Annotated in this window: 60 protein-coding genes (1 of these 60 only partly in view); 23 read left to right on the forward strand and 37 right to left on the reverse strand. The window is 70.2% G+C overall.

Annotation, left to right across the window (positions count from 1 at the left end; translation table 11 throughout):
* Positions 1-97: the beginning of a hypothetical protein gene (locus tag ACVDFE_RS04150; protein ID WP_458429620.1), read on the reverse strand. It extends 575 nt beyond the left edge of the window; the window shows 97 of its 672 coding nt (coding positions 1-97); it begins with the start codon at positions 95-97; its stop codon lies beyond the left edge, outside the window.
* A 150-nt stretch (positions 98-247) separates the two neighbouring features.
* Here ACVDFE_RS04150 and ACVDFE_RS04155 point away from each other — a divergent pair, with 150 nt between their 5' ends.
* The 3 genes from ACVDFE_RS04155 (at position 248) to ACVDFE_RS04165 (ending at position 2383) form a co-directional block, all read left to right on the forward strand.
* A complete protein-coding gene (locus ACVDFE_RS04155) occupies positions 248-760 on the forward strand; it encodes a beta-class carbonic anhydrase (protein ID WP_458429621.1) in 513 nt (170 codons plus the stop codon).
* Positions 761-1004: 244 nt separating this feature from the next.
* Entirely contained in the window at positions 1005-1874 is an 870-nt protein-coding gene (locus ACVDFE_RS04160) for an A/G-specific adenine glycosylase (protein WP_458429622.1), read from the forward strand.
* Positions 1874-2383 (forward strand): 2'-5' RNA ligase family protein, encoded by a 510-nt coding sequence (locus ACVDFE_RS04165; RefSeq protein ID WP_458429623.1) that lies wholly within the window; start codon positions 1874-1876, stop codon positions 2381-2383. The genes ACVDFE_RS04160 and ACVDFE_RS04165 overlap by 1 nt, the downstream gene beginning before the upstream one ends.
* Here the strand turns inward: ACVDFE_RS04165 and ACVDFE_RS04170 are convergent.
* Complete coding sequence (locus ACVDFE_RS04170; RefSeq protein ID WP_360385260.1) at positions 2332-3078, reverse strand: alpha/beta fold hydrolase; 747 nt, start codon at positions 3076-3078, stop codon at positions 2332-2334. The genes ACVDFE_RS04165 and ACVDFE_RS04170 overlap by 52 nt on opposite strands.
* 15 nt (positions 3079-3093) lie before the next feature.
* On the opposite strand from ACVDFE_RS04170, the gene ACVDFE_RS04175 reads away from it, so the two are divergent.
* From ACVDFE_RS04175 to ACVDFE_RS04185, 3 genes are read left to right on the forward strand one after another with little or no spacing between them, the layout of a single operon-like run.
* A complete protein-coding gene (locus ACVDFE_RS04175; RefSeq protein ID WP_458429624.1) occupies positions 3094-4551 on the forward strand; it encodes a M1 family metallopeptidase in 1458 nt (485 codons plus the stop codon).
* A gap of 10 nt (positions 4552-4561) precedes the next feature.
* On the forward strand, positions 4562-4873 hold the full coding sequence (locus tag ACVDFE_RS04180) for an antibiotic biosynthesis monooxygenase family protein (protein ID WP_360385256.1): 312 nt from the start codon (positions 4562-4564) through the stop codon (positions 4871-4873).
* Positions 4874-4878: 5 nt separating this feature from the next.
* Complete coding sequence (locus ACVDFE_RS04185; protein WP_458429625.1) at positions 4879-5688, forward strand: SIR2 family NAD-dependent protein deacylase; 810 nt, start codon at positions 4879-4881, stop codon at positions 5686-5688.
* On the opposite strand, the gene ACVDFE_RS04190 is transcribed toward ACVDFE_RS04185, so the two are convergent.
* The 7 genes from ACVDFE_RS04190 to ACVDFE_RS04220 form a co-directional block, all read right to left on the reverse strand.
* Positions 5648-6739, reverse strand: coding sequence for a hypothetical protein (locus ACVDFE_RS04190; protein WP_458429626.1), 1092 nt, complete (start codon positions 6737-6739; stop codon positions 5648-5650). The genes ACVDFE_RS04185 and ACVDFE_RS04190 overlap by 41 nt on opposite strands.
* Before the next feature lie 23 nt (positions 6740-6762).
* Positions 6763-7740 (reverse strand): endonuclease/exonuclease/phosphatase family protein, encoded by a 978-nt coding sequence (locus ACVDFE_RS04195; RefSeq protein ID WP_458429627.1) that lies wholly within the window; start codon positions 7738-7740, stop codon positions 6763-6765.
* A gap of 147 nt (positions 7741-7887) precedes the next feature.
* The gene (locus tag ACVDFE_RS04200; protein ID WP_458429628.1) at positions 7888-8679 is read right to left on the reverse strand and encodes a hypothetical protein; all 792 of its coding nucleotides are present in this window, start codon (positions 8677-8679) and stop codon (positions 7888-7890) included.
* 22 nt (positions 8680-8701) lie between these two features.
* Positions 8702-9838 carry a hypothetical protein gene (locus ACVDFE_RS04205; protein WP_458429629.1) on the reverse strand — a complete coding sequence of 379 codons (1137 nt, stop codon included), beginning with the start codon at positions 9836-9838 and terminating at the stop codon, positions 8702-8704.
* A gap of 7 nt (positions 9839-9845) precedes the next feature.
* A complete protein-coding gene (locus tag ACVDFE_RS04210) occupies positions 9846-10166 on the reverse strand; it encodes a WXG100 family type VII secretion target (protein WP_360385244.1) in 321 nt (106 codons plus the stop codon).
* Positions 10163-10798, reverse strand: coding sequence for a YbaB/EbfC family nucleoid-associated protein (locus ACVDFE_RS04215; RefSeq protein WP_458429630.1), 636 nt, complete (start codon positions 10796-10798; stop codon positions 10163-10165). Before ACVDFE_RS04215 ends, ACVDFE_RS04210 begins: the two co-directional genes overlap by 4 nt.
* 247 nt (positions 10799-11045) lie before the next feature.
* Positions 11046-13610, reverse strand: coding sequence for an ATP-dependent Clp protease ATP-binding subunit (locus ACVDFE_RS04220; protein ID WP_360385242.1), 2565 nt, complete (start codon positions 13608-13610; stop codon positions 11046-11048).
* Positions 13611-13928: 318 nt separating this feature from the next.
* Here ACVDFE_RS04220 and ACVDFE_RS04225 point away from each other — a divergent pair, with 318 nt between their 5' ends.
* On the forward strand, positions 13929-14723 hold the full coding sequence (locus ACVDFE_RS04225; RefSeq protein ID WP_360385240.1) for a (2Fe-2S)-binding protein: 795 nt from the start codon (positions 13929-13931) through the stop codon (positions 14721-14723).
* A 58-nt stretch (positions 14724-14781) separates the two neighbouring features.
* Here ACVDFE_RS04225 and ACVDFE_RS04230 read toward each other — a convergent pair whose 3' ends face one another.
* The 5 genes from ACVDFE_RS04230 to lysS all read right to left on the reverse strand — a co-directional run bounded on the left by ACVDFE_RS04230 (position 14782) and on the right by lysS (position 19871).
* Positions 14782-15579 (reverse strand): ABC transporter ATP-binding protein, encoded by a 798-nt coding sequence (locus ACVDFE_RS04230; protein ID WP_360385238.1) that lies wholly within the window; start codon positions 15577-15579, stop codon positions 14782-14784.
* The gene (locus tag ACVDFE_RS04235; protein WP_458429631.1) at positions 15576-16628 is read right to left on the reverse strand and encodes a FecCD family ABC transporter permease; all 1053 of its coding nucleotides are present in this window, start codon (positions 16626-16628) and stop codon (positions 15576-15578) included. The genes ACVDFE_RS04230 and ACVDFE_RS04235 overlap by 4 nt, the downstream gene beginning before the upstream one ends.
* A complete protein-coding gene (locus ACVDFE_RS04240; protein WP_360385234.1) occupies positions 16625-17617 on the reverse strand; it encodes a FecCD family ABC transporter permease in 993 nt (330 codons plus the stop codon). The genes ACVDFE_RS04235 and ACVDFE_RS04240 overlap by 4 nt, the downstream gene beginning before the upstream one ends.
* 333 nt (positions 17618-17950) lie before the next feature.
* Complete coding sequence (locus ACVDFE_RS04245) at positions 17951-18304, reverse strand: histone-like nucleoid-structuring protein Lsr2 (RefSeq protein WP_360385232.1); 354 nt, start codon at positions 18302-18304, stop codon at positions 17951-17953.
* 112 nt (positions 18305-18416) lie between these two features.
* Complete coding sequence (gene lysS, locus ACVDFE_RS04250) at positions 18417-19871, reverse strand: lysine--tRNA ligase (RefSeq protein WP_360386605.1); 1455 nt, start codon at positions 19869-19871, stop codon at positions 18417-18419.
* A 432-nt stretch (positions 19872-20303) separates the two neighbouring features.
* Between lysS and ACVDFE_RS04255 the strand changes: the two genes are divergently transcribed.
* Positions 20304-21056 (forward strand): class I SAM-dependent methyltransferase, encoded by a 753-nt coding sequence (locus ACVDFE_RS04255; protein WP_458429632.1) that lies wholly within the window; start codon positions 20304-20306, stop codon positions 21054-21056.
* Here the strand turns inward: ACVDFE_RS04255 and ACVDFE_RS04260 are convergent.
* The 5 genes from ACVDFE_RS04260 to ACVDFE_RS04280 all read right to left on the reverse strand — a co-directional run bounded on the left by ACVDFE_RS04260 (position 21046) and on the right by ACVDFE_RS04280 (position 25369).
* Positions 21046-21837, reverse strand: coding sequence for a type III pantothenate kinase (locus tag ACVDFE_RS04260; RefSeq protein WP_360385228.1), 792 nt, complete (start codon positions 21835-21837; stop codon positions 21046-21048). The genes ACVDFE_RS04255 and ACVDFE_RS04260 overlap by 11 nt on opposite strands.
* Positions 21837-22325 (reverse strand): aspartate 1-decarboxylase, encoded by a 489-nt coding sequence (gene panD, locus ACVDFE_RS04265; protein WP_360386602.1) that lies wholly within the window; start codon positions 22323-22325, stop codon positions 21837-21839. Before panD ends, ACVDFE_RS04260 begins: the two co-directional genes overlap by 1 nt.
* A 10-nt stretch (positions 22326-22335) precedes the next feature.
* Entirely contained in the window at positions 22336-23226 is an 891-nt protein-coding gene (gene panC, locus ACVDFE_RS04270) for a pantoate--beta-alanine ligase (protein WP_458429633.1), read from the reverse strand.
* Between the two features lies 1 nt (position 23227).
* Entirely contained in the window at positions 23228-24118 is an 891-nt protein-coding gene (locus ACVDFE_RS04275) for a Rossmann-like and DUF2520 domain-containing protein (protein WP_360385224.1), read from the reverse strand.
* 102 nt (positions 24119-24220) lie between these two features.
* Positions 24221-25369 (reverse strand): PrsW family intramembrane metalloprotease, encoded by a 1149-nt coding sequence (locus tag ACVDFE_RS04280; protein ID WP_360385222.1) that lies wholly within the window; start codon positions 25367-25369, stop codon positions 24221-24223.
* A gap of 30 nt (positions 25370-25399) precedes the next feature.
* Between ACVDFE_RS04280 and ACVDFE_RS04285 the strand changes: the two genes are divergently transcribed.
* Genes ACVDFE_RS04285 through ACVDFE_RS04295 form a run of 3 tightly spaced genes read left to right on the forward strand, consistent with a single transcriptional unit; the run spans position 25400 to position 27844 of the window.
* Entirely contained in the window at positions 25400-26311 is a 912-nt protein-coding gene (locus ACVDFE_RS04285) for an SAM-dependent methyltransferase (protein ID WP_458429634.1), read from the forward strand.
* Between the two features lie 17 nt (positions 26312-26328).
* Positions 26329-26751, forward strand: coding sequence for a DUF1203 domain-containing protein (locus tag ACVDFE_RS04290; protein ID WP_458429635.1), 423 nt, complete (start codon positions 26329-26331; stop codon positions 26749-26751).
* A 13-nt stretch (positions 26752-26764) separates the two neighbouring features.
* Positions 26765-27844 carry an NADH-quinone oxidoreductase subunit D gene (locus tag ACVDFE_RS04295; RefSeq protein ID WP_458429636.1) on the forward strand — a complete coding sequence of 360 codons (1080 nt, stop codon included), beginning with the start codon at positions 26765-26767 and terminating at the stop codon, positions 27842-27844.
* A gap of 32 nt (positions 27845-27876) precedes the next feature.
* Here ACVDFE_RS04295 and ACVDFE_RS04300 read toward each other — a convergent pair whose 3' ends face one another.
* The 8 genes from ACVDFE_RS04300 to ftsH are packed head-to-tail and all read right to left on the reverse strand — an operon-like array spanning position 27877 to position 34443.
* Complete coding sequence (locus tag ACVDFE_RS04300) at positions 27877-28857, reverse strand: hypothetical protein (protein WP_458429637.1); 981 nt, start codon at positions 28855-28857, stop codon at positions 27877-27879.
* Entirely contained in the window at positions 28769-29413 is a 645-nt protein-coding gene (locus ACVDFE_RS04305) for a DUF6779 domain-containing protein (RefSeq protein ID WP_458429638.1), read from the reverse strand. Before ACVDFE_RS04305 ends, ACVDFE_RS04300 begins: the two co-directional genes overlap by 89 nt.
* Positions 29414-29463: 50 nt before the next feature.
* Complete coding sequence (locus tag ACVDFE_RS04310) at positions 29464-29916, reverse strand: DUF3180 domain-containing protein (RefSeq protein WP_458429639.1); 453 nt, start codon at positions 29914-29916, stop codon at positions 29464-29466.
* Positions 29913-30410, reverse strand: a complete 498-nt coding sequence (gene folK / locus ACVDFE_RS04315) for a 2-amino-4-hydroxy-6-hydroxymethyldihydropteridine diphosphokinase (protein WP_360385210.1) — start codon at positions 30408-30410, stop codon at positions 29913-29915. Before folK ends, ACVDFE_RS04310 begins: the two co-directional genes overlap by 4 nt.
* The gene (gene folB, locus ACVDFE_RS04320) at positions 30407-30799 is read right to left on the reverse strand and encodes a dihydroneopterin aldolase (protein ID WP_360385208.1); all 393 of its coding nucleotides are present in this window, start codon (positions 30797-30799) and stop codon (positions 30407-30409) included. Before folB ends, folK begins: the two co-directional genes overlap by 4 nt.
* Positions 30792-31577: a dihydropteroate synthase gene (folP, locus tag ACVDFE_RS04325; RefSeq protein WP_458429640.1), complete on the reverse strand. Its 786-nt coding sequence runs from the start codon at positions 31575-31577 to the stop codon at positions 30792-30794. The genes folB and folP overlap by 8 nt, the downstream gene beginning before the upstream one ends.
* 32 nt (positions 31578-31609) lie before the next feature.
* A complete protein-coding gene (folE, locus tag ACVDFE_RS04330; RefSeq protein WP_360385204.1) occupies positions 31610-32257 on the reverse strand; it encodes a GTP cyclohydrolase I FolE in 648 nt (215 codons plus the stop codon).
* Positions 32254-34443, reverse strand: a complete 2190-nt coding sequence (gene ftsH, locus ACVDFE_RS04335; RefSeq protein WP_458429641.1) for an ATP-dependent zinc metalloprotease FtsH — start codon at positions 34441-34443, stop codon at positions 32254-32256. Before ftsH ends, folE begins: the two co-directional genes overlap by 4 nt.
* Before the next feature lie 378 nt (positions 34444-34821).
* Between ftsH and ACVDFE_RS04340 the strand changes: the two genes are divergently transcribed.
* Positions 34822-36468: a substrate-binding domain-containing protein gene (locus tag ACVDFE_RS04340; RefSeq protein ID WP_360385200.1), complete on the forward strand. Its 1647-nt coding sequence runs from the start codon at positions 34822-34824 to the stop codon at positions 36466-36468.
* Between the two features lie 74 nt (positions 36469-36542).
* Here ACVDFE_RS04340 and hpt read toward each other — a convergent pair whose 3' ends face one another.
* Genes hpt through dacB form a run of 4 tightly spaced genes read right to left on the reverse strand, consistent with a single transcriptional unit; the run spans position 36543 to position 42129 of the window.
* Entirely contained in the window at positions 36543-37091 is a 549-nt protein-coding gene (gene hpt, locus ACVDFE_RS04345) for a hypoxanthine phosphoribosyltransferase (RefSeq protein WP_030472607.1), read from the reverse strand.
* A 17-nt stretch (positions 37092-37108) separates the two neighbouring features.
* Complete coding sequence (gene tilS, locus ACVDFE_RS04350) at positions 37109-38020, reverse strand: tRNA lysidine(34) synthetase TilS (protein ID WP_458429642.1); 912 nt, start codon at positions 38018-38020, stop codon at positions 37109-37111.
* Between the two features lie 10 nt (positions 38021-38030).
* The gene (locus tag ACVDFE_RS04355) at positions 38031-39074 is read right to left on the reverse strand and encodes a zinc-dependent metalloprotease (protein WP_458429643.1); all 1044 of its coding nucleotides are present in this window, start codon (positions 39072-39074) and stop codon (positions 38031-38033) included.
* 28 nt (positions 39075-39102) lie between these two features.
* Positions 39103-42129: a D-alanyl-D-alanine carboxypeptidase/D-alanyl-D-alanine endopeptidase gene (dacB, locus tag ACVDFE_RS04360; protein ID WP_458429644.1), complete on the reverse strand. Its 3027-nt coding sequence runs from the start codon at positions 42127-42129 to the stop codon at positions 39103-39105.
* A 123-nt stretch (positions 42130-42252) separates the two neighbouring features.
* On the opposite strand from dacB, the gene ACVDFE_RS04365 reads away from it, so the two are divergent.
* Complete coding sequence (locus tag ACVDFE_RS04365; protein WP_360385192.1) at positions 42253-42756, forward strand: inorganic diphosphatase; 504 nt, start codon at positions 42253-42255, stop codon at positions 42754-42756.
* A gap of 61 nt (positions 42757-42817) precedes the next feature.
* Here the strand turns inward: ACVDFE_RS04365 and ACVDFE_RS04370 are convergent, their stop codons facing one another.
* Positions 42818-44458 carry an MDR family MFS transporter gene (locus tag ACVDFE_RS04370; RefSeq protein ID WP_458429645.1) on the reverse strand — a complete coding sequence of 547 codons (1641 nt, stop codon included), beginning with the start codon at positions 44456-44458 and terminating at the stop codon, positions 42818-42820.
* Entirely contained in the window at positions 44458-44994 is a 537-nt protein-coding gene (locus ACVDFE_RS04375) for a MarR family winged helix-turn-helix transcriptional regulator (protein WP_360385188.1), read from the reverse strand. Before ACVDFE_RS04375 ends, ACVDFE_RS04370 begins: the two co-directional genes overlap by 1 nt.
* Positions 44995-45157: 163 nt before the next feature.
* Between ACVDFE_RS04375 and ACVDFE_RS04380 the strand changes: the two genes are divergently transcribed.
* From ACVDFE_RS04380 to ACVDFE_RS04390, 3 genes are all read left to right on the forward strand, one after another.
* On the forward strand, positions 45158-45616 hold the full coding sequence (locus ACVDFE_RS04380; protein ID WP_360385186.1) for a DUF4442 domain-containing protein: 459 nt from the start codon (positions 45158-45160) through the stop codon (positions 45614-45616).
* A 126-nt stretch (positions 45617-45742) separates the two neighbouring features.
* Positions 45743-46420 (forward strand): excalibur calcium-binding domain-containing protein, encoded by a 678-nt coding sequence (locus ACVDFE_RS04385; RefSeq protein ID WP_458429646.1) that lies wholly within the window; start codon positions 45743-45745, stop codon positions 46418-46420.
* 36 nt (positions 46421-46456) lie between these two features.
* The gene (locus tag ACVDFE_RS04390; protein ID WP_360385182.1) at positions 46457-47425 is read left to right on the forward strand and encodes a TIGR03617 family F420-dependent LLM class oxidoreductase; all 969 of its coding nucleotides are present in this window, start codon (positions 46457-46459) and stop codon (positions 47423-47425) included.
* Here the strand turns inward: ACVDFE_RS04390 and ACVDFE_RS04395 are convergent.
* Positions 47403-47576 (reverse strand): hypothetical protein, encoded by a 174-nt coding sequence (locus ACVDFE_RS04395; RefSeq protein ID WP_458429647.1) that lies wholly within the window; start codon positions 47574-47576, stop codon positions 47403-47405. The genes ACVDFE_RS04390 and ACVDFE_RS04395 overlap by 23 nt on opposite strands.
* Positions 47577-47720: 144 nt before the next feature.
* Between ACVDFE_RS04395 and ACVDFE_RS04400 the strand changes: the two genes are divergently transcribed.
* The 3 genes from ACVDFE_RS04400 to ACVDFE_RS04410 are packed head-to-tail and all read left to right on the forward strand — an operon-like array spanning position 47721 to position 49055.
* The gene (locus tag ACVDFE_RS04400; RefSeq protein WP_458429648.1) at positions 47721-48317 is read left to right on the forward strand and encodes an ArsR/SmtB family transcription factor; all 597 of its coding nucleotides are present in this window, start codon (positions 47721-47723) and stop codon (positions 48315-48317) included.
* Positions 48314-48592, forward strand: coding sequence for a hypothetical protein (locus tag ACVDFE_RS04405; protein WP_458429649.1), 279 nt, complete (start codon positions 48314-48316; stop codon positions 48590-48592). The genes ACVDFE_RS04400 and ACVDFE_RS04405 overlap by 4 nt, the downstream gene beginning before the upstream one ends.
* On the forward strand, positions 48567-49055 hold the full coding sequence (locus ACVDFE_RS04410) for a hypothetical protein (protein WP_458429650.1): 489 nt from the start codon (positions 48567-48569) through the stop codon (positions 49053-49055). Before ACVDFE_RS04405 ends, ACVDFE_RS04410 begins: the two co-directional genes overlap by 26 nt.
* On the opposite strand, the gene ACVDFE_RS04415 is transcribed toward ACVDFE_RS04410, so the two are convergent.
* Positions 49028-49846 (reverse strand): endo alpha-1,4 polygalactosaminidase, encoded by an 819-nt coding sequence (locus ACVDFE_RS04415; protein ID WP_458429651.1) that lies wholly within the window; start codon positions 49844-49846, stop codon positions 49028-49030. The two genes, ACVDFE_RS04410 and ACVDFE_RS04415, sit on opposite strands and share 28 nt — an antisense overlap.
* A 128-nt stretch (positions 49847-49974) precedes the next feature.
* On the opposite strand from ACVDFE_RS04415, the gene ACVDFE_RS04420 reads away from it, so the two are divergent.
* Entirely contained in the window at positions 49975-50616 is a 642-nt protein-coding gene (locus ACVDFE_RS04420; protein WP_458429652.1) for an HNH endonuclease family protein, read from the forward strand.
* 321 nt (positions 50617-50937) lie between these two features.
* Here ACVDFE_RS04420 and ACVDFE_RS04425 read toward each other — a convergent pair whose 3' ends face one another.
* Positions 50938-51396, reverse strand: coding sequence for a TauD/TfdA family dioxygenase (locus ACVDFE_RS04425; RefSeq protein WP_458429653.1), 459 nt, complete (start codon positions 51394-51396; stop codon positions 50938-50940).
* Complete coding sequence (locus ACVDFE_RS04430) at positions 51396-51680, reverse strand: hypothetical protein (protein ID WP_458429654.1); 285 nt, start codon at positions 51678-51680, stop codon at positions 51396-51398. Before ACVDFE_RS04430 ends, ACVDFE_RS04425 begins: the two co-directional genes overlap by 1 nt.
* A 160-nt stretch (positions 51681-51840) precedes the next feature.
* Between ACVDFE_RS04430 and ACVDFE_RS04435 the strand changes: the two genes are divergently transcribed.
* From ACVDFE_RS04435 to ACVDFE_RS04445, 3 genes are all read left to right on the forward strand, one after another.
* On the forward strand, positions 51841-52254 hold the full coding sequence (locus ACVDFE_RS04435) for an NUDIX hydrolase (protein WP_458429655.1): 414 nt from the start codon (positions 51841-51843) through the stop codon (positions 52252-52254).
* Between the two features lie 204 nt (positions 52255-52458).
* Positions 52459-53520 (forward strand): helix-turn-helix domain-containing protein, encoded by a 1062-nt coding sequence (locus ACVDFE_RS04440; protein ID WP_458429656.1) that lies wholly within the window; start codon positions 52459-52461, stop codon positions 53518-53520.
* Between the two features lie 271 nt (positions 53521-53791).
* Complete coding sequence (locus ACVDFE_RS04445; protein WP_458429657.1) at positions 53792-54514, forward strand: hypothetical protein; 723 nt, start codon at positions 53792-53794, stop codon at positions 54512-54514.
* The last annotated feature ends 247 nt before the right edge of the window (positions 54515-54761 follow it).

Genomic DNA, 54761 nt, shown 5'->3' on the forward strand with positions numbered 1-54761 from the left:
AGATCACGAGCAGCAGCGTGACCAGTGCCGCGCCGATCGCGGCGATGCGGCGGCGCCAGTACACCGAGGACGAGAGTGGTGCTGTGGGCTCGATCACGGCCCGAACGTAGCGGGGTGACGTGGAATCCAGGCGTAGGCGAGCGTCGCTCGATCCGGTGAACGTGATATTGCCGGAAAGCCCTTGTGAACGCGCGCTCGCTGAAGTTCCATCGAGCGGGGGTCCGCCGGTAGGCCATGGAGGGTAGTCATGACCGCGATCGACGAACTGCTCAAGCGGAACTACGAGCTCGGGAACGTGGTTCCCGGAGACCGTTCCTCCGCGCGGCCGTCCCTGCAGGTGGCGATCCTGACCTGCATGGACTCGCGCATCCGGGTGTTCGAGATCTTCGGGTTGAAGCAGGGCGAGGCGCACGTGCTGCGCAACGCGGGCGGCGTCGTCACCGACGACATGATCCGCTCGCTGGCGCTGAGCCAGCGCAAGCTCGGCACGCGTGAGGTGCTGCTGGTGCACCACACGAACTGCGGCCTCGAGATGGTCACCGAGGACGACTTCAAGGACGAGCTGGAGTCCGACACCGGTCTGCGGCCGACCTGGGCCGTGGAGGCGTTCAAGGTCGTCGAGCAGAGCGTGCGCGGGTCGATGGCCCGCCTGCGGCGCAGCCCGTTCATCCCGCACACCGACAAGGTCCGCGGGTTCGTCTACGACGTGCACACCGGCGAGCTGCGCGAGGTCGACGCCGCGGAGACCGCCGCCGCCTGACCCCGCCGCCACCTGACCTCGTGCCACGCGGGGCCCCCGCGTGACATCCAGGGGAATGCGGGACTCCCGCGTGACATCCAGGGGAACGCGGGCCCCCCGCGTGACATCCAGGGGAATGCGGGACTCCCGCGTGACATCCAGGGGAACGCGGGCCCCCCGCGTGACATCCAGTGGCACGCGGGGAGCCTTCGTGCACCACGAGAGTACGAAAGCTCCCCGCGTGCGTTTGCGACAATGGCGGGCGATGAATCACGAGTTGCTGCTGGGCTGGTGGGACACCGCCGCCCGCGACCTGCCGTGGCGCCGACCCGACTGCACCGCCTGGGGTGTGCTGATCAGCGAGATCATGCTGCAGCAGACGCCGGTGAGCCGCGTGGAACCGATCTGGCACGAGTGGCTGGCGAAGTGGCCGGTCCCGAGTGCGATGGCCGCGTCGTCGCAGGGCGAGGTGCTGCGGATGTGGGGCAAGCTCGGCTACCCGAGGCGCGCGCTGCGGTTGCACGAGGCGGCCACGGCCATCGCGCGCGACCACGGCGACGTGGTGCCGTCGGACATCGAGACGCTGGAGTCGTTGCCGGGCATCGGCAGCTACACGGCTCGTGCGGTGGCGACGTTCGCGTACGGGCAGAAGTGCGCCGTCGTGGACACGAACGTCCGCCGGGTCGTCGCGCGCGCTGTGCACGGTGCCGGTGACGCGGGTCCGCCGTCGACCAAGCGAGACCTGCGGGACGTCGAGGCGATCCTGCCCGAGGACCGGGACGACGCCGCCGTGTTCAGCGCCGCCCTGATGGAGCTCGGCGCGTTGATCTGCACGGCGAAGAACCAGAAGTGCGCCGACTGCCCGCTGTACGCGGAGTGCGCGTGGCAGCTGGCCGGGCGGCCCGCCTACGCCGGGCCGGAGAAGAAGGTGCAGAAGTTCGCCGGCACCGACCGGCAGGTGCGGGGCAAGCTGCTCGACGTGCTGCGCGGCGCACCCGGCCCGGTGCCCAAGATCCAGCTCGACCTCGTCTGGAACAACGTCACGCAGCGGGAGAAGTGCCTGGTCTCGCTGCTGGACGACGGCCTGGTCGAGCAGACCCGCGACGGCCTGTTCGCGCTGCCGGGAGAGCACTGATGCACGCGCTGGTGGCGTTCTTCGACGACGACGCGGACAAGAAGGTTCGCGACCTGCAACGACGCATCGGCGTAACACCCGGCTTCCCACCGCACCTCACTTACGCGGCGGCGACGACCATCGGCCAGAAGGTGCGCAAGGAGCTGCGCGAGGACCTCGAACGGCTCTGGCTGCCGGACCTGTGGCTGCACCACCTGGGCACGTTCGCCGCGGTCGACAACGTGCTGATGCTCGCCGCCGTCGTCGACGCCGAGCTGCTGGCCGTCCACTCGGCGATCCACGACGTGCTGGCCGGCAACGTGAAGAACCCCAGCGCCTACTACCTGCCGGGCAACTGGGTCCCCCACTGCACGCTCGTGCACGGTGTCGGCGAAGCGGCGATCCGGGCGGCGTTCGCCGAGGTGTTCCCGGTCGAGCCGATCCGCGCGAAGGTCCGCGAGGTGTCGGTCGTGGACACTCAGACCGGTGAGGTCGACGTGCTCAAGAAGGCCTCCACGGCACCGCGGTAGACCCACGGAGCGGTGGCGTGCACCAGGTGCCCTGCTTCGGGGACGTGGAGGTACTGCCCGCCGCACGACCGCGCCGCCGCCGCCATCTGCCCTGGCAGCTGCCCGCCCTGGCCCGCCTCGATGACGAGCGACGGGCAGCGGACGGCCGCGATCTGGTCCCAGTACGCCCGCGTGCCCCACTCGGCGGCGATCTCGTAGAGGTCGTCCATCGCCGCGATCAGGTGCCAGCCGTCCTCGCGTTCCTCGAAGTACTCGGCGAACACCGGCGCGCCGAAGAACGACGTCACGTGCGCGAGCGACTGGAACGGCACCGGCCAGGCGTCGAAGAACCACTTCCACTCGTCGGTCGTGCGGCCCCTGTTGTCCGGGGCGAAGTCCTCGACCACAATCGCGCTGACCAGGTCAGGACGGGCCGCCGCGAGACACCACGCGTGCAGCCCGCCCATGGAGTGCCCGATCACGACGGCGGGTGCGAGATCGAGCCGCTCGATCGCCGCCGCGGCGTCGGCGACGAAGTCCTCGGTGCGGTAGGGGCCCCGCTGCGGGTTTCGGCCGTGCCCCCGCGCGTCGATCCCGACCACGCGGCCGTGCGGTGTGAGCCACTGCGCGACCGGCCACCAGGCCGTGGCCCTGCTCATCAGGCCGTGCAACAGCAGGACGCCCCGCCCCGTTCCGCCGAACTCCACCACCGACACAGGGATGATTAACGCATGAAGGCCCGTCCGTACCTCGTCGCCCTCGTGCTGGTCGTGCTCGTCGCCGGTCTGCTGGTCGTGTTCCGCACACCCGGCGGTGACCCCGCGCAGCAGCAGCAGCGCCAGGACACGTCACCGCAGGCCGCGGTGGAGGCGGGCGCCGGTGCGGGCGACCCCTACTACCCGGCGGACGGCAACAGCGGCTACGACGTGCGGCTCTACGACCTCGCGATCACCTACGACCCCGGCTCGCAGCGGCTCGACGGCGTCGCGACGATCACCGCGACCGCGACGGACGACCTGGCCAGGTTCAACCTCGACCTGGAGGGCCTCGACGTCAGCGGGGTCGAGGTCGGCGGTCGGCCCGCGAAGTTCGCGCGGGAGGGCGACCACGAGCTCGTGATCACGCCGTCCGCCCCGGTCGCGAAGGGCGGGCAGTTCGTCACCGCCGTCACCTACGGCGGCAAGCCGACCACGATCAACGACGCTTCCCTGGGCCGCAGCGGCTGGCAGGTCTCGTCCACCGGTGGCGCGTTCGCCGCGGGCCAGCCGCACTCGGCGACGACGTGGTTCCCCGCCAACGACACCCCGCGCGACAAGGCCGCGCTGAAGGTCGCCGCCCGCGTGCCGGACGGCTGGTCGGTCGTGTCGAACGGCCTGGAGGGCGAGGTGACGAAGGACGGCGGCTGGTCCACGTTCCGCTGGCAGGAGGACACGCCGCTGGCGACGTACCTGGTCACGGTGGCCATCGACAGGTGGGAGATCGTCCGCTCGCAGCTGCCCGGCGGCACCCCGGTGGTCGACGCCTACGCACCCGGCACGTCCGCGCAGAAGAAGCCGGTCCAGGCGCGGCTGCCGGAGGTCCTCGCGCTGCTGGAGTCGAAGTTCGGCCCGTACCCGCAGCGCGCGGCCGGCAGCATCTGGGTCGCCGACCAGATCGGGTTCTCGCTGGAGACCCAGACCCGGCCGATCTACGCGGCCTGGGCGGACCTGGAGACCGTCGTGCACGAGAACGCCCACCAGTGGTTCGGCGACTCGGTGACGTTGCGGAGCTGGGCGGACATCTGCCTGAACGAGTGCCTGGCGTCGTACTCGCAGTGGCTGTGGGCCGAGCACGAGGGCGAGGACCTCGACGACCGCTACCGCCGCGAGCTGGAGCAGAAGCGCGGCAGCACCCGGTTCTGGTCGCCGAAGCTCTACGACATGGGCCAGGGCAACGAGTTCCGCGGCGTCTACGACAAGGGCATCTTCGCGCTGCACGCGCTGCGCAGGCAGGTCGGTGACGACGTGTTCTTCCCGGCGCTGCGCTCGTGGACCGCGCAGCACCGCGACGGCAACGCGTCCTGGCCGCAGTTCGAGGACCACGTCGCGAAGGCGTCCGGGCAGCAGCTCGACGGGTTCTTCCAGGCGTGGTTCCACGACTCGGGCATTCCGGGTGATCAGTACCTGCTGCCCGGCGTACTCCGCCGCTAGTGTGGGTGGCATGGCAGTCGTGAAGATCAACGCGATCAAGGTTCCCGAGGGCAACGGCCCCGAGCTCGAGAAGCGCTTCGCCGCCCGCCTCGGCGCGGTCGACGAGCAGCCGGGGTTCCTCGGCTTCGAGCTGCTGCGGCCGGTCGCGGGCGAGGACCGCTACTTCGTCGTCACGCACTGGGAGACGCACGAGGACTTCGTCGCGTGGCGCGACGGGCAGGCCGGTGCCGCCGCGCACTCCGGTGAGCGCGCGCGTCCCGTGTCGTCCGGTGCCGACCTGCTGGAGTTCGAGGTCGTGCTCGGGAGCAAGCCCAAGCAGTGACCGCGGTGGACAGCGCCTCCGTCGAGAGAGCCGCTGAGCTGGTCGCCGGCGCGGACGCGGTGCTCGTCTGCGCCGGTGCCGGCATCGGCGTGGACTCCGGGCTGCCCGACTTCCGCGGCACCGAGGGGTTCTGGCGGGCCTACCCGCCGTACGAGCGGCTCGGGCTGCGGTTCGAGGAGCTCGCCGACCCGGCGCACTTCGCCGACGACCCCGCGCTCGCGTGGGGGTTCTACGGCCACCGGCTCGCGCTGTACCGCAACACCGTGCCGCACGAGGGTTTCGCGATCCTGCGGTCGTGGGGTGCGCGCGTCTTCACGTCCAATGTGGACGGCCAGTTCCAGCGGGCCGGGTTCACCGACGTCGCCGAGGTGCACGGGTCGATCCACCACGCGCAGTGCGTGGAACCGTGCTGCGACGACGTCTGGGAGTGCTCGTTCGACGTCGAGGTCGACCCGGAGTCGATGCGCGCGCTCGACCCGTTGCCGACGTGCCCGAACTGCGGCGGGCTGGCCAGGCCCAACATCCTGATGTTCGGCGACTGGGGCTGGGTGCCGCACCGCAGCCAGGCGCAGCTCGACGCGCTCGCGCGGTGGCGGCGGGAGCAGCGGCGGCTGGTGGTGGTCGAGATCGGTGCGGGCACCGCGGTGCCGACCGTGCGGCGGCAGGCCGAACTGGCCAGTGCCGCCTCCGGTGCGCTGGTCAGGATCAACCCGCGCGAGCCGGAGGTCAGGCACGGCCGGGGCGTCTCGTTGCCGATGAACGCCCTCGAAGCCCTCACGGCAGTTCGCGACTCAATCGGTCGAGGGTCGCGATGACCTCCTGCTGGGTGCCCACGGCCGCGTAGGCCTCCAGTGCGGCGTGCCGCTGCCCGGTGGTCTTGAACGTCACCTCGACCGTGTACGAGCCGCCCCACGCGGTGTACTCGTTCGGCTCGACGCTCGCCTGGTAGGCGTAGGCCGTGCCCTGCGGGAACCGGCTGCGCTGCCAGTACAGGCCCAGGCAGTGCTCACCGCCCTCGGTGCAGCGCAGCAGCGGGCGGTTCTTGTGGTCCCAGTCGTCCACGAACGGCACCGCCCCGCCGTCGACGTAGGTGTACTGGCGGGTGAAGTCCTTCAGCGTGTACGCGACGACCGTCGTGTAGACCTCGCCGAGGTGCGCCGCCGGTTCCGCGTCCTCGACGTGCAGGCCGGCGCCGAGCCGGATGACGTTGTCCCGCACGTCCACGTCCGGGTTGAGCCAGTACCGCGACAGCCCGAGCGGCATCGGGTTGACCGCCTCACCGGCGACGGGAGCGGGGTCCTGGTAGTGCGCCGGGTCGCACGAGTCGAACTTGCTGCGCTCCCCCAGCGGCACGTACATCGCGAGCCGGCTCGCGGCGGCGTAGCTGGTGGGTCCGGTCTTCTCGAACCGGGTGAGCGCGCTGGTGGAGGGGCCGTGGAACGGCGGCGGCTCGTCGTGGTCGTCCTTCTGGCTGCCGGCCTGGGTCGGGTTGTAGCACTCGGTGGTGTGCGGCCGGCCGTCACTTTGACCGAGCTTCGCGACCGACGGGCGGACGGCCCACTGCAACGCCGACCCGTGGCCGCCGCTGCCGATGTACTCCCGGCCGCCGTGGCGCACCGAGGCGATGGCACCGGCCAGCGCCGTCGAGGCCGTGACGGACACCCGGTCCGTCGCGATGGTGACGTCGGCGAAGGTGCGGTCCCAGTTCTGCTTGGACGCGCACTGCGTCTTGTAGAGCAACGCGAAGTCGTAGTGCTCCTGGACGCGCATGTCGAACGGGTCGGGAGCCTGGCAGCTGACGGTCTCCTCGGCCTGAGCGGGCGCGAGCAAGCCCCCCAGCAGAGCCGCGGTGGCGAGGATCTTCATGCCGTCGTTGTACCGACAACCCGCTAGCGCGGTACAACGAACTGTGCAACCAGGGCGCGGTGGTCGCTGCCCGGGACGTCGAACACGTCCACGGTGTCGACGGGACACCGCGGGTCCACCAGGACGTGGTCGATCGTGACCGGCGGTGGCCAGATGCCGCTCTGGCTGGGCCACGTGTGCACCAGCCCCTTGCCGACCTGGTCGGCGGCGTCGACGTAGCCCTTGTTGAGCAACCGCGTCATGCCGACGTGGTCCAGCGTGGCGTTGAAGTCGCCCGCGAGCACCCGCATCGAGCCGGTGGAGTCGGGGCTCGGCAGCCCGGCCAGCTCGCGCTGCCACGGCTCCGGCCCCTCGTCGACCACCGGTGGCAGCGGGTGCACCGACACCACCTCGATGTCCTGCGCACCCGGCAGGTCGACCAGTGCCCCTGCCTGCCGCAACGTGCCCGGCGGCGTGAGGTCGCGCCGGGTGAGCGGGAACCGGGACGCGATGCCGGAGCCCGACCCGCCCGGTTCCGGGATGAGGACCTGGTTCGGCAGCACCTGGTCGAGCCCGGCGCGTTGGAGGTCCTGCACCATCGCGGGCGACAGCTCCTGCATCGCGAGCACGTCGATCCGGCGGGCCTTGACCTGCGCGACCACGAACTCGGCGTCCGCCTGGCCCACCAGGAGGTTCGACGTCATCAGCCGGACCTCCTGCCCGACCACGTTCGGCCGCGGGTCCGAGAACGCCCGCGGCACCACGTTCGCGACCAGCACGACGGCCACCAACGTCATCGTCAGCCCCACGACCCACCGCTTGCGGAACAACGCGAACAACCCGATGACCAACCCCGCCACCGTGATGTACGGCGTCAGCGCCGTCGTGGCGATCATGTATCGGGTGCCGTCGATGCCCAGCAGCCGCACCAACGCCGCCGCCACGAACGCGACGGCGCAGATGACCAGCACGAACGTGGTGAAGCCGTTCCTGGGCTGCCTGAGCTCGATCCGGGTGTCCACGTTCGGGGGACGGCCGGTGGCACGGTTGCGTTGCCTCGCGGAACTGTCAGGCCCCTCGTGCATCCTGATCTCAACACCAACTCTCAGGGGGACGAACGGGAGCCGAGGACTGGATGCTCTTCTGCGCATCCGACGACGTCGGTGTGCTCATGCGGCAGAAGCGGGGTTCCTCGGTCTCACACCCGGAAAGCGCTGCAGCAGACCGGTTATCGCGTCGACCTCCTGCAGCAGGCGCTCGGGGTCGATCTGGCCGGGCAGCACCGAGTAGGCGATGCCGCCCTCCAGCGTCAGGTTGTGGAAGTCGTCCGCACCGGCCTCGGCGAGCAACCGCTGCACCACCTCCGGGACGAACATCGCGGCCGCTCGGTGCGGGTCACCGGTGAGGGCTGCGAAAGCCCGGTCCAGGCCCGCGGGAAGCGTCAGTTCACGCCATTCCCGGGACCCACCGTCCGCGACCGGTCGAGGCGCCTCACCAGCCCAGTTCCGCGCCCCTTCGCCCCCACCCGGGGAGCGGACCACCAGCTTCAGCGGCGGGAGCTCGGACGTGGCCACCTCGACACGGCGTTCGTGATGGGTGTTCGCGACGTCGGCGTTGGTCGGGTCCTGCAGCTCGATCGACGCCTCGGTCACCCGGATGCGCCACCCGTGTCGTTCGAAGTCCAACGCGTGCTCGAACCGCGAGTCGGAAACGCGTCCCAGCCAGGCGATCACGTTGCCGTACTCGTGGGCGAACGGGCGGAGGAGCCCGGCGGACCAGGCGCTCACGTCCTCGCCCGGACCCGACGCGGTCCCGCCCATCATCGCCGCGAACCTGGCCAGGTCGGCGGCGTGGTCGGCGGCTTCCCTCCTGGCGACCCGCCACCTCCACCAGAACATCAGCGCCAGCAGCACCACCAAGATCAGGACGAACAGCCCGAGCTTGAGCTCCCACGGTTTCATGCGTCCAGCTCCCCCAGCGTGGTCAGAGGTCCAGGTAGCCCTGGATCCGGTGCTTCGGTTCGTCTGTGCCGATCTGGTCGTTCTCGGCTGCCTTCTCCACCGCGGCGATGTTGCGCAAGCCCTTCTCGTGCGACGGGTTGACCTGGGCCAGCGCCTCACCACCCACGGCCTCCACCATCGACTTGCCGAAACCGTGCTTCATCCGCTCCCCCACGTCGCCCTTGGAGCTGTTGAGCTTGTCGCCCCACTGCCGGTGCACCGCGAACGGGCTGAGGCGCTCCAGGTTCTTGTCGGCGGTCGCGACACCGGCCTTCTTGTCCGCCATGGACTTCTGGAACGCGGTCCGCACGTTCTTGAGGCGGCTGCCCACGTTGCGCAGGAACTCCATGATCTTCTGCAGGAACTGGCGCAGCTTGGCCACGATGCGCGACACCCGCCCGGCGGTGGACGCGACACGCACACCGGTGGCCGCACCTGCCGCCGCGGTGGAGGCACCGAAGCTGGGTACTGCGGCGGCGAGCGCCGGAATCCAGATGAGGATCAACCAGGTGATCAGCTCGGTGAGGATCGCCTTGATGATGTCCTCGATGATCTGCATGATCATGCTGGAGATCGTCAGCATCTGGGCGAGCTCGCCGGCTTGGCCCGCGACACCGCTGATGCCACTCGCGAACTCACCCAGCCTGGTCGCGGCCATGTCGGCCGTTTCCCCGCCCCAGGTCTGCACGGAGCTGGACAGGTCCTCGTCGAAGTTCTCCCGCAGGGTGGCGACACCCTGGGCGATGGCACCGAAGTTGTCGGCGGCCTGCGACAGCGCCGGGCCGTCGCCGCTGACGAAGTGGATCGCATCCTCCAGCGGCTGGACCACGCTGATGAGGAAGTTCAACCCCTGACCGACCAGCCAGCCGATCGGGTCCATCGCAATGCCCTGCGCCGCCGAGCCGACCGAGCTGAGCAGCGCGCTGCCCTCGGACGCCAGCGTGCTCGCGCCACCGGCCTCGCCACGCTTCTCGAACGCCTCGGACGTCTTGAGGTAGCTGCCGACGAACGGCGTCGCCTCGAGTGCTTTCTCACCCGTGGTCTTCTCGCCGACGGTGATCTCGACGCTGCCGGTCAGGTTCTGCGCGCCCTCGCTGACGTTCGAGGTTTCTTCCGCCATGCCGCGCCTACCCCCTGTCGATCTCGACCTGGAGCCCGTCGAAGATCTGCATCAACGCGTCCTCCTGGTCCTGGTAGCCCTGCGCGGTGCCGCGGAACTTGTCGGCGCCCGACTGCAAACCGTTCTGCATGTCCTTGAACAGCTCGTTCAGGTCGTTCAGCATCTGCGTGTACTCGTCCTTGACGAACAGGCCGATCACGCCCCACGACTTGCCGCCCACGTCTGACTGGCCGACCAGACCGGCGAGCTCGCTCGCGGCGCTGCGGTAACCGTCGAGCTTCCCGGCGAACGCGGTCAGCTCGGCCGGGTTGACGTCGAAGCCGCTCATCGTCCGTCCTCATCGTCGTACAGGTTGAGGTAGCCGCCGCCCTGCTTCGGTGGCGCCGGCGGAGGTGGTTGCTGCGAGCGGGACTGCCACGAGTCCTCGCGCAGCACGTTCTGGTCGGAGAAGTCCTCCGGGGACTCCCGCGCAGGCCGGCGTTGTGGCGGTGGTGGCGGCTGCCGGACCTGTCCCGCCTGCGGCACGGGCGGCGGAACCGGCGCGCGCGGCGGCACGGGCGGTGCGGGAGGAGTCGGCTGGGGCGGCTGCTGGGCCGCGGCCGCGTCCTGCTCGGCGGTGGCGCGGACGAGGTCCTCCTTGGACATGCCGAAGAGCTGCGCCTGGGTTTCCAGCACCTGGTCCTTGAGGTGCATGTCGTCGCCCAGCGCGCCTTCGACGATGCCCGCCTGCCGGCGGGCTGCCTCGGCGACGGCCTTCTGCAGCGTGGACATCAGTTCGGCGGCCAGTGCGTGCGGTGGGCGGCGCATGGCCAGGTCGGTGAGGCGGATGTCCCTGATGGACCCCGACGGGCCGGCCACGACGGTGACCGCCCTGTCCGCCGAGGTGGCGACGGCTTCCAGCTCGGTGAGCTGCTGCTGCATCTCGCCGATGCCGGCGAACTGCTGGTCCACGCGGTGCATCTGGGCCTGGAACCGCTCGAACTGAGCGACAAGCTGATCAAACTCGGCCGACACTGCCGTGACGCTCCTCAACACTCTCGGGTCAGCGGTGCTCAGCAGTCTGGCAGCGGCCGCACACCGAGGCGGCGAAACGGGCAAATCCACGCGGTCGAGTGACCGCGGCCACCGGCTCCGAACGCGAACCGGCCCCCAGGCGGTGTGCCTGGGGGCCGGTTCGGGTCGTGCCGGTCGTGCTAGTGGTGCTCGGTCACTCGTTCTCGGCGGCCGGCGCGTCCTGCTGCTCGGTGGCAGCGGCGGAGGCGGTCAGGTCGACCGGGGGCGAGTCCGGCACGCGGGTGGGCTTGGCCTCGCCGCGGAACACGAACTTCGCCTTGTCGTGCTGGTCCGACTCGCCGTCCCAGCCCTCGACGTCGGTGATGATGATCTGGCCCGGCTGGATCTCGCCGAACAGGATCTTCTCCGACAGGGTGTCCTCGATCTCGCGCTGGATCGTCCTGCGCAGCGGGCGGGCGCCCAGCACCGGGTCGAAGCCGCGCTTGGCCAGCAGGGACTTGGCCCTGTCGGTCAGCTCGATCGCCATGTCCTTGTTCTTCAGCTGCGTCTCGACGCGGGCGATCATCAGGTCCACCATCTTGATGATCTCGTCCTGAGTCAGCTGGTGGAAGACGATGATGTCGTCGATGCGGTTGAGGAACTCGGGCCGGAAGTGCTTCTTCAGCTCGTCGTTGACCTTGTTCTTCATGCGCTCGTAGTTGGACGCGGTGTCCTGACCCGAGGTGAAGCCGAGGCCGACGGCCTTGCTGATGTCCGACGTGCCCAGGTTCGACGTGAAGATGATGACGGTGTTCTTGAAGTCCACCGTCCGGCCCTGACCGTCGGTCAGGCGGCCGTCCTCCAGCACCTGGAGCAGCGTGTTGTAGACCTCCTGGTGGGCCTTCTCGATCTCGTCGAAGAGCACGACGGAGAACGGCTTGCGGCGCACCTTCTCGGTGAGCTGGCCGCCCTCTTCGTAGCCGACGTAACCGGGAGGGGCACCGAAGAGCCGCGACGCGGTGTACCGGTCGTGGAACTCGCCCATGTCGATCTGGATGAGCGCGTCGTCCTCGCCGAACAGGAAGTTCGCGAGCGCCTTCGAGAGCTCGGTCTTACCGACACCGGACGGGCCGGCGAAGATGAACGAGCCGGAGGGGCGCTTCGGGTCCTTCAGGCCGGCGCGGGTGCGGCGGATCGCCTGCGACACGGCCTTGACCGCGTCGACCTGGCCGATGATCCGCTTGTGCAGCTCGTCCTCCATGCGGAGCAGACGCGTGGTCTCCTCCTCGGTGAGCTTGAACACCGGGATGCCGGTCCAGTTGGCGAGGACCTCGGCGATCTGCTCGTCGTCGACCTCCGCGACGACGTCCAGGTCACCGTCCTTCCACTGCTTCTCCCGCTCGGCCTTCTGGCCCAGGAGCTGCTTCTCCGCGTCCCGCAGCTTGGCGGCGCGCTCGAAGTCCTGCGCGTCGATCGCGGACTCCTTGTCGCGACGCACGTCCGCGATCTTCTCGTCGAACTCGCGCAGGTCCGGCGGCGCGGTCATCCGGCGGATGCGCATGCGGGCGCCCGCCTCGTCGATGAGGTCGATCGCCTTGTCCGGCAGGAACCGGTCGTTGATGTACCGGTCGGCCAGCGTGGCGGCGGCGACGAGCGCGGAGTCGGTGATGGAGACGCGGTGGTGCGCCTCGTACCGGTCGCGCAGGCCCTTGAGGATCTCGATGGTGTGCTCGAGCGACGGCTCGCCCACCTGGATCGGCTGGAAGCGGCGCTCCAGCGCGGGGTCCTTCTCGACGTGCTTGCGGTACTCGTCGAGCGTGGTGGCACCGATCGTCTGCAGCTCACCGCGGGCCAGCATCGGCTTGAGGATGCTCGCCGCGTCGATCGCGCCCTCGGCGGCACCCGCGCCGACGAGCGTGTGGATCTCGTCGATGAACAGGATGATGTCGCCGCGCGTGCGGATCTCCTTGAGGACCTTCTTCAGGCGCTCTTCGAAGTCACCGCGGTAGCGCGAGCCCGCGACCAGCGAGCCGAGGTCGAGCGTGTAGAGCTGCTTGTCCTTGAGCGTCTCGGGCACCTCGCCCTTGACGACCATCTGCGCCAGGCCCTCGACGACGGCCGTCTTGCCGACGCCGGGCTCGCCGATGAGGACCGGGTTGTTCTTGGTGCGGCGGGACAGCACCTGCATGACCCGCTCGATCTCCTTGGTGCGCCCGATCACCGGGTCGAGCTTGCCCTCACGGGCCGAAGCCGTGAGGTTGCGCCCGAACTGGTCGAGGACCAGGGACGACGACGGGGTGCCCTCGCCGCGGCCAGGGGCCTCCGACGAGCCCTTCTCCGTCGAGTAGCCGGACAGCAGCTGCAGCACCTGCTGCCGCACCCTGTTGAGGTCGGCGCCCAGCTTCACGAGGACCTGCGCAGCAACGCCCTCGCCCTCGCGGATCAGGCCGAGCAGGATGTGCTCGGTGCCGATGTAGTTGTGTCCGAGCTGCAGCGCCTCGCGCAGCGACAGCTCCAGGACCTTCTTCGCGCGTGGGGTGAAGGGGATGTGTCCACTCGGGGCCTGCTGGCCCTGGCCGATGATCTCCTCGACCTGCTGGCGGACGCCCTCCAGCGCGATCCCCAACGACTCGAGCGCCTTGGCGGCGACACCTTCACCCTCGTGGATCAGACCCAGGAGGATGTGCTCGGTGCCGATGTAGTTGTGGTTGAGCATCCGTGCCTCTTCTTGGGCAAGGACAACCACCCGCCTCGCGCGGTCGGTGAACCTTTCGAACATTCGCACTCCCTGACTGCTGCGTCGGCGGTCCTCGGCTCCACCGATCTACCCTGGTGAGCGCGGCACCGTGGCTCCACTGTAGTGGGCGGTACCGAGGCCTGTGGTTCCCGTCAGCGGACAGTCGCGTCCGTGGAACTCTGACATCAGCATCAACGCAGGTCGGGCCCAGCGGATTCCACAGATCGGGCGATGTCCGCTGAGCGCGAACAACCCCCCGTTGAGCGACGCTGCTGTGACCGGGCCCACCTCAGGGGGCGCGATCGGGTACCTTTTAGGTAAGGTTAGGCAAGCCTCATTCGCTGAGATTGGACTTGCGCGTTGACCGTACCTGCGAGGGTCTCACAGCAGAACCCGCGTGCGTTCACGCCACTGGCCGAATCCGTCGCCCGCCTGGACGTGGGAACCGAGATCCGCTTCGGAGTCCCCCCGTCGGACTGGACGATCTGCTCGGAGCTGGTGGCCGAGCCGTCGCGCTTCGACCTCTGGCGCAAGGACCTCGCCGAGTGGATGGTCGAGCAGCACGGCGAGTCGGACGACCGCGCGACCGCCGGCTACGTGATGGGCTGGTACCTGCACGTCCCCGCCTACCTCGCGAGCCTGCTCTTCCACACCGTCCGCCGCATTCCGTCCCTGAAGCCCGCGGACGTCGCGTTCCGGATCGCCCAGGAAGGCCGCCCGCACCCCGACGGCATCGCGCTGCTCTCCGACGAGTTCGCCTGCCTGCCCGACGACCCGGCCTCGAACCACCCGGCCGCGACCGTCGTGGCGAACGAGGCGGCGCTCGCCGCCCTGTTCCGCGCCCGCTACGCCGCGCACGCCGCGCAGTTCGTGACGTCGTTCGGCCAGGTGGTCCGCTTCGGCCGCCGCACCCTCTGGGCGGCGGCGACGGACATGCTGGAGTACGGCCCCTGGGCCGCGGGCCGGGTGTGCGGCGACGAGACCGCGGGCGTCACCGACGCGGCCCTGCTCCTGCCGGAGAAGCTCGACCCGTTCATCTCCGCGTCGACGCTGCACCTGACGGACGAGGGCTGGAAGCGCCGCCGCCGTTCCTGCTGCTTCCACTACGTGCTGCCGGACGCCGAGCCGTGCACGGCCTGCCCGCGCACGAGCTGAGCTGAGCGCCGCCCCCACCCGATGGGCGGCGCTACGGCCTGAGGCACCGCCGCAGGCGCTACGGCAGGCGGTGACGTGACCCGACCGGCACCACCAGCGGCGTTCCGGCCACCGGGTCCTCGACGACCCGCGCGTCCAGCCCGAACACCTCCAGCAGCATCTCCTCGGTCAGCACCTCCGCGGGCGTTCCCTGCGCCACGATCCGCCCACCGCGCATGGCAACGACGTGGTCCGCGTACCGCGCCGCCAGGTTGAGGTCGTGCAGCACCATCACGATGGTCCGCCCCATCGACGCGTGCAGCTCCTGCACGAGGTCGAGCACGTCGATCTGGTGCGCCAGGTCCAGGTACGTGGTGGGTTCGTCGAGCAGCAGCAGGTCCGTGCCCTGGGCGAGCGCCATCGAGATCCACGCCCGCTGCCGCTGGCCGCCGGACAGCTCGTCCACGGTGCGGTCGGCCAGGTCGGAGATGCCGGTCATCTCCAGGGCCGCGTCGACGGCGGCCGCGTCGTCCGAGGACCACTGCCGGTACCAGGACTGGTGCGGGTGCCGGCCGCGGGCGACCAGGTCCGCGACGGTCAGGCCCTCGGGGGCGGACGGCGCCTGGGGCAGCATGCCGAGCACCCGCGCCACCTCGCGCGTGGGCATCGAGTCGATCGCCTTGCCGTCGAGCAGCACCGCGCCGGACCGGGCGGGCAGCAACCGGCCGAGTGCGCGCAGCAGCGTGGACTTGCCGCAGCCGTTCGGGCCGATCACGGCCGTCACGGTGCCGCCGAGCACCGCCAGGTCCAACGAGTCGACGACCAGCCGTTCGCCGTAACCGACCGACAGCGACGTGGCCTCAAGACGCACACTCATACCCGCGCCTCCCGGCGGCTCCGAACCAGCAGGTACATCAGATAGGGGGCGCCGAGCACCGCCGTCACGACGCCGACGGGGAGCTCGGTGCGGTAGATCGTGCGGGCGACCAGGTCGGAGAGCATGACCAGGGCGCCGCCGATGACGACCGAGCCGAACAGCGGGGGCTGGGCGGTGCCGGCCAGGCGCAGGGCGATCTGGGGCGTGGCCAGCGCGACGAACGTGATCGGGCCCGCCGCGGCGGTGGCCACGGAGGCCAGGACGATCGCCACGACGATCAGGAACGAGCGGGCCAGGTTCACGCGGATGCCCAGGCCGCGGGTGGTCTCGTCGCCGAACTGGAGCGCGCCGAGGACGTGGCCGCCGACCAGGGCGACGGGGACCAGCACGGCCAGCGCCAGCGCCACCGGGACGACGTGCTCCCAGCCGCGGCCGTTCAGCGAGCCGGTGATCCACACCATCGCGCGGCCGGCGTCCTGGACGTCGCCGACGGTCAGCAGGTAGTGGGTGAAGTTGCCGGCCACGGCGGTGACGCCGATGCCGACGAGCACCATCCGGAAGCCCTCGATGCCCTTGCGCCACGCCAGCGCGTAGACGAGCAGGCCGGCGGTCAGGCCGCCGAGCAGGCCCGCCAGCGGCACGCCGATCGACGCGGCGCTGCCGGTCACCACGCCGAGCGAGCCGGCGAACGTGATCACCGAGACCGCGCCGGCACCCGCGCCCCAGGTGACGCCGAGGATGTCGGGTGAGGCCAGCGGGTTGCGCACGATCGCCTGGAAGATCGCGCCGGACAGGCCGAGCGCGGCGCCGACGAGCAGGCCGGTCAGCGCGCGGGGCATGCGCAGCTCGAAGACCACGAACTGGTCGCGGCGCGAGCCACCGCCCAGCAGGGTGTCCACGACCTGCGCGGCGGTCAGCGGGAAGTCGCCGATCATGATGTCGGCGACGAACAGGGCCGCGAGCACGACCAGGGCGCACGCCACCACCAGCAGCGGGCGGCGGCGGAGCTTGAACGAGGTGGCCCCGACCCTCAGCGCGGTGGCGGTCAAATCTTCACCAGCCTCTTGCGGCGCACCAGGAAGATGAAGAACGGGGCGCCGAGCAGCGCCAGCACCACACCGACCTCCACCTCGGACGGACGGGCGACGACGCGGCCGACGACGTCGGCCACGAGGACCAGGACCGCGCCGAGCACCGCCGAGAACGGCAGGATCCAGCGGTAGTCCGGCCCGGTGAACGCACGCGCGATGTGCGGCACGACGAGTCCCACGAACCCGATGGGCCCGCACGCGGCGACGGCGGCGCCCACCAGCAGCGTGATCGCGAGGATGCCCAGCGACCGGGTGCGGCTGACGTTCACGCCGAGCGACCGCGCCACGTCCTCACCGAGCGAGAGCGCGTTGAGCCCCGGCGCGTTGAACGCCGCCACGACCAGACCGGCCAGCAGGAACGGCAGCACCTGCGTCAGCACCGACAGGTCGCGGCCGGCGATCCCGCCGAGCTGCCAGAACCGGAACGCGTCGAGCGACTGCTGGTCGAGCAGCACGATCGCCGACACCAGACCGTTCATCAGCGCCGATACGGCGGCACCGGCCAACGCCAGCGTCACGGGCGATGGACCCGCACGCCCGGCCGAACCGAGCACGAACACCAGCACGCTCGCGACCATGGCACCGGCGAAGGCGAACCAGATGTAGCCGTACAGCGACGAGACGCCGAACAGGAAGATCGACAGCACCACGGCCAGCGCGGCGCCGTGCGTGACACCGAGGATGCCGGGGTCCGCCAGCGGGTTGCGCGTGTGGCCCTGCATCAACGCGCCGCCGACGCCCAGCGCGATCCCGACCGCGATGCCGATCAGGGTGCGCGGGACGCGGAGCTCGCGGACGATCACGTCGTCCTCGACGCCGGTCGGTGTGAACAGCCCGTGCCACACGGCGGAGAGCGGGATGTCCTTCGAGCCGACCGCGATGCTCACCAGCGCCACGGCGACCAGCACGACCAGCAGGAAGAGCAGGCCCGACGACCTACGACCCAAGGCCCACCCTCCTGTACTCCTCAAGGAGAGGTAAGCCTAACCGAACCGACCGGGCGGTCGGGCGCACAGTCCCGTTGCCCTCGTCACGCGGACGCGCGCCCCGCAGAACGCCCAGGCGAGAACAGCGGAACAACGGCCGTCGGACGATCGAGGAAGAATATTCCACGGAAACGTTCTCGGCTCATCCGAACGTGAACCGAGAAAGTCGTTTGGACAGCACCGGTTCCCGGACGGGTCACACCGGCGTCCCCCGGAAGTAGTTGAGTGGTCACTCAAATAGCACGAAGGGGTTCCGGGAATGCGCCCCGGAACCCCTTCGTGCTTTACCGAATTTCAGCCCTGCTGGTGGTAGGCGTCGAGCACCTCGGCCGGGATGCGACCCCGGTCCGACACCTTCATGCCCTGCTTGCGGGCCCACTCGCGAATGGCCTGGTTCTGCTCGCGGTCAGCCGATGCCGGACGCGCCTTCACGCTCGCCGGACGGCCGGGTCCAGTGCCGGTGCGCTTGCGACCACCCGCGCGGCGGGCACCCGCCACGTAGTCGGACAAGGCGTCCCGCAGTTTGCCCGCATTGCCCGAGGAAAGGTCGATCGTGTAGCTGACACCGTCCAGCCCGAACTCGACGGTCTCCTCCGCAGTGGAGCCGTCCAGGTCGTCGACGAGGGTCACCGTGACCTTCTGCGCCATGCGTATCCTCCTGGACCCCGAATGCGCGGTCACCCGCACGCCAACTAATGCCCTGCGGACGCAGGTTAGCGCACAGGTGCCGCATTGCACCTATCGACTCGCGAAAAGTTACTCATTCAGGGCGAACGAGCGGGAACAAGATGGTCTCTCGGATACCCAGCCCGGTCAGTGCCATCAGCAGCCGATCGATCCCCATTCCGACACCACCACTCGGTGGCATTCCGTACTCCAGTGATCGCAGAAAGTCTTCGTCGACCGGCATGGCCTCGTTGTCGCCGGCCGCGGCAAGGCGGGCCTGCGCTTCGAGGCGTTCCCGCTCGATCACCGGGTCCACCAGTTCGGAGTAACCGGTGCCGAGTTCGAATCCGCGGACGTAGAGGTCCCACTTTTCGGCGACACCCGGCTTGGTGCGGTGCTGCCTGGTCAGCGGCGACGTCTCCACCGGGTAGTCGCGCACGAACGTGGGCAGGTAGAGCGAGTCGCACACCAGGTGCTCCCACAGCTCCTCGACCAGCTTGCCGTGCCCGAACTTCGGGTTGACCTCCAGTTCGTGGCGGTCACAAAGCTTGCGGAGCACCTCGGCCGGCGTCTCGGGGGTGATTTCCTCACCGACGGCTTCGGACAACGACTCGTAGATGCTGATCGTCCGCCATTCGCCTGACAGGTCGTACTCCGTGCCGTCGGCGAGGGTGACAATCTGCGAGCCCGTCACGGCTTCCGCGGCTTCCTGGATCAGCTCGCGGGTCAGCACGGCGTTCGTGTCGTAGGTCGCGTACGCCTCGTAGTACTCCAGCATCGAGAACTCGGGCGAATGAGACGAGTCGACACCCTCGTTGCGGAAGTTGCGGTTGATCTCGAAGACCTTCTCGATCCCGCCGACCACGCAGCGCTTCAAGTACAGCTCCGGCGCGATGCGCAGGAACAGGTCGATGTCGAGCGCGTTCGAGTGCGTGATGAACGGACGCGCCGACGCACCGCCCTGCAGCGTCTGCAACATCGGCGTCTCGACTTCGAGGAAACCGCGCCGGTGGAACGACTCCCGCAAGGAACGGACGACGTTCGCGCGGGTCCGAACGGTGTCACGCGCGAGGGGCCGCAGGATCAGGTCGACGTAACGCTGGCGAATGCGGGTTTCCTCGCCGAGTTCCTTGTGCGCGACCGGGAGCGGGCGCAACGACTTCGACGTCAGCTGCCACGCGTCGGCCATCACGGAAAGCTCACCGCGGCGCGAGCTGATGACCTCGCCGTGCACGAAAACGTGGTCGCCGAGGTCCACGTCGCTCTTCCACTCGGAAAGCGCTTCTTCACCCACACCGGCGAGGCTCAGCATCGCCTGCAGTTCGGTGCCGTCACCTTCCCTCAGGGTGGCGAAGCACAGCTTTCCGGTGTTGCGCAGGAACATCACCCGGCCGGTCACACCGACGACCTGACCGGTCTGCGTGTCGGGCTCCAGTTCCGGGTGCGTCTCGCGAATCTCGCGCAACGTGTGCGTGCGCCCGACTTCGACCGGATACGGCTCCTTGCCGGAAGCGAGCAGCCGCGCACGCTTCTCCCGGCGCACGCGCATCTGCTCGGGCAGGTCTTCTTCGCTGGTCACGGGGTTTTGCTTCGGCTGCTCACTCACGCCGAGAAGGGTACGGAAGGGCGGGAGGTCAGGGCGAACCGGATACCCGTTGCACCAGCTCGCCACCGATCCCGAGATCGACGAGGAACCGACGCGCGAGCTCTGCCCCCACGGGGAATGCAACCGCAGAGGCCTCACCCCCACGTCTCTGCTCGCTGAGCCGCGCTTTCCGCATCCCGGAACCTGAGAAGTGCACGCGGGGAGCTTTCGTGCGCTCTGAGGGTACGTAGGGCCCCCGCGTGCCCGGAGAGGGGAACGCGGGACTCACGCGTGACCAGCGAGGAGCGCGAGAGGGCGGGCGTGCGGCGGGATGGCGTGACGCGGGGAACCCGACCGGACCATTTCGGGCACCGGGCCGGTCACTAAGTTGGACGGATGGATCTACACGCGAGGCGAGCTGACTCGTTCGGCGCGCAGGCGGAGGCCTACGCCGAACACCGGCCGGACTACCCCTTGGCGGCGATCCGGTGGGCTTTGGAGCCGCTGGCACAGGACAGGCGCCTGGACGTCCTGGACCTGGCCGCCGGCACCGGCAAGCTCACCGCGGGACTGGTCGCGGAGGGCCACTGCGTCACCGCGGTCGAGCCCAACGAGCAGATGCTGTCGGAACTCGTGCGCCGGGTGCACGACGTGCGCGCGTTGCCCGGCCATGCCGAGCACATCCCGGTGCCGGACCAGACGGTCGACGCGGTGCTGGTCGGGACCGCGTTCCACTGGTTCGACCACGCGAAGGCGATGCCGGAGATCGCCCGCGTGCTGCGGCCCGGCGGGGTGGTGGCGGCGATGTGGAACGAGCCGGACACGTCGGTCGAGTGGGTGGCGGAGTTCGAGCGGGTGTCGGCGAACAGCATCGAGATGAACCGGCAGGACCCCACGGGCCTCCTGGCCCACCCGTTGTTCGGCACGCCTGAGCGGCAGGTGTTCCAGCACGCGCAGCACCGGGACTCACCGGAGGCGCTCATCGCCACCGTGAACACCCATTCGCGGATGCTGGTCGTCAGCGCCGAGGAACGCGAAGCGGTCAACGAGAAGATGCTCGCGTTCCTGCGTTCGCGGCCGGAGACGTCGAACGGGCCGTTCGACGTCCCCATGCTCACGGACGTGACACGGATGGTCGTCAGCGGCTGACGAGGTTGCGCTCGAACACCAGGCGCAGCCCCAGCAGAGTCAGGTCGGGCACGTGGTGCGCGATCGTCGAGGACTCCGCCACGACCAGCGGGGCCAGGCCACCGGTCGCGATCACCGTGACCGGGCCGGGGTCGGTCTGCTGGAGCTCCTGGGTGATCAGCCGCACCAGGCCGTCGACCTGGCCGACGAACCCGTAGACGATGCCGGACTGCAGGCACTCCACGGTGTTCTTGCCGATGACGTTGCGCGGGCGGACCAGCTCCACCTTGCGGAGCTGGGCCGCGCGCGCGGCGAGGGCGTCGACGGAGATCTCGATACCGGGCGCCAGCGCGCCGCCCAGGAACTCGCCGCGCGAGGAGATCACGTCGAGGTTCGTGGACGTGCCGAAGTCGACCACGACGCACGAGGTCGCGTAGAGGTGGTGCGCGGCCAGCGTGTTGATCACGCGGTCGGAGCCCACCTCCTTCGGGTTGTCCACGAGCAGCGGCACGCCGGTCTTCACGCCCGGCTCCACCAGCACCTTCGGCACGGTGTCGTAGTAGCGGCCGAGCATCACCCGCAGCTCGCGCAGCACCGCGGGCACGGTGGACAGCGCGGAGATGCCGGTGATCTTGTCGGCGTACTCGCCGAGCAGGCCGCGCATGGTCAGCGCGAGCTCGTCGGCGGTCATGCGGGCGTCGGTGCGCATCCGCCAGTCGCGCACGAGCGGCGCGGAGTCGCCCACGCCGTCGTAGAGACCGAGCACGATGTTGGTGTTGCCGACGTCGATGGCGAGCAGCACTAGGAGATCTCCTGCTTCAGGTTCTCGGCCTGGATCAACGCGTCCAGCGCGGTCGCCTCAACGGTCTCAGATGACGGGGCGCTCGTGGAGCCGTTCACCAGTCCGGAGCCCTCGGGGGCGTGCGCCGGGTCGGTGCCGAGGTCCACGACCTTGTTGTCCGCGTCCACGAACACGACGCGCGGCTTGTAGGTGCGGGACTCGGCGTCGTCCATCTGCCCGTAGGCGATGAGGATGACGATGTCACCGGGGTGCACCAGGTGCGCGGCGGCACCGTTGATGCCCAGCACGCCCGTGCCGCGCTCACCGGGGATGACGTAGGTCTCCAGGCGCGCGCCGTTGGTGACGTCGACGATCGCGACCTGTTCGCCGGCGAGCAGGTCGGCGGCCTCCATCAGGTCCTCGTCGACCGTCACCGAACCCACGTAGTGCAGGTCGGCCTGCGTCACCGTGGCGCGGTGGATCTTGGACTTCAGCATCGTGCGGAACATGGCCATCCCCCTACTCGTCGCCTTCGCCGAGCAACACCGCGATGTTGTCGATCAGGCGGGTGGTGCCGACGCGGGCCGCCACGAGCAGCCGCGCGTCGCCGTTCTCCGGCGCGGGACCGAGGTCGGCCCCGCGCAGCTCCAGGTAGTCGAGCTCGACCTCCGGCACCTGCGCCAGCACGTCGTGCGCGGCCTTGAGCACGGCGTCCGCGCCCTGCGCCGACACGTGCGCGCCCGCGGTCAGCGCGGCCGACAGCGTCACGGCGTGCTGGCGCTGCTCGGGGCTCAGGTAGGCGTTGCGAGACGACAGGGCGAGACCGTCGTGCTCGCGCACCGTCGGCACGCCGACGACGTCGAGCGGGAAGTTCAGGTCGCGCGCCATCTTGTGGATCAGCTGGAGCTGCTGGTAGTCCTTCTGCCCGAACACCGCGTACGTGGGCTGCACGATGTTGAACAGCTTCCCGACGACCGTGAGCACGCCCGCGAAGTGACCGGGGCGGACCGCGCCCTCCAGCTCGTCGCCGAGCGGACCGGGGTGCACGGTGACCTGGGCACCTTCTGGGTACATGTCCTCGACGGACGGCGCGAAGACCAGCCCGACCCGCTCCGCGCGGCAGATGTCCACGTCGGACTCGAACTGCCGCGGGTACTTGTCGAGGTCCTCGTTCGCGCCGAACTGCAGCGGGTTCACGAAGATCGACACCACGACCACCGTGTTCTGCATGACCTGGGCCTCGCGGATCAGCTGCCGGTGCCCGGCGTGCAGGGCGCCCATGGTGGGCACCAGTGCCACGTTGCGTCCGGCGTTGCGCAGCGCGCGCACGACCCGGTTCAGCCGCGCGGGGTCGCGGTGCACCGTGACGTCGTCGGGGCGGAAGTCGTCCTTGGTCAGGGGCTTGGTCACGTCAGTCCTCGAGAGTGGTGCGAACGTCGTCGGCCGCGTCGGGCTTGAGCAGCCCGGAGCGTTCGGCCCGCTCGGCGGTGCGCCGGGCGAGCACGCGGTAGCTGGGCAGGGTGTCGGGTGCCTGCTCGGCCAGCACGGTGAGGTGCTTGCGCAAGGTACCTGTGTCGCCGCGGGCGACCGGACCGGTGAGGGCCCGGTCGCCGTGGCGCAGCGAGTTGTCGAGCGCGGCCGACAGCAACGGCCCGAGCAGGCGCTCGGCGTTGGCGACGCCCGCGTTGGTGAGCAGGTCCGCGGCGTCGCGGACCAGCGTGATCAGGTGGTTCGCGCCGTGGGCCAGCGCGGCGTGGTAGAGCGGGCGGACGGCCTCCGGCACGCGCACCGGTTCGGCGTCCATCTCCACGACCAGCGCCTCGCCGACGCTCCACGCCACCTCGTCGCCGTCCGCGGCGGTCACGCCGACGCACGCCGAGCTCATCCGCTGGAGGTCCTCCGACCGGCCGGTGAAGGTCATGACGGGGTGCAGCGCGAGCGTCAGCGCGCCCAGCTCGGCGGCGGGTTCGAGCACGGCCACGCCCTGCGCGCCGCTGGTGTGCACGACGATCTGCCCCGCGCGCAACGAGCCCGTGGCGACCAGTCCGCGCACCAAGCCCGCCAGCTCGTCGTCCGGGACGGCCAGCAGCACCAGGTCGGCGCGCTGAGCGACCTCGGTGGGGTCGGCGATGGCGACGCCGGGCAGCAGCTCCTCCGCGCGGGCGAGGGAGGCCCGGGAGACGGCGGCGGCGCCGACGACCACGTGACCGGTCCTGGCCAGCGCGGCGCCCAGCACCGAGCCGACCCGGCCGGCCGAGATGACGCCGACGGCGAGCCTGGCCGGACGAGGGGTCGCGTCCATGCGACTAACTCCTTCTGACGTTCCAGTCCCGGTTCGGGTACCAGACGACGCCGCCGAGGGTAATCCCGCACGTCCCGGCGCGTGGCCGGGCGGTGACCGGACTCACCCGCGGGCGGCGGACCTGGCCGCGTGCAGCGTGTCGAGCAGCACGCCGTGCCGGCTCTCGGCGCTCTGTCCGGCGGTGCCCTGCTCGATGCGGTGCCGCAGGAACGCCAGCTCCGTGACGGCCACCTGGTAATTCCGCACGGACCTGGCCGCGGCGTCACCGGACTTGCGCTTGACCGCCCGCAGCCAGTTCCTGCGGCCGTTGAGGCTCGCCAGCAACGCGACCTCGCTGTTCGCGATCCACCGGTTCTGCGCCATCGCCGCGAGCTGGCCCGCCACGATCCGCTGCTCCCGGCGGCGCTGCCACACGACGATCGCGACCGCGCCCGCGAACAGCGGCACCATGACCAGGAAGTACAGGTTGATGAACGCCGACCCGGTCTCGACCTTGGTCATCGCGTTCCAGCCCGCGTGCAGGCCGACCGCGGCCAGGTACCCGGCGATCGGCGCGACGACGCGGGTCGCGGCCCTGCTGGAGCTCGCCGCGATGCCGACGCCGATGCCGGTCATCGACGTGAACAGCGGGTGCGCGAACGGCGAGAGCACGCCGCGCAGCAGGAACAGCGCGACCACACCGCCCTCCAGGTCGCCGAAGCCCTGCTGGGCGAAGATCCGGCCGAAGTACCAGATGTTCTCGGTGAACGCGAAGCCCGCCGCGGTGATGCCCGCGTAGACCATGCCGTCGACGACGCCGTCGAACTCGTGCCTGCGCCGCAGGTAGACGGCGATCAGGAAGGCCGCCTTGGTCGCCTCCTCCACCACCGGCGCGCCGATGAGCAGCGTGAAGTCGCCGCCACCGCCGTGGGTGAGGATGTCGCCGACCACGCGCGAGGTCTGGTTGAACACCAGCGAGCTGATCGTCGCGCCGCACGCGCCCCAGAAGAACGCGAAGAGCAGCATCTTCGCCGGTTCCGGCTCCCACCGGTCGATCCACAGGAACGCGCTGACCACGAACGCGACCGGGATCAGCGCGGCGGCGGCACCGACGAGGATCGGCTCCAGCCCGATGCTCGTCGACCCGAGCGCGAACAGCACGAGACCCGCCGCGGCCAGGGCGATCAGCCCGACGACGGGGAACAGGACGGTCCAGCGGCGCTGTTCGATGCGCTTGCGGCCCGGCGTCGGCGAGAGGTCGGCGTCGTTCACGAGAAATGACCTTAGATGCACACTTGTCCGGTGTTCGATCCGGAAGCCGCTTGGCACGCCGCGCTGTACGGCCCCGATGGCTTCTTCACCCGCGGTGAGAAGCCGTCCGCGCACTTCCGCACGTCTGTGCTGGTCGGGCCGGAGCTGGCGGAGGCGCTGCTGGTGCTGCTCGCACGCGTGGACGCGGCGCTCGGATTTCCCCCGGTCGTGGACTTCGTGGACGTCGGCGCGGGCGGCGGCGAGCTCGCGTTCGCCGTCCGGCGGCTGGCGGCCGGGTCGCTGGCCGCGCGGCTGCGGGTGACGGCGGTCGAGCTCGGTCCGCCGGTGGAGCTGCCGGGGGTGCGGTGGACGGCGGAGGTGCCGTCGTGCACCGGGTTGCTGGTCGGGCACGAGTGGCTGGACGCGATCCCGTGCCCCGTGGTGACCGGGCCGAGCGACGACCCGTGGATCGCGCGGTGGTGGCCGTTGGCCGACGGTGAGCAGGCGGAGGTCGGGGCGCCCCGCGACGCCGCCTGGGCCGCGGCGGTCTCGCGGGTGCGCGGTGCGGCGCTGGCGGTCGACTACGGGCACCTGGTGTCGTCCCGCCGGTTCACGCTGACGGGTTACCGCGCCGGCCGGCAGGTGCCACCGGTGTTCGACGGTTCCTGCGACATCACCGCGCACGTGGCGCTCGACGCGTGCGCGGAGGCGGCCGGCGGTGACCGGGTGCTGGTGTCGCAACGGGACGCGCTCACCGCGCTGGGGCTGACCGGTGAGGTCACCGGGTCGGGCTGGGAGTGGCTGGAGTCGGCGGCGCGGGCGGGCCGGATCGCGGAGCTGCGCGACCCGGCGGGGCTGGGCGCGTTCGGGTGGCTGCTGCACGGCCGCGGTGTCGCGGTGGCGGACCTGCTGCCGGAACTGCCGCCCTGGCGTCCGATACCCGCCAGCACCGCCGACGTCTGACGACGATCGTTGCGGGAATGCGAATCCACACCGTCGCCCCAGCAGCTGCCCTGTCCGACCCCGGCCGCGAGTACCGCGCCTCCGAACCCGGCGTTCCGCTGCGGTGCTGCCTGCGCAAGTCGGCGCTGGACGAGCCGGTCTGGCTGTTCCGCTACTCCCCCGCCGCGGGCAAGGGCCCGTACGAGGAGGTCGGGCCGGTCTTCACGCACGTCGACTGCCCCGGCGGCGCTGCGCCGGACCGGCTGCCCGCCGGGTTGCTGAACAACTCCCGGGTGCTGCGGGCGTACAACGCGGCCGGGCAGATCGAGGACGGCGTCCTGGTCGAGCCGGGCGGGTTCGACAGCGCGGTGGAGGGGTTGCTGAACACCCCCGAGGTCGAGGCGGTGCAGGTGCGCAGCCTGTCGCACGGGTGCTTCCTCTTCGCGGTCACGCGGTCGTGAAACCATTGCCGGTGTGAGCGAGCAGATCACCGTCGGCGTCGGCGCGGGCGCGCAGTACCTGGGCGTGGACCGCGTGATCGACCTGGGCCCACTGCACCCGTCCGCCCACGGCGCCTACCGGTTGCGGCTCACGGTCACGCCGGACCTGGTGATCACCGCCGCGACCCCGCTCGTCGGCCACCTGCACCGCGGCGCCGAGAAGCTGTTCGAGGTCCGCGACTACCGCCAGGTCCTCACGCTCGCGAACCGGCACGACTGGCTGTCGGCGTTCTGCAACGAGCTCGCGGTCGCGCTGGCCGTGGAGCGGATGACCGGAATGGACGTCCCCGCACGAGCCCAATGGCTGCGCGTGTTGTTGTGCGAGCTCAACAGGCTGATGGCGCACATGGTGTTCCTGACGCCGATGTGCCCGGCTGCTGCCGCGTACCGCGAGGGCGTGCAGGCGTTGATGGAGGAGGCGTCGGGCGGGCGCATCCACTTCATGTTCAACCGGATCGGCGGCCTGCGCGAGGACGTGCCGGCCGGCTGGACCGGCAGGGTGGCCGACTTCCTGTCCACAGTGGAGAACCTGGAGGTCGACCTCTCCGCGCTGGAGGGACTCGGCGTCCTGCCGCTCGCCGACGCGCTGCAGTACGGCGTGACCGGGCCGATCGGCCGGGCCAGCGGGGTCGACCTCGACCTGCGCCGCGACGACCCGCTGCCCGCGTACCGCTCGCTGGCGGTCACGCCGGTGGTGCGCACCGAGGGCGACGCCGCGGCGCGCGTGCGGTGCCTGCTCGACGAGGTGCGGCTCTCCCTGCGGCTGGCGCGGTCCTGCCTGGACGCCCTGCCCGCCGGGCCGGTGAACCTGCGGCTGCCCAAGGCGATCAAGGCACCGGAGGGTTCGGTCTACACCCGCGTCGAGGCGCCGCTGGGCACGTCCGGTGTGCACCTGTCGTCCCGCGGCGAGAAGACACCGTGGCGGCTCAAGCTGCGCACGCCGTCGTTCAACAACGTCCAGGCGCTGTCCGCGCTGCTGCCGGGCACGTCGGTCGACGACCTGCCGGCCGTGCTGAGCTCGTTCGCCGTGATCGTCGGGGACATCGACAAGTAGACGGCCCTGGCACGGCGGTTCCGGCGACCTGCCTAGTCGTCGCGGCGACGGCGGCGGCGCGGGGCGTCCCCGCCGCCGAGTGACGCCAGCAGTTCGCTGACCGACTTGCCGTCGGCGTGCGCTCCCGACGGGTCCTCCTGCGCGGCCCTGCGGCCACCGGAGACCGCGGGCAGGCTGGCCGACGACTCCTCGGACGCGGCACGACGGCCCGTGGCCACCGCGGGCAACCTCGCGGACGACTCCTCGGCGGCACGACGACCCGTCGGCGCCGGCGTGCGGGTGGCCGGCTCCTCCGGTCCGCGCCGGGTCACCGGCGGCAACGACACGAACGAGTCCTCGGAGGCCGTGCGGCGGCTGGACTGACCACGTGCCGGTGGGAGCGACGCGGAGGACTCCTCGGAAGCAGAGGCGGAGGCGGAAGCGGACGCCGCTCGGCGCTTGCCGCTCGGCGGCTCGTCCGGCTGCAGCGTCTCCCACGAGCCGCTGTCCTGCTCGGGTGCGTGTTCGTCGGCGCGGCGGCGGCCGGTCAGCGACTTCGGGTCGACGATCTCGGTGCGCTCGGCGACCCGCGACCGCGGTGCCTCCGGGGTGCGCGGCTCCGCGGCGGGGGTCTTCTTCACCGGCGGCTTCTCCGGGCGCTGCAACGCTTCCGTGCGCTGCGCCTGCGCCTGCGCCTGGGCCGGCTGCGGCTGGGGGCGCGGCACCCGTTCGGTGCGCTGGACCGGCTGCGCGGTCGGCTTGGGGGGCTGCTGCTGGGCGCCGAGCCGGGCCGACACCGCGGCGGCGGCGCTGCCGGGGCGTTGCGGGGCCGAGCGGGCGGCTTCCTGCTTCACGGCCTTGGCCGGCTCGCGGCGGGCGGCGGCCGGCTGCGGGCGCGGCGAGGTGCGGGTGGGCTCCGGCCTGGCCGGTTCCGGGCGGGCGGGTTCACGGCGCGGCGGCTGCACCTTGGCGTCGTGCGCCACGCGTTCGATCAGCTCGGTGCGCTCCGACGGCTTCTCCGCCGACGCGGTCACCGCGGGCTTGGCGGCGTTGATCGCGTTGATGATCCGCTTCTCCGAACCGGAAGCTCAGCCGGGAACCGTCACCGGCCAGCGCGCGCAGGCGGGTCGACTCCGCGCGCAACGCCACGCGCTCGACCAGGACGTCACCACCGCCCAGCAGACCTTCGAGGTTCTCCCGCAACGCCCTGAGGTCCGCGCGCAGCGCCTCGATGTCGGCGCGCGACTCCTCCTCGATCCGCTTGCGGGTCTCGGCCTCGATCTCCAGCTCGTACTCGCGGCGGGCGGCCACCTCGCGTTCGAGCTCCAGCTCGTACACGCTCTGGAGGTCGGCCACCTCGTCGTCGCGCTCGCTGACCTGCTTGCGGTACTTGGCCGCGAGGAACGCACCGACCAGTGCGGCCCACAGCGCGGCCACCACGGCGAGGCGCAGCATCCGGGCGCTGTCGCTCAGGACGAGCACCGCCGCGGCCACGAGGGCGAGCGCCAGCGCTGCGACCAACAGCAACCGCCCGGAGCCACGACCGTGATCTTCTTGCTCGTCGTCGATCGACGCGCCGCGTCCGGTCATGCGCACTACGGTACCGCCTAGTTATCCGACTGAGACCTGCGCACCGGTGTCTAATCGTTCCCGGAACTCTCCGTCGGCGTCTTGCAGCAGTGCTCCAGCCACAGCGCCGCAGCGGTCAGAGCGGCCGCGCTGACCATCCCGACAACCGCCGCGAACAGGTCATTCCCGGCAGCGGCGAACGAGTCCTGGACGGGGATCACGTAGATCAGCAAGGCGGTCCAGACGCCGAACATCAACGCGCCGAGGACCGAGGACGCCTTCGCCAGCGCGACCGCGCGGGCGGCGGTGAGCGGCTGGACCGGGCGCGCGCCCTGGCGGCGTTCGATCCGGGCCCGCAGCGAGAACGCGAACCACACCTCGACAGCGGCGAGCGCGAGCAACGTCGACCCGGCCGCGCGCGGCAGCGGCGGCAGGGTGTCGTAGGCGAGTCGCAGGAACAGGTGCGCCAGCAGACCGGCGATGACCACGACGGTCGCCAGGTCGCGGGGACGGGTGAACCTCACGCGTCCATCCAACCGGAAGTCAGCACCAGGTCGTCGCGGCGGCGCACGCCCTCGGTCGAGAACTCCAGCGCCGCAACGGGTCCGTGCCCCGGCAGCACCGCGCCGGGTTCGACGTCGAGCCACGGCACGAGGACCGTGGCGCGTTCGAACGCCCCGGGGTGCGGCAGGAGGAGGTCCGGGTGGCCGGAGGTCACGCCGTCCACCGTGACCACGTCCACGTCGAGCGTGCGCGGTCCCCAGCGCTGCTCCCGCACGCGCCCCGCGGCGTTCTCCAGCGCCTGGCCGCGGCGCAGCCAGCCCCACTCGTCGACGTCGTCCGCCTCGACGACCACGACGGCGTTGAGGAAGTCCGGCTGGTCCTCCACGCCCCACGCGGCCGTCTCGTACACCGGCGACACCGCGACGACGTGCTCGCGCAGGCCGTCCACCACCGACCTGAGGAACGCGAACCGGTCGCCCAGGTTCGAGCCGATCGACAGGACCGCGCGGGTCATTGCGCGTCTTTCTTGAGCGGCGCGGCGAGCCGGCGTGACCTGCGGATCGTCACCGACACGTCGTCGAAGGTCAGCGGGATCGGCGCGGACGGCTTGTGCACCGTCACCTCGACCGCGTGCAGCCGGGTGTCGGTCATCGCGGCGTCGGCGATCTTGCCGGCGACCGTCTCGATGAGGTCGTGCGGCTCGCCGCCGACGATCGCCGCGGCCATCTCGGCGAGCTCGCCGTAGTGGTAGGTCTCCTTGAGGTCGTCGGTCCTCGACGCCGTGCTGAGGTCGAGCCACAGCGTGATGTCGACGACGAACTCCTGGCCCTCGCGCTTCTCGTGCTCGAAGACGCCGTGGTTGCCGCGGACCCGCAGGCCCGTCAACGCGATCCGGTCAGCCATGTCCCCGCCTCCACGCTCCGGCGACGGCGACCGCGTCCAGCGTCCGGTCGACGTCGTGCACCCGCACTCCCCACGCCCCGTTGAACGCGGCCAGCGCGGACACCGCCGCGGTCGCGTCCTCCCTGCCGTCCGGCGGGCGGTTGTCCAGCAACGTGCCGAGGAACCGCTTGCGCGACGCGCCCACCAGCACCGGGAACCCCAGGTCCACCAGCTCGTCGAGGCGGTGCAGCAGCTCCCAGTTGTGGTCGCCGAGCTTCGCGAACCCGAGACCGGGGTCGAGCACGATCGACGACTCGGCGACACCCGCCGCCAACGCCGCCTCCACGCGCTCAAGCAGTTCCGAGCGCACGTCGGTGACCACGTCGTCGTAGCGCGCCAACGAGTCCATCTCCGTGCTGTGCCCACGCCAGTGCATCAGCACGTACGGCACTCCAGCGGCGGCGACGACCTCGACCATCTCCGGGTCGGCGAGGCCGCCGGAGACGTCGTTGACGATCGAGGCGCCCGCCTCCAGCGCCGCCGAGGCGACGGAGGCCCACATCGTGTCCACGCTGACCGGCACGCCCTCCGCGACGAGCGACCGGATCACCGGCACCACGCGGGCGATCTCCTCAGCCGGCTCGACGCGCGCGGCGCCCGGCCGGGTCGACTCGCCGCCGACGTCGACGAGGTCGGCGCCGCGCTGGTGCAGCGCGACCCCGTGCTTCACCGCGTCCGAGCGGTCGAGGTAGCGGCCGCCGTCGGAGAACGAGTCGGGCGTGACGTTGAGGACGCCCATCACGACACATCGGTCCGGGCGGGGCAGACCGCTCACCGCAACCGGCCCCTGATCAGCTCGATCGCCTCCGCACGGGTCGAGGCGGACGTGCGCAGCAGCCCGCGCACCGCCGACGTCGTCGTGCGCGAGCCGGGCTTGCGCACGCCGCGCATGCCCATGCACAGGTGCTCGGCCTCGACGACCACGATCACGCCGCGCGGTTCGAGCTTGCGCACCAACGCGTCCGCGACCTGCGAGGTCAGCCGCTCCTGGACCTGCGGGCGCTTCGAGTAGAGGTCGACGAGCCGGGCGAGCTTCGACAGCCCGGTCACGCGGCCGTGCTCGTTCGGGATGTACCCGACGTGCGCGACGCCGTGGAACGGCAGCAGGTGGTGCTCGCAGAAGCTGAACATCGGGATGTCCGTGACGAGGACGAGCTCCTCGTGGCTCTCGTCGAACGTCTTCGCGAGCACGCTGTCCGCGTCGGTGTAGAGCCCGGCGAACAACTCCCGGTAGGCACGCGCCACCCGAGCGGGGGTCTCGCGGAGGCCTTCGCGCTCCGGGTCCTCACCGCACGCGATCAGCAGCTCACGCACCGCGGCCTCGGCACGGGCCTGGTCGAAGGCCCGCCGCGCGGAGACGCCGGCCTCCCCGTCGTGGGTGAGGCCGGCGTCTGCGTCGAGCCGGTGGTGCTCGGTCACTGCTGCTCGTCCTGGTCTGGCTGCGGCTTGCGCGGCTCCCAGACGTTGTGCGGCTGACCGGGGACGGTCGCCGGTGTCCACCCGGGCGGGGCGCCGTAGTGCGGCGGGCCCGACCCGGCCGGCTGACCCGGCTGGTGCACACCGTTCGCACCGTTGGCACCGTTCGGCGAGGGCAGTTCCTCGGTCGGCGCCGCAGCGGCGGGCTCCTCCTGCTGCAGCTCCTCCTCGATGACGTCCTCGACGACCGGCGGCCACGGCTCGCCGCGTTCCTTGGCGAGCTCGCCGGGGGTCTTGACCGGCGGGATGTCGGACGGCGTGCGGTCACCGAAGTCGTTGAACTGGGTGATGCGCGGCCGCTTCTCGACGCGGGCGAAGATCCGCTCCAGGTCCTTCTGGTGCAGGGTCTCCTTGTCGATCAGTTCGAGCGTGAGGTCGTCGAGGACGTCGCGGTAGGTGTTGAGCACCTCGTACGCCTCGGTGTGCGCGGCCTCGATGAGCTTGCGCACCTCCTCGTCGATCTCGTGCGCGACCTCCAGCGAGTAGTCCGCCTGGCGGCCGGCCGAGCGCCCGAGGAACGGCTCGCCCTGCTCCTGCCCGTACTTCACGGCGCCGAGCTTCGCGCTCATGCCGTACTCGGTGACCATCGCGCGGGCGATCTTCGTCGCCTGCTCGATGTCGTTGGACGCACCCGTCGTGGGCTCGTGGAAGACGAGCTCCTCCGCGGAGCGGCCACCCAGCGCGAACACCAGCCGCGCGATCATCTCGGACCTGGTCATCAGGTCCTTGTCCTCTTCCGGCACCGAGAGGGTGTGACCACCCGTGCGGCCGCGGGCGAGGATCGTGACCTTGTAGACCGGGTCGATGTCCGGCATGGCCCACGCGGCCAAGGCGTGCCCGGCCTCGTGGTACGCGGTGATCTTCTTCTCCTTCTCGGAGATGATCCGGCTCTTGCGGGCCGGACCGCCGATCACGCGGTCGACGGACTCCTCCAGCGCGGCACCGGTGATGGTGGTGCCGTTCTGGCGCGCGGTGAGCAGTGCCGCCTCGTTGATCACGTTCGCCAGGTCGGCGCCGGAGAACCCGACGGTGCGCTTCGCGAGCCCGTCGAGGTCGGCGTCGTCGGCGAGCGGCTTGCCCTTGGAGTGGACCCGCAGGATCTGCTTGCGGCCCTTCAGGTCCGGCGCGGAGACCGGGATCTGGCGGTCGAAGCGACCGGGGCGCAGCAGGGCGGGGTCGAGGATGTCGGGGCGGTTCGTCGCCGCGATCAGGATGATCCCGCCGCGCGAGTCGAAGCCGTCCATCTCGACGAGCAGCTGGTTCAGGGTCTGCTCGCGCTCGTCGTGCCCGCCGCCGAGACCGGCACCGCGGTGGCGGCCCACCGCGTCGATCTCGTCGACGAAGATGATGCACGGCGCGTTCTGCTTGGCCTGCTCGAACAGGTCGCGCACACGCGAGGCACCGACACCGACGAACATCTCGACGAAGTCCGAACCGGAGATCGAGTAGAACGGGACGCCCGCCTCACCGGCGACGGCTCGTGCGAGCAGCGTCTTGCCGGTTCCCGGCGGGCCGTAGAGCAGCACGCCCTTGGGGATCTTGGCGCCCAGCGCCTGGTAGCGGCCGGGGTTCTGGAGGAAGTCCTTGATCTCCTCGAGCTCCTCGACGGCCTCCTGGGCGCCGGCGACGTCCGCGAACGTCGTCTTCGGCATGTCCTTGGAGAGCTGCTTGGCCTTGGACTTGCCGAAGTTCAGGACGCGGTTCCCGCCGCCCTGGGCGTTGTTCATCATCCACATCAGGAGGAGCAGCAGCAGACCCAGTGGCACCAGGTAGATCAAGATCTGCATCAGGATGGACTCCTGGCTGACCTTGGTCTCCACCACGGGCTTGTTGCCGGCCTGGTCGAGGATGGTGAAGATCTCGTCCGTCGAGCTCGCCGGGAACTGCGTGATCAGGCGGTTGCTGTTCTCGAACGTCGAGCCGTCCTTGAGGGTCAGCCGGAGACGCTGCTCCTTGTCCTCGATCGTGGCTTCCTTGACGTTGCCCTCACGCACCTGTTGCAGTGCCTGAGACGTCTTGACCTGGTGGTAGCCCCGTGAGTCGTCGAAGAGCACGGTGAAGACGAAGTAGAGCAGCAACACCGCAGCGATCCACAGCAGCGGGTTGCGAAGCAGGCGCTTGCGGTCCATGCACTTACGGCCGGCGGGCGGCCTCGACCCTCCCTGACTTGCGCGTCGGGCAGTGGAAGACCCACATACCGCGTCCGACCAGCCTACCGCCCGCTGGTCGGGTACTGGACAACCAACGGTCTTGCCCGCCGCTGGGTTCCCGCGCGTGACCGCTGCCACGCATGTTCACGCTGTTTGGTTCACCCGGAACAAGTGCGGCCGACCAGACGAGTGACGCAGGTCACGCCATCTCATTACGTTTAGGGGTCACATGTCATCCTCATGCATCCCCCGAGTGTTCCCCCGCCACTCGAAAGAGTGAACACGTGACCGAAGGTAAGTAACCGTATGTCAGCTCGCCATACGTCCCCCGGGTTGTTCCGGAGGGTCGCCCTCCCCGTGGGCGCCCTGCTCGGTGTGATCGCGGCGGCCGGCGTCACGGTCGTGGCACTGCGCGTGACCAGCGGCCCCGACTGCGCGGGCGCCCTGCCGCTCAAGATCGCCGTCACGCCCGCGGCCCTCGACGTGGTGAACGCGGCCGCACAGGACTACCAGCGGTCCCAGCCGGTCGTGAACGGCCGGTGCGTGCAGGTCCAGGTCGAGTCGCGCAACGCGGCCGACGTGGCGCACGAGCTGCCGACCGCGCAGATCAACCCGCACTCCCTGTGGATTCCCGACTCCTCGATGTGGGCGGCCGAGGCCCAGCGCCAGTCGGCCGAGACCGGTCCCGAGGCCCCGAAGCTGGACATCAAGCCCTCGCTGGCGTCCTCTCCGCTGGTGGTGGCCGGTTCGGAGACGACGATGGGCAAGATCGGCTACCCGATCTCCCCGGTCTCCTGGACCAAGGTGATCGACCCGAAGGTCACCGTCTCGATGAGCGACCCCACGATGACGTCGGAGGGCCTCGCGACCCTCTTCGTCATCCGCACCCTGCTCGGCAACGCCGACGGCACGCCGAAGCCGGAGCTGGTCAGCACCCTGCTGAGGGTGGGCCGCACCGCCATCCCGTCGGTGCGCGACGCGTTCGGCAAGGTCACCACCGACGCCGAGAAGGCACCTCTGTTCGCCGCGACCGAGCAGTCGGTCGTCGCGAACAACCGCACCGTGAAGAAGAACGCCGTCCTGGGCGCACCGCCCCGGGAGGGCACGCTGTCGTTCGACTACCCGCTGGTGCGCGTGTCGCGGCAGAACGAGCAGGACGGCACCGGCGAGGCCGCCGCCGAGTTCGAGCGGGTGCTGCGCTCCGCGGAGACGGTCAAGCGCTTCGGCGAGGCCGGCTTCCGCACCACCTCCGGTGCCGCGCCTGCGAAGTGGTCGACGCAGGTCGAGGGCGTTCAGGCCGGTGACGTGAAGCTGATCGAGACGCCGGGCGCCGACCAGGTCTCCGAGCTGCTGCGCACGTGGGGCGCCATCAGCCTCGACATGCGCATGCTGACCGTGGTCGACGTGTCCGGCTCGATGATCGAGAAGGGTCCCAACGGCAAGACCCGCGTGGAGGCGGCGACCGAGGCGTCGATGACGGCGCTGTCGATGCTGCCCGACACCACGCAGATCGGCCTGTGGGCGTTCTCGACGGACAAGAAGCCGCCGCAGGACTGGATCGAGCTGGTCCCCGTCGGCCCGCTCGGCGAACCGCTGCAGGGCGTCGCCCGCCGCAAGCGCCTGGAGGCCGGGGCCTCGCAGCTGAACGGCCTGGTCGGCGGCGGCACGGCGTTGAACGACACCACCCTCGCCGCGTTCCGCCACGTGCTGGCGGGCTACGACCCGTCGAAGGTCAACTCCGTGGTCCTGATGACCGACGGCCGCAACGACGACATCTCGTCCATCAGCACGGCCTCGCTCATCGAGACCCTGAAGCGCGAGTCGGACCCCGCGCGCCCGGTGCCGATCATCATGGTCGGGCTCGGCCAGGAGGCCGACATGGACGCGCTGCGGGCCATCGCGGCCGCGACCGGCGGCAAGGCGTACCAGGCACCCAACCCCGAGGACATCCGCGGCGTGCTGCTGGACGCCGTCTCCCAGCGCCGCTGCCGCCCGAACTGCTGATCGGCTGATCGCACGCGGGGAGCTTTCGTACTCTTCTGGAGTACGAAAGCTCCCCGCGTGCGTTGCGGCTCAGCTCAGCTGGAGTAGACCTTCGGGTCCAGCGTGCCGATGTAGGGCAGGTCGCGGTAGCGCTCCGCGTAGTCGAGGCCGTAGCCGACGACGAACTCGTTGGGGATGTCGAAACCGACGTACTTCACCGGCACCTCGACCTTGACCGCGTCGGGCTTGCGCAGCAGCGTGCACACCTCGAGCGAGCGCGGGCGGCGCGACTGGAGGTTCTTGAGCAGCCACGACAGCGTGAGACCGGAGTCGATGATGTCCTCGACGATCACGACGTTGCGGTCGGCGATGTCGCGGTCGAGGTCCTTGAGGATGCGCACCACGCCGGACGACGAGGTGGACGAGCCGTAGGAGCTCACGGCCATGAACTCCAGCTGCACCGGGACGGGCAGCGCGCGGGCAAGGTCCGCCATGAACATCACCGCTCCCTTGAGAACGGTGATCAGCACGAGGTCGGAGTCACCTTCTGGGTGATCGTCAGCGACCTGCTTGGCGAGTTCGGTGACCTTGTCGCTGATCTCCTGCTCGGTGATGAGCACGGATGCGATGTCGCCGTCGTACACGGAGAGGTCTCCTCTGGTTAAGACTCCGGTTCCACCTGGAGCCTGCCATGCGCACGGCGCGCGACAAAGCCGCCGGGTAGCCAGACACCGCCCTGACCACGCCATTCACTCACCAGTGCGTCCACCCGGCGCAGGTGCGAATCGGACAGTTCCGGCACGCCTTCGTCGAGGAGCCACGACCTGAGCACTCTGCGTCGCAGTGCCGCCGGCAGCTCCGCGACGTCGGCCACGGCGCAGCAGTCGCCCGCGAACGCCTCCGCCAGCTCGTCGAGGGCGTCGCAGTCCTCCCTGAGCTGCGCCGCAGTGCGCGCCAACGACCCCGCGACACCGCCTTGCAGCACGTCTTCGAGCAGTGGCAGCACTTCCGCACGCAGGCGCACACGGGTGAACGACGGATCGTTGTTGTGTGGGTCGTCCCACACTTCGATGCCCTGCTCCACACACGCGGCACGCGTCGTCGCGCGGGAGACGTTCAGCAGCGGTCGGCCCCATGGCGGGTCATAGGCGCGCATGCCGGCGATCGAGCGTGGACCGGAGCCGCGGCCGAGGCCCAGCAGGACCGTCTCCGCCTGGTCGTCCAGCGTGTGGCCGAGCAGCACGACGCCGTTCTCCGGCTTGAGGGCGGCGTACCGGGCCCTGCGCGCGGCCGCCTCGGGACCGCCGGGACCCGTGACGTCGACGGGCGCCACGCGTGCCGTCAACCCCAGGTCGGCGCAGATGCCCGCCGCACGTGCCGCGACCTCGTCCGAGCCGGGCTGGAGCCGGTGGTCGACGACCACGGCCCGCACGCCGGGGACCAGCCGCGCGGTGGCGGCGGCCAGTGCGAGCGAGTCGGCGCCGCCGGAGACGGCGACGGTCACGCCGTCCGGGCGCACCTCGTCGAGGAACCGCCGGACCGCGGCCCTGACCTCGGAGACCGGGCCGTTCACGAGGCCGCGCTCACGGGGAGACGCGGCGCAGCCAGGTCATCGGCTCGGCGATCTCCGCGCGGGTCGGGAGGGTGTCGGCGCTGGTCCAGACGGCGTTGAAGCCGTCCATGCCGACGCGTTCGACGACGTACTCGGTGAACGCCGCGCCCTCCGCGTACTGCCGCACCTTCGCCTCGACGCCGAGCAGCGTGCGCAGGACCCGGTCGAGCAGGCCGCCGCCCTTGCGCCGCACGGTGAAGCGGCTGCGGATCGTCGACACCGACGGCACGACCGCCTCGCCCACGGCGTCCATCACGTGGTCGGCGTGGCCTTCGAGCAAAGTGGACAGTGCGATCAGCCGGTCCAGCACCGCTTTCTGCTGCGGTGACTGGACGAGCTCGATCAGCCCGATCGGACCGTCGCCCGCGCGCAGCTTCGTGCGGAAGTCGCGGATGACCTCCGGCAGCGGGGCCCTGTCCTCGTCCATTGTGGACAACAGTGTCGTGACCTGTTCCGCGAAGTACCTGCGCAGCCACGGCACCCCGGTGAACTGCAGCCGGTGCGTGCACTCGTGCAGGCAGACCCACATCCGGAAGTCGTCCGCCGGGACGTCCAGCGCCTGTTGCGCGCCAACGATGTTCGGCGCCACCAGCAGCAGCCGCCCGGCCAGCTGGTCGCTCGGGCTGAACGGGTCGTACTGGCCCAGCACCCGCGAACTGAGGAACGACAGCACCACACCGGCCTGCACGCCCGCGGTGCCCGCGAGGACCGCCGCCATCGCACCCGTCTGCCGCGGCATCGCCGGAGCCGTGAGCGCCTCCAGGCCCTGCGCGGCCGCCTTGACCCAGGCGGGCCGGTCCACGACCTCACCCGGCAGCAACGGCAGCCCCTGACCGAGCCCGGTCAGCTCCCGGACGTGCACCTCGGCCTGCGGTGCCAGCTCGCGCAACCGGCCGACGACGTGCTCGGCCTCGTCTCTGCCGACCACCGGACCGGGCCGCACCAGCCGGGTCGCGGTCGCCACCGCCAGCTCCCAGTCCACCGGGCCGAGCTCTGCCTCCGTCGCGCCGTTCACCCCGCCGACGCTACCTGCGCACGCCCCGCTACGAACAGCCACAGCCTCGCAACGCCGCCGCCAGCACGTCCAGCGCCGGCCGCACCTCGGTGTCCGGATTGCCCGGGTTGCCGGACATGAACGCGAACACCAGCACCCGCCCGTCCACGTCGACCACGACACCGGCGAGCGCGTTGACGGCCGTCAACGTGCCCGTCTTGGCACGCACCCAGCCCTTGCCGCGCGCGGCGGCCCCGTCGTACCGCCCGGCCAGCGTGCCGCTGCCACCGGCCACCGGCAGCGCCGTGAGCAACGGCCGCAGCTTTGCGGTCTTGTCGTCCATGGTGGGCTTCGCGGCCGCCGTGAGGACGTCGGTCAGCAGCTTCGCCGGGATCTTGTTCGTCGCCGACAACCCGCTGCCGTCCACGAAGTTCGCCCCGGTGAGGTCGAACCCGTGCTTGGTGAGCACGTCCCTGACCGCCTTCACCCCACCCGCGAACGACGGCTCGTTGCCCGTCCTGATCGCGAGCTCCCTGGCGATGGCCTCGGTGAGCACGTTGTCCGAGATCTGCATCATGTTGTCGACGAGCTGCTCCACCGGCGCCGACTTCACCTCGGCGACGGTCTGCGCCCCCGCGGGCGCCGCACCCGCCGCCGCCGTGACCCCGAGCCTGGCCGCGAACGCGTCCGCCGCCTGCTGAGCGGGCGTCGGCGTGCGGGCCCCGTCGACCTTCTTCGGGTCCAGCCGCCCACCGTCGACCATGAACGGCACGATCGGCGTGACCGACCCGCCCGCGATGTCGGCGGTCTCCCACTGCGGCCCCATCGGCTCGCCCGCGTACCGCCCGAGGTCGTAGAGGACCTTGGTGACCGGCCCCTTGGCCTTGACCTGGTTGACCAGGTCGTCCAACGACGCCGCACCGGGGTAGACGCTGCTGCCCGGCGTCGCCGAGATCGTCGGGTCACCCCCGCCGACCACGACCACCGTGCCCGGCTCCGACCCTTGCACCACCTTGGTGCTGAGCTGGGCGGTCCGGTCCAGCTCCAGCAACGCGGCCGCCGCGGTCAGCACCTTGAGGCTCGACGCGGGCGTCGCCGGGGTCGTGTCCCCCTGCTGCCACAGGACGGTGCCCGTGGAGGGGTCGACGACGCTGCCCGTCAGCGGGCTGAGCGCACCACTGGCCGCCGGACCGGCCAGTGCCTGCCTGATCCCCTGCGGAGTCGGTGCCGGTCCCTGCGCGCTGATGGGCTTGACCAGCGGCTGGACGTTGACCGGCGCGGCCGGCGGCTTCGTCTCGACCGCCTCGGTGCCGCCGAGCTCGTTGACCGCGTAGACGGTGGCGCCGGCCAGGGCCGCCACGACCACCAGGGCCAGGACGACGGCCAGGGGCTTGCGGCTCTTCTTCGGCTGGTCGTCCTGGGTGTTCTTGGTGTTCTTGGTGTCGTTGAGGCGGTCTTCGGGTTCCTCGTCGTAGCCGGGGAGGGCTTCTGGCTCTTCTTCTCGCGGTTCGGCCGGCTTCACCGGGGCCAGGCGGACGGTCGCCGGGTGGGCGGCGTCGTGGCGCTGCTGGGGTGACGTCGGGTGCTGGCGCTGGTTGACCGGACGCAGGTTCTGCCGGGTGGGCGGGTCCTGGTGCTGCGGCTCCTGACGCTGAGGCTCCTGGCGCAGAGGCTCTTGGCGCAGAGCGGAGGGCCACGGCTGGTCGGGGGTGCGCTGGCCCGGTCGCTGGTCAGGGCGGTACTGGCCGGGGCGGGGCTGCTGACCTGGCCGGTGCTGGTCAGGGCGTCCCTGGCCCTGGCCGAACTGGCCTCCGCGCGGCTGGCCGGGCGCGGATTGGCCAGGTGCGGGGTTGCCGGGTGCGGGGTTGCCGACGTGGGGCTGGCCTGGGCGGGCTTGACCGGGTCGGCCCTGGTCCGGACGGCCTTGAGGACGGGCCTGGCCCGGCCGTGCCTGTCCCTGTTGCTGGTCTTGGCGGCGCTGATCCGGCTGGTTCTGGTCCTGACGCGACTGCTCCGGACGCGCCGGTTCCGACCGCAGCTGCTCGGTGCGGGGCTGTTCCGGACGGGTCTGCTCGGTGCGCGGGGACTCGGCGGGCGAGGGCTCAGCCGGGCGCGGGGGGCCGAGCTCCAACTGGCCGGAGCGGGACAGCTGCTCGTCCTGCTCCGGTTCCGCGGTGGTCGGCTTGGGGACCACGCGGGTCTGGTCGCTGGGCGGTTCGACCGTGGGCGCGGGTTCGACGCGGGGTGCGCCGTCGCCGTCCTTGGACGGGGTGACGCGCACCGGGGTTGCGCGCGGTGGGTCGGCAGGTGCGGGCGGGATGACGGAGAGGGGGACCTGGACCGTCGCGCCGTCCGGGGTGGGGAGCGGGACCTGGATCGTCGCGCCGTCGGGCAGTGCCGGGGGCTCGGCGTCAACGGCGGGAGCGGGCTCTGGCTCGGCGGACTCAGGTGCGGCCGGCTGCGCAGCGGGTTCCGGCTCCGGGGTCGTGGGGGCCTGCGAGGCGGGATCGGGCTCGGCGTCCGGGTCGGCGGCGGTGTCGGGCTCGGCCTCGGCCTCGGCGGGCGGTTCGGGTTCCGGGCGTTCCGAGGAGTCCGGGCGTTCCGAGGCTTCCGGAGGTTCCGGGGAGTCCGGCTCCGGAGTGGAGGGCTCCTCCTCCGCGACGGGGACCGGGAGCGCGGTGGTGCTCTGCTCGGGAACGGCGTCCGCAGCAGCGTCGGCAGGCTTGGAAGACGAGGTCGGGGCCGGTTCGCGACCGTTCAGACCAATCCCGTCGTGAGCATCGCCACTCGGATTTTCACCCGATGGTTCCGCCGAACCGCCGTTCGCTGAGGTCGCAGGCCCGTCGACCGGGTCAGCAGCAGCAGAAGACGCCTCGACGGGGACAGAGTCCGCGGAGGGCAGCGGGGAGGACGACGGAGGCTCCGGAGTGGACGGTGCCGTGAGCACCGGGGCCACCGGGAGCGCGAGCGTCGGGCGCTCGGGTGAAGGTGCGGTGACCTGCGACGGAACGGCGGTGGCCGGCGACTCCGGGGTGGTGTCGTCGTCGTCGGTCGGCCACTGGGGGTCGTCCGGCACAAGGGCCTCCGTCAGCTCGGTACGGGCAATCTCACACCCGCCAGCCGCGGCTCCGATGAGGGTTGACAGGGCGTCGTGGTCCACACTAGTGGCGTCACGAATGGGCTACATGAGCGAGGACCAGTGGAGTTCGACGTCCTGATCGAGATCCCCAAGGGCGTGCGCAACAAGTACGAGGTGGACCACAAGACTGGTCGCATCCGCCTCGACCGCACGTTGTTCACGTCTACGCAGTACCCGGCCGACTACGGGTTCATCGAGGACACCCTGGGTGAGGACGGCGACCCGCTGGACGCCCTCGTTCTCGTCCAGGAGCCGACGTTCCCCGGCTGCCTGATCAAGGCCCGCGCCATCGGCATGTTCCGCATGACCGACGAGAAGGGCGGCGACGACAAGGTCCTGTGCGTGCCGGCCGACGACCCGCGGCACGAGCACCTGCGCGACATCCACCACATGGCGGAGTTCGACCGCCTGGAGATCCAGCACTTCTTCGAGGTCTACAAGGACCTGGAGCCCGGCAAGAGCGTCGAGGGCGCGACCTGGGTCGGCCGCACCGAGGCCGAGGCCGAGATCAAGCGCTCCTACCAGCGTCTGAAGGACGCCGAGGCGCACGGCGAGGGCCACTGAGGCACGCACGGGAGAGGGGCCGCGCTGGATCAGCGCGGCCCCTCTTCTCGTTCTCGCGTCCCTAGACGGCCACGGACTCCGCGTCGGCGACGCGCTCCAGGCCCGACCTGTTCGACAGCGGCTTCTCGCGCAGGAACCACACGAGCACGAACGCCGCCACCATCACGATCCCGCCGGTCATGAAGACCGTGTCGATCGCACCGGAGAAGCCGTCGAGGAACGGCCGCGCCAGCACCGGGTCGAGGTTGTTCAGGAACTCGGTGTTGTTGATGTCCACACCGGACCCGCCTGCGTTCTGCAGCGACTTCGCGAACTCCGGGTTGTGCGCCAGCGCCGCCTTGAACGCCTCGGTCTGCATCGCCGACCGCAGCCCGGACGCGATCTTGTCGCCGACCGTGCTGAACAGGATCGACAGGAACACCGCGGTGCCGACGGTGCCGCCGATCTGGCGGAAGAACGTCGCGGAGGCCGTCGCCACGCCCATGTCACGCGGCTCGGCGTCGTTCTGGATCGCCAGCAGCAGCGTCTGCATGCACTGGCCCAGGCCCGCGCCCATGATGAACATGTAGACCATCACGAGCCAGTTCGGCGTGTCGGTGCCGATGGTGCTGAACAGGAACAGCGCGATCGCCATCAGGCCGGCACCGATGATCGGGAAGATCTTGTAGCGCCCGGTCTTCGAGGTGATCCGGCCGGCCGTCGCGGTGGCCGACATGATGCCGAACGTCATCGGCAGCAGCATCAGACCGGACATGGTCGGCGAGACGCCCTTCACGATCTGCAGGTACAGCGGGATGGAGACCATGCCGCCGAACATGCCGACGCCGAGCACGAAGTTGATCGTGTTGCCCAGCGCGAACGTGTGGTTGCGGAACATCCGGATCGGCAGCAGCGCCTCGTCGCCCATGCGGTTCTCGACCCACACGAACGCGAGCAGGCCCAGGACGCCGACCACGTACATGGTGATCGCCGTGGCGGACGCCCAGCCCCACTCGCGGCCCTGTTCGGCCACGATCAGCAGCGGCACCAGGCCGACGGTCAGCGCGGCCGCGCCACCGAAGTCGATGCGGTGGTCGACGCGCTTGTGCGGGATGTTCAGCACGCGGCCGACGACGAACAGCGCGAGCAGCGCGATCGGCACGTTCACGAGGAACACCCAGCGCCATCCGGTGACGCCGATGAAGGTGTCGAGACCGGCGAACACGCCGCCGATGACCGGGCCGAGCACGCTGGCCGACCCGAACACGGCCATGAAGTACGCCGAGTACCTGTTGCGCTCCCGCGGCGAGATGATGTCCGCCATGATCGCGAACGCGAGCGACATCAGACCGCCGGCGCCGAGGCCCTGCACGGCGCGGAACGCGGCCAGCTCGTACATCGAGGTCGCGATGCCCGACAGCAGCGAGCCGACGAGGAACAGCGAGATCGCCGCGAGGTACATCGGCTTGCGCCCGTAGATGTCGGACAGCTTGCCGTACAACGGGGTCGTGATGGTCGCGGTGATCAGGTAGGCGGTGGTCGCCCACGCCTGCAGCGTCTGCCCGTGCAGCTGGTCCGCGATGGTCTTCATGGCGCTGGAGACGATCATCTGGTCCAGCGCCGCGAGGAACATGCCCAGCAGCAGACCGGACAGGATCGTCATGATCTGGCGATGCGTCAGGGAAACCCCTGGCGTGGGTGTCGCATCGGTTGTCGTTGACATTACTGGTCTTCCCCTCCTGCGCGGGTCCCCGTCCCGCGTTCGGTCATAAGCGCCGGAATCGTGCGCTCGTAGTCGTGGACGAAGCGTTCGAACAGGTCCGCGAAGCCCTTGAAGTCCTCGTCGGCCCAGTCCGCGAACACCTGCTCGAGCGCCTCGTTGCGCATCCGGCGTCGCTTCAAGATCAGCTCGCGGCCCGCTCCGGTGACCGCGAGAACACTGGCCCGGCCGTCAGCCGGGTCAGCACGCCTCTCGACGAGCCCGTCCTTGACCAGCCCGGCGACCTGCCTGCTGACCGTGGACGGGTCGGAGAGCACCGCCTCCGCGAGCGCGCTCGAACGGCACTCACCGAGACCGGAGAGCGTCGCGAGGAGCACGAAGGCGGACTTGTCCATCCCCTGCTTCGCCATCTGGTGGGAGACCTGGGCGTGCATCTTGTTCAGCCGCACCATCGCCATGCCGACGCGGTCCGCGAGCTCGTGCTCGGGATCGACGCCGACACCGGTGACGCCGTTGACGCACCCGCCCGGATCTGACATCGCCCACCTCGTTGCTTGTATCACCCAACTAGTTGCTCGCTACAAGCATCCATCTCGGTACGCCGATGCGCAAGCGAGTTTCGAGTCACACCCCAGGAAAGTGTGGTATGTCCGGTTACTGGCGGGTAGCCGAGTGGGTTACTCGCGAGTAGCATCCGTGCTCATGAGCCAAGACGTCTCGTTCATCGCCGACGCCATGAAGCAGGCCGTGCCGTACGTGAAGACCACCGGCATCGACTTCGACGAGGTCTCCGCCACGCGCGTCGTCGCGTCGCTGCCCGACGACGAGACGCTGCGCAACCACGTCGGCGGCCCGCACGCCGCGATGATGTTCGGCCTCGGTGAGACGGCCTCCGGTGCCGTCGTCATGGCCGCGTTCGCCCAGCACATGGCCAAGGCGACGCCGCTGGTCGCCCGCGCGGACATCGCGTACAGGAAGCTCGCGATGGGCCCGCTCAAGGCCGAGGCGGTGCTCGGCCGCTCCGCCGACGAGGTGCTCGCGGAGCTCGACGGCGGCACCCGCCCGGAGTTCCCGGTGACCGTCACGATCACCAACGCCGAGGGCGTCACGACCGGCGAGATGGTCGTCGTCTGGACGCTCAAGCCGGTCCGCACAAGCTGACCTGCGCGGTCCCAGGTCTCGAAACGGTCTCCGCGTGAACCGATCGCGGCGGAATACGTAACCTTGGCCACACTCCGGGCCGGGTGCATATTCGACCCCATGTCGGGGTGGAGAACTGCGGGCGGAGTGCTGCTTACCGCCCTGTGCGCGGGGTGCACGGGCAACGCGCAGCACGCGCGTCCGGTTCCGGTGGCGGTGCCGGTCGACGTGCCGGTCACCACCACGGCGTCGGTCCCGCCGGCCAAGCTGGAGCTCAAGGTCCAGACCGTGGTCAACGGGCACGCGGTGACGTTGTCCGACGGCAGGACCGTCAAGGTCGGCGGTCTCGCCGCGCCCGGCGCGTGCTGGGCGAGGGCGGCGAGCGACTTCGCCGCGCGCATGCTGCTGGACCAGCAGGTGCGCTTCGACCCCGAGTCGCGTGCGCTGACCCTCTCCGACGGCACCGACTACGCCCTGCTCGCGCTGGGCAACGGCGCCGGCCGCGCGACGGCGTCCGCGACGGCGGCGATGAAGGAGGCCGAGGCGGCGGCCGTGAAGGGCACGCTCGGGTTCTGGGGCCCGCCGTGCAACGGCAGGGACGTCACCGAGACGCCCACGCCACCGCCTCCTCCCCCACCGCTGCCACCGCCCGCGCCGGCTTCCGGGCCGACGACGACAACGCCCAAGCCGAAGCCGGTGTTCTTCGCCTCCTGCGAGGACGCCTGGCGGGCCGGTGCCGCGCCGATCCCCTGGGGTCAGCCCGGCTACCGGGTCGAGCTCGACGGCAACCGCAACGGCATCGCCTGCGAAGCACCGCGCCGATAACGCGCACCGCGGCCCACGGCCAATAACCTCGCCGGTATGAAGCTGGACTGGAGCGCTGTCGACTACACCCCCGGCGACGCGGGGACGATCGCGAAGCGGGCGGAGGACCGCGGTTACGACGGGTTCTGGCTCGCCGAGACCAAGCACGACCCGTTCCTCGCGCTCGCCGGCGCGGCCGCGGCCACCGAGCGGGTCGAGCTGGGCACGGCCATCGCGGTGGCGTTCGCGCGCAACCCGATGACCGTCGCGACCACGGCGAACGACCTGCGGCTGCTGTCGGGCGGCCGGTTCAACCTCGGTCTGGGCTCGCAGGTCGAGGCGCACATCACGAAGCGCTTCTCCATGCCGTGGAGCAGGCCCGCCGCGCGCATGCGGGAGTTCGTGCTGGCGCTGCGGGCGATCTGGCACGCGTGGGAGACCGGCGAGCGGCTGGCGTTCCGCGGCGAGTTCTACACGCACGCGCTGATGACGCCGTTCTTCAACCCCGGTCCGAACCCGCACGGCACCGCGCCGATCTACCTGGCCGGTGTGGGCGAGCGGATGACGGAGGTGGCCGGTGAGGTCGCCGACGGCTTCCTGTGCCACAACTTCACGACGCCGCGCTACCTGCGCGAGGTGACGCTGCCCGCTCTCGAACGCGGCCGCGCCAAGGCCGGGAAGTCGTTGGAGGGCTTCGAGATCAGCGGCCCGGTGTTCGCCGCGACCACCGACGAGGAGATCGCCGACGTCAAGCGGCAGATCGCGTTCTACGGGTCCACGCCCGCGTACCGGGCGGTGCTGGACCTGCACGGCTGGGGCGAGCTGCACGAGGAGCTGCACCGGATGTCGCGGCGGCAGCAGTGGGCGGAGATGAGCGCGTTGGTCACGGATGACGTGCTGGCGGAGTTCGCCGTCGTGGGGTCGTCCGCGGAGGGCGTCGCGGCCGCGCTGCTGGACCGCTACGGCGACGTCGTCACCCGGCTGTCCCCGTCGGGGGACGTGCTCAGCGCCCTGAGGAGTGGCTGAGGCCCTGGCGCGCCAGCTCGGCGTGGAACGCGGCGAGCCCGGCGCGCACCCTGGCCACGCCCTGCTTGCGGATCCACCTGCGCCTGCCCACGTTCGCGGCGTTCAGGGCGAACGGCAAGGCGAGCACGGTCAGGACGAGCATCATGGTCATCTTGTCTCCCTGGAGGTTGTGAACGAGCAACGACCAATCGAGACATCGCTTACGGCACCGGTCCCAAAGCCACCCGGCTGGAGCAAAGTCACCGACAGCACGACCGTTCTTGACTAATTTTGTTTTCGGTGCGACCGTGGGTGCATGTTCGATGTGGCGGTGATCGAGGACCCGTCCGCGGCCGAGGTGTCGCTGGACCCCGTGCGGGCGCGGCTGCTCGCGGAGCTGGCAGAACCCGGATCGGCGACCATGCTCGCCGCGAAGGTGGGTCTGCCCAGGCAGAAGGTGAACTACCACCTGCGCACGCTGGAGCAGCACGGCCTGGTGGAGCTGGTCGAGGAACGGCGCAAGGGCAACGTCAACGAACGCCTGCTGCAGGCGACCGCGGCGTCCTACGTCATCTCCCCGACCGCGCTCGCGGCCGTGCAGCCCGACCCCGCGCGCTCACCCGACCGGTTGTCCGCGCGGTGGCTGCTCGCCGTCGCGGCCAGGCTGGTGCGCGACGTCGGAACCCTGCTCACCGGGGCGACGAAGGCGAAGAAGCGGCTCGCCACGTTCGCGCTCGACGGCGAGGTCCGGTTCGCCACGGCGGCCGACCGGGCGGCGTTCGCGGAGGAGCTCGCGGGCTGCGTGGCGCACCTGGTCGCCAAGTACCACGACGAGCAGGCAGAAGGGGGCCGTCCACACCGGATCGTGGTCGCCCTGCACCCGAGCGTCAGCGCCAAGGAGGAGGAGTCGTGACCCGCGAGTTCGAGATCAGCAAGGAAGTCGAGGTCGGGGGAACCCCCGAGCAGGTCTGGGACGCCATCGCGACCGGACCCGGCATCGACTCGTGGTTCATGGGCCCGCACACCGTCGACGGGCGCCTCGGCGGCCGCATGTCGCTCGACCTGGGCTTCTTCCAGGAGAAGCTCGACGATCACGGCCTGGGAGCCGGGCAAGCACCTCGCCTACTCCAGCGACAAGGGCGAGGACGGCACGTTCCACGCGATGGAGTTCCTGGTCGAGGGCCGTGAGCAGGGCTCGACCGTGCTGCGGTTCGTGCACAGCGGCATCCTCGGCGACGGCTGGGGCGACGAGTTCGTGGACCAGCAGTCGAAGGGCTGGGACATGTACCTGTTCACGCTGGCCCAGTACGTGCGGCACTTCGCGGGCCGGCCCGGCACGTACGTGTTCGCGCAGTGGCCGCCGCAGCCGGAGGGCGCCGACAACTGGCCGGTGCTGATGCGCGCGCTCGGCATCCCGGAGAACGCGAAGGTCGGTGACGAGGTTTCCCTCGAACCGTTCGGCGTGCACGGGGTCGTGGACTACGTGGTGCGCCACGACGCGCACAGGTTCCTCGGCGTGCGCGGGCAGGACGGCCTCTACCGCTTCCACGGCACCAACGCGGTCGGCCACCACCTGTTCGGCGATGCGACCGGCCAGGCGGAGAAGTGGCAGGCGTTCCTGGCTCAGACCCCGGGCGGGCAGAGCTCGTAGACGTAGTCACCGTGCCCGTACGGCACGACGTTCCGGTCGCGGCGGATGACGGAGACCCGTCCGCCGCGATCGGCGCAGGCCTTCCGGAACCCGTCGTCGGTGTACTCGATCTGGATGAAGTTGTCGCCGAACGCCTCGGCGTAGCGTCCGCACTCGTCGTTGACCTGGCACTCCTCGGTGATCGCGAAGTCGAAGCCGATCTCCTGCCTGCCCGCGGTCCCCAGCTCGGCGGTGTTCTTCTGCGCCACCGCGAGCCCCTGCTCGTGCGCGTACCGCACGAAGCCCTTCATGAACTCCTTGGTGGCGCCGAGGTCGAACGCCCCGTCCGAGCGCGTGTACGAGTCGAGGTTGTCCGGCTCGATCCCCTTGAACAGCGACTGCTTGCAGCCCTTGATCCACTTCTTCTGGATCTCCAGGATGCGGGCGCGCTTGTCCCCGGTGGAGATGTCGAGGATGCCCTCGGACCACTCCGCGTCGATGGCGGGCTGACCGTCCTGCTTCTTGACGAGCAGGTCGGCGTGGTGCTGCCGCCACCACCCCAGCCCGCCCTCCATGCCCTCTGGCTGCGTCTGCAAGGCGTTGAGGTAGCAGATGTTGTAGCGCCGCCCGTCCGGCGTCTTGCTGCGGTCCCGCACGACGATCTTCACCGGCACGTCCGGCTGGTAGGCGCCGCCGATCTGGTAGTCGAACACGGCACCCACCGGGGGCAGCTCGCGCGGCGGCAGCTCCGGCTCGCTCGAGCACGAGGTGACGAGCAGGAGCAGGGCGGCGGCCGCCACGGCGGTTCTCATGCCTGCCGTTCTACCCACTTCCGCACGGCTTCGTCGAGCAGCCCGGGCGTCGTCGCGACCCATTCGTCCCCCAGGTTTTAGGCCGATGGGCCGCCATGACCGCCACGCGCGGCGGGTATGCCCACCCCATGCGGTGGATCTTGCTCATCTTCCTGCTCACCGGGTGTGCAGCGTTCCCCACCTCGGCTCAGGTCGACCGAGTGCCCGAGGGCACGCTCGACGCCGCCACGGCCCGCACCTCGCTCGCCTCGCTGCCGGCGGGCGCACCGGGAACGCTGCGCGGCTACGACCGCGACTGCCCCGGCGCCTGCGTGTTCGGCCGGCCCTGGTCCGACGTGGACGGCGACGGCTGCGACCAGCGCAGCCAGGTCCTCGCCCGCGACCTGACCGCCGTGGAACGCAAACCGGGCCGCTGCGGCGTGCAGTCCGGCACCCTGGACGACCCCTACACCGGCTCGCAGGTGACCAAGGTGTCCTCGATCCAGATCGACCACGTGGTGCCGCTCGCCGAGATGTGGCGCAGCGGAGCGGCGGCCTGGCCCGCGGAGAAGCGCGTGGCGGCGGCGAACGACCTGCGCAACCTCGTGGCGACCTCGGGCAAGGTCAACCAGTCGAAGAGCGACAAGACGCCCGACGAGTGGATGCCGCCCAACGCGGCCTACGCGTGCTCGTACGGGCGGATCTACGTGACGGTGAAGACCGCCTACGCCCTGACGGTGGCACCGGCGGAGCGATCGGCGTTGGAGAAGGCGCTGGCGACCTGCGGTTAAGGTGCCGCCCGTGGACCTGACCCGCGGGCACCCGTTCCGCATCCCGCTCACCGCGGGCCTGCAGGAGGCGACCGAGGCGGCGTCCGCGTTGCGCGCCGTGCTGCCACCGGACGTCGCGGTGATCGGCGAGCAACGCCAACTCCTGGTGCTGCGGCTCATCTCCGACGACGAGCTCACCCTGCTGCGGCCGGCCGTGGAGGCGTTGATCGCCGACTTCCGCGCCACCGCACGGGCTTTGGTCGTGGCGCTGGCCTCCGACGCCGTGGACGAGGCGTGGTCGGTGCACGAGCACGGGGAAACGCGGAATCGCTGCGTCGTCGTTCATGCGGCATCACTCAACGCCCGGACGCGAACACCGGTCGCCACAACCAGTTCCGGCAACGGATCTCCGTTCACGCGGTGGACCACGCGCTGCCCGGTGAACGCTCGCCGGCCGTGCAGCCAGCGGTGGTTGTCGAGTACGTAGCCCAGCCCGGCAGTGATCCTGAACTCGAACGCGTGGCGGTCGATCGCCGCCCGTAGTGCCGGAATCCGGCGGTTGACCTCAGGCGCGAACTGAGCGAGCTCGTCGAGCCGAAGCCTGATGGCTGTCCGGCCATGGCCGTTGTCGCTGAAGACCGAGCTGAGATGCCCTGCCGCACCGCCGAACAGCACGGAACGCGGCGTGCTCAACGCGATGAGCGCTTCGGGCTCCGACTCGGCGAGATCGTCGTACACGGCCTGGCCGTCGATGAGCACGCACTCGCCACCGGTTGTCGCAGCCTGTGTGCAGCTCATCATCAGCAGGGCGGGCGGGTGCGGAACGCCTGAGCGATCGGTGTGCGGGTTGAGCGCACACGCGCTGAAGCCCGCGAACCGCTACGCACGACGGACTCACCGAGGTCAGCGATCGTGGTGACGCCGTCAGGTCCGCTGTCGCGATGCGGAACGACTACGGCGATCGACTGCGCGAGCCTCAGCAGGTCCTCGGGGCCGTCGAGACCGTCGACCACAGCGAGTCCCCGCTCAGCGATCAGCCCGACCAGGTCGGTGGAGTCCGCGTTGACGCGATATGGCTCGATCATGGCGTCTACCTCCCGGAACGACTCGTCCATAGGATCAGCAGAACGCCGTTCGGGCCACCACGTCCAGTGACAGGCTGTCAACATCGCGTCGCCTCAGCACGGTGAGTTCCGGTGCTACGTTGCCGTTGAGCAACCGCCTGCGATCACGGAGGACTCCTCGATGAGCCAGCTTGCCTACCCCGTCTCGATCAAGGGCGTGGTGGTCCGCGACGGCAAGGTGTTGCTGCTGAAGAACGAGCGCGAGGAGTGGGAGCTGCCGGGCGGCCGCATCGAGCCAGGCGAGACCCCGGAAGAGTGCGTTGCCCGCGAGATCACCGAAGAGACGCAGTGGAAGGTGACGACCGGGCCGATCCTCGACACGTGGATGTACTACATCAACGTCGCCGAGAAGAACGTGTTCATCGTGACCTACGGCTGCCACCCGAATGGCGACAGCGAACCCGTGCTGTCCGACGAGCACAAAGAAATCGGCCTGTTCACCGAGGACGAAGTGCCCGGCTTGAACATGCCAGAGGGCTACAAGCGGTCAATCGCAGCGTGGTTCGAACGTTTGCGCGCGGACGCGGTCAGGTGAGCCGTGACGGGCGGGCGGTGTGACGCGTGTGGAGCCGAGCTGAGTCGGCTTGCCGTCGAGCCGATCTGCCCCACCTGTCACGCGAGTGCTCGCCACGTCGCCCCGGTCGTCCCTGCTCGCCGACTCATGCCCGCCGTGTGGTTGTGGTCGGCACCAGAGGCAACCGCGGCCCTCAGAAGTCGTGACCTGGCAACGATCCTGCGGGTGTACCGCAGGCTGAACAAGCTCAGTCAGGAACGGCTCGCCGCGCTGCTCGGCTACGACAAGACCTACGTGTCGATGATCGAGACCGGTCGCCGGAACATCAGCGACGTCGCCACGCGCCGGCACATCGCGCGGACGCTCGGGCTGCCGATGCACGCGCTCGGCGTGACCGACAACGACGACGCCGACTTCGCGGCGATGATCCAGTTCGGTGACTCGACCATCCGCCTTGCTGAGATCGCACGCCAGTCCGGCAGGGCCGTCGACGCCGTCAACGAGCTGTGGCCGCTGGTCGCTCGGCTTGAGGCACGAGCCGCCGAGGGACGGGCCGAACGGGACACGATGATCCTGCTCGGTCAGGGCCGTGCCGCGCTCGGCGTCTCGCTCGGCACGGTGCTGCCTGAAGAACGGCTGGTGGCTGCTGCCCGCTGGACGGGCAAGGCACTCGTGATCGCCGAGCGCCTCGGCGATCAGGCATTCCTCGCTCACGCGCTCCGGATGCACGGGAACGAACTGCGCAAGGCCGGCCACGCCGGCGCAGCAATTGCTCGACTCAGCCGGGCGGTTGCCGTGTCCGAGGATCGTGAGGGGCAGGGAGCCGCGTTCGCACTGCTCGCTCGTGCCGCAGGCGAACATAGTGACCCGGACCTGTTCGACCTCGCGATCGACGGGTACCGCGAACGGCTCGACGACGTTGGCGGCCGCAGCATGCTGTTCAACCCGTTCACGTTCCGGGAGATCGAACTACGCGGGCTGGTCACGACTGGCCGAGCCGCCAAGGCGGTCCGGATCATGCAGACGAACATGCCGGTCGCGCCGCCGGTCGCGCCGCAATGGCACATCATCGAGCGAGTCACCGCCGGACAGGTTCTGCTTGCAGCACGCCAGCGAGACGGCGCACGGGACGCCTTGCGCACTGCACTCCTTGCGGCAGAGACGCACCGCCTGCCGCATCAGATCCAGCGAACGATCCGCGCCGCCGACGACGGCGGACTCATCGAAATCAGCACGGGTGGGCAGCTGGCACTGCAACGCCTCAACGCCCTTCTGACACCGGGCTGATAAGGATCGGCTGAGTCGATCTCAGTGGACGACCACGGTCGGTAACGCGTTGCTGGTCTCACACCGATACAGGGCATGCCTGGCAGCCAGATGTGACACCCACTAGCGACTGCGAAAAGAGTTCCGCATGCGCCGATTCACGCTGCCCATCATCGCGCTAGGCGTAGTAGTCACGCTGTGCGCCTGCGGCGCTGCAAGTCCTTCGTCTGAACCGTCCCGATCATCAACGGCGGTAACGACCACGACTACCTCCGCCGCACCGCTTCCGCCTGTGATCGACACAGCCAAGTACGTGGGCGTCACTGCGAACACAGCGGTCGCCGAGATCCAGAAACTCGGCTACTACGTCTATGTGACGCATGCGACCAAGAAGTCGAACCTCTTCCAGATTTCGACCTCTGGCACGCTCCCCGAGTCCCTGAACAAGTGGGTCGTGAGTTCGATCGAGGCCAACCGCAGCACCCACTCGACTGCGACCGTGTGGGTCAAACCTGGAGAACTCACTCCAGCGGAGAAGGTCGATGAGGCCGCACAGGCAGCAGGGCTCGACTCGGCTGCAGGCACGACATACCGCACGGCATCCGCATGGGTGCTCGACGTGTGCAAGAGCATGACGACCCCGGCTCAGTACGTGACCGCGTCGGAGTTCCTCCAGGGGCAGATCAACGAGGATGCGAAGAGACTAGAGATTTTCAAGATCGGCATACCGCTGTTGTGCGCCGAGCACCAAGGCGCACTGAACGAAGTTCTCGAAGGCAACGTTCCCTTCGGTAGCGGAACCTACGAGATCGGTACCGGGAAGGGGAAGATCAAGCCCGGTAAGTACCGCACGCTGTTCAGCGTTGATGACTGCTACTGGGAGCGGACACGGCCTGACGGCGAGATCATCGACAACAACTTCGCCACACACGCCCAGTCGATCACTGTGACGATCGCATCAACAGACGGCAGCTTCACCACTCAGCGGTGCGGCAAGTGGCAGCTGGTCAAATAACTCCAAGTTTCGTACACGCCGCGAGTTGCTATGACATACCGGTCAGCGTCAGCGAGCACACGGGACGGTAGCGATCCGTCAAGAACTCCCGTCTACAGCGGACGGTGAGCGTCGGCTGCTCCGCCGCTCCGGCTACGTGACGGCCGAGGCAGCGTCGAACCAGGCAAGCGCCCCAAGGCCCTGGTGTGGACAGCCGAGCGCGTCGAGCAGTGGAAGCGGTCCGGCGAGAAGCCGTCACCGGTCATGG

It is taken from the genome of Lentzea chajnantorensis, from assembly GCF_054300775.1.

Bases quoted from the DNA above. Each gene is read 5' to 3' on its own strand.
- ACVDFE_RS04400 (WP_458429648.1), top strand. From the start codon at position 47,721: ATGTTCGATGTGGCGGTGATCGAGGACCCGTCCGCGGCCGAGGTGTCG.
- ACVDFE_RS04430 (WP_458429654.1), bottom strand. From the start codon at position 51,680: ATGATCGAGCCATATCGCGTCAACGCGGACTCCACCGACCTGGTCGGG.
- ACVDFE_RS04165 (WP_458429623.1), top strand. From the start codon at position 1,874: ATGCACGCGCTGGTGGCGTTCTTCGACGACGACGCGGACAAGAAGGTT.
- ACVDFE_RS04220 (WP_360385242.1), bottom strand. From the start codon at position 13,610: ATGTTCGAAAGGTTCACCGACCGCGCGAGGCGGGTGGTTGTCCTTGCC.
- ACVDFE_RS04425 (WP_458429653.1), bottom strand. From the start codon at position 51,396: ATGATGAGCTGCACACAGGCTGCGACAACCGGTGGCGAGTGCGTGCTC.
- ACVDFE_RS04210 (WP_360385244.1), bottom strand. From the start codon at position 10,166: ATGAGCGGCTTCGACGTCAACCCGGCCGAGCTGACCGCGTTCGCCGGG.
- ACVDFE_RS04200 (WP_458429628.1), bottom strand. From the start codon at position 8,679: ATGAAACCGTGGGAGCTCAAGCTCGGGCTGTTCGTCCTGATCTTGGTG.
- folP (WP_458429640.1), bottom strand. From the start codon at position 31,577: ATGGGCGTCCTCAACGTCACGCCCGACTCGTTCTCCGACGGCGGCCGC.
- ACVDFE_RS04415 (WP_458429651.1), bottom strand. From the start codon at position 49,846: ATGAGAACCGCCGTGGCGGCCGCCGCCCTGCTCCTGCTCGTCACCTCG.
- ACVDFE_RS04180 (WP_360385256.1), top strand. From the start codon at position 4,562: ATGGCAGTCGTGAAGATCAACGCGATCAAGGTTCCCGAGGGCAACGGC.
- ACVDFE_RS04370 (WP_458429645.1), bottom strand. From the start codon at position 44,458: ATGTCAACGACAACCGATGCGACACCCACGCCAGGGGTTTCCCTGACG.
- ACVDFE_RS04155 (WP_458429621.1), top strand. From the start codon at position 248: ATGACCGCGATCGACGAACTGCTCAAGCGGAACTACGAGCTCGGGAAC.
- lysS (WP_360386605.1), bottom strand. From the start codon at position 19,871: ATGCGCGTGCGCCGGGAGAAGCGTGCGCGGCTGCTCGCTTCCGGCAAG.
- ACVDFE_RS04160 (WP_458429622.1), top strand. From the start codon at position 1,005: ATGAATCACGAGTTGCTGCTGGGCTGGTGGGACACCGCCGCCCGCGAC.
- ACVDFE_RS04275 (WP_360385224.1), bottom strand. From the start codon at position 24,118: ATGGACGCGACCCCTCGTCCGGCCAGGCTCGCCGTCGGCGTCATCTCG.
- ACVDFE_RS04230 (WP_360385238.1), bottom strand. From the start codon at position 15,579: ATGAGTGTGCGTCTTGAGGCCACGTCGCTGTCGGTCGGTTACGGCGAA.
- folK (WP_360385210.1), bottom strand. From the start codon at position 30,410: ATGACCCGCGCGGTCCTGTCGATCGGCTCGAACCTGGGCGACCGGTTC.
- ACVDFE_RS04435 (WP_458429655.1), top strand. From the start codon at position 51,841: ATGAGCCAGCTTGCCTACCCCGTCTCGATCAAGGGCGTGGTGGTCCGC.
- folB (WP_360385208.1), bottom strand. From the start codon at position 30,799: ATGGCTGACCGGATCGCGTTGACGGGCCTGCGGGTCCGCGGCAACCAC.
- ACVDFE_RS04215 (WP_458429630.1), bottom strand. From the start codon at position 10,798: ATGCACCGCGTGGACCAGCAGTTCGCCGGCATCGGCGAGATGCAGCAG.
- ACVDFE_RS04380 (WP_360385186.1), top strand. From the start codon at position 45,158: ATGAGCCAAGACGTCTCGTTCATCGCCGACGCCATGAAGCAGGCCGTG.
- ACVDFE_RS04410 (WP_458429650.1), top strand. From the start codon at position 48,567: ATGGAGTTCCTGGTCGAGGGCCGTGAGCAGGGCTCGACCGTGCTGCGG.
- ACVDFE_RS04190 (WP_458429626.1), bottom strand. From the start codon at position 6,739: ATGAAGATCCTCGCCACCGCGGCTCTGCTGGGGGGCTTGCTCGCGCCC.
- ACVDFE_RS04390 (WP_360385182.1), top strand. From the start codon at position 46,457: ATGAAGCTGGACTGGAGCGCTGTCGACTACACCCCCGGCGACGCGGGG.
- ACVDFE_RS04420 (WP_458429652.1), top strand. From the start codon at position 49,975: ATGCGGTGGATCTTGCTCATCTTCCTGCTCACCGGGTGTGCAGCGTTC.
- ACVDFE_RS04305 (WP_458429638.1), bottom strand. From the start codon at position 29,413: ATGACCGGACGCGGCGCGTCGATCGACGACGAGCAAGAAGATCACGGT.
- ACVDFE_RS04290 (WP_458429635.1), top strand. From the start codon at position 26,329: ATGCGAATCCACACCGTCGCCCCAGCAGCTGCCCTGTCCGACCCCGGC.
- panD (WP_360386602.1), bottom strand. From the start codon at position 22,325: ATGTTCCGCACGATGCTGAAGTCCAAGATCCACCGCGCCACGGTGACG.
- ACVDFE_RS04205 (WP_458429629.1), bottom strand. From the start codon at position 9,838: ATGGCGGAAGAAACCTCGAACGTCAGCGAGGGCGCGCAGAACCTGACC.
- ACVDFE_RS04175 (WP_458429624.1), top strand. From the start codon at position 3,094: ATGAAGGCCCGTCCGTACCTCGTCGCCCTCGTGCTGGTCGTGCTCGTC.
- ACVDFE_RS04245 (WP_360385232.1), bottom strand. From the start codon at position 18,304: ATGGCGCAGAAGGTCACGGTGACCCTCGTCGACGACCTGGACGGCTCC.
- ACVDFE_RS04395 (WP_458429647.1), bottom strand. From the start codon at position 47,576: ATGACCATGATGCTCGTCCTGACCGTGCTCGCCTTGCCGTTCGCCCTG.
- ftsH (WP_458429641.1), bottom strand. From the start codon at position 34,443: ATGGACCGCAAGCGCCTGCTTCGCAACCCGCTGCTGTGGATCGCTGCG.
- ACVDFE_RS04375 (WP_360385188.1), bottom strand. From the start codon at position 44,994: ATGTCAGATCCGGGCGGGTGCGTCAACGGCGTCACCGGTGTCGGCGTC.
- ACVDFE_RS04255 (WP_458429632.1), top strand. From the start codon at position 20,304: ATGGATCTACACGCGAGGCGAGCTGACTCGTTCGGCGCGCAGGCGGAG.